The sequence below is a fragment of the Nocardia vinacea genome (assembly GCF_035920345.1).
Taxonomy (GTDB): Bacteria; Actinomycetota; Actinomycetes; order Mycobacteriales; family Mycobacteriaceae; genus Nocardia; species Nocardia vinacea_A.
The window spans coordinates 230,687-286,587 of record NZ_CP109149.1; the positions used below are offsets into that span (position 1 = coordinate 230,687).

57 protein-coding genes and 1 pseudogene (2 of these 58 running past the window's edge) are annotated in these 55,901 nt (G+C 63.7%); 34 read left to right on the plus strand and 24 right to left on the minus strand.

Annotated features, from left to right (window positions below; all coding sequences use genetic code 11):
• From OIE68_RS00985 to OIE68_RS01015, 7 genes are all read left to right on the plus strand, one after another.
• Positions 1–524 carry the end of an MCE family protein gene (locus tag OIE68_RS00985; RefSeq protein ID WP_327097483.1) on the plus strand. Its footprint begins 670 nt before the window's first position, so the window shows 524 of its 1,194 coding nt (coding positions 671–1,194); its start codon lies off the left edge, out of view; the stop codon is at positions 522–524.
• The gene (locus OIE68_RS00990; RefSeq protein WP_327097484.1) at positions 524–1,651 is read left to right on the plus strand and encodes an MCE family protein; all 1,128 of its coding nucleotides are present in this window, start codon (positions 524–526) and stop codon (positions 1,649–1,651) included. The genes OIE68_RS00985 and OIE68_RS00990 overlap by 1 nt, the downstream gene beginning before the upstream one ends.
• Positions 1,648–3,099 (plus strand): MlaD family protein, encoded by a 1,452-nt coding sequence (locus tag OIE68_RS00995; protein WP_327097485.1) that lies wholly within the window; start codon positions 1,648–1,650, stop codon positions 3,097–3,099. Before OIE68_RS00990 ends, OIE68_RS00995 begins: the two co-directional genes overlap by 4 nt.
• Positions 3,075–3,638, plus strand: a complete 564-nt coding sequence (locus tag OIE68_RS01000) for a hypothetical protein (protein ID WP_327097486.1) — start codon at positions 3,075–3,077, stop codon at positions 3,636–3,638. Before OIE68_RS00995 ends, OIE68_RS01000 begins: the two co-directional genes overlap by 25 nt.
• Positions 3,635–4,270 carry a hypothetical protein gene (locus OIE68_RS01005; protein WP_327097487.1) on the plus strand — a complete coding sequence of 212 codons (636 nt, stop codon included), beginning with the start codon at positions 3,635–3,637 and terminating at the stop codon, positions 4,268–4,270. Before OIE68_RS01000 ends, OIE68_RS01005 begins: the two co-directional genes overlap by 4 nt.
• 19 nt (positions 4,271–4,289) lie before the next feature.
• Positions 4,290–5,774 (plus strand): long-chain fatty acid--CoA ligase, encoded by a 1,485-nt coding sequence (locus OIE68_RS01010; RefSeq protein WP_327101546.1) that lies wholly within the window; start codon positions 4,290–4,292, stop codon positions 5,772–5,774.
• 188 nt (positions 5,775–5,962) lie between these two features.
• The gene (locus OIE68_RS01015; RefSeq protein ID WP_327097488.1) at positions 5,963–7,108 is read left to right on the plus strand and encodes a PucR family transcriptional regulator; all 1,146 of its coding nucleotides are present in this window, start codon (positions 5,963–5,965) and stop codon (positions 7,106–7,108) included.
• A gap of 204 nt (positions 7,109–7,312) precedes the next feature.
• On the opposite strand, the gene OIE68_RS01020 is transcribed toward OIE68_RS01015, so the two are convergent.
• From OIE68_RS01020 to OIE68_RS01045, 6 genes are all read right to left on the minus strand, one after another.
• Positions 7,313–8,719, minus strand: coding sequence for a wax ester/triacylglycerol synthase family O-acyltransferase (locus tag OIE68_RS01020; RefSeq protein WP_327097489.1), 1,407 nt, complete (start codon positions 8,717–8,719; stop codon positions 7,313–7,315).
• 5 nt (positions 8,720–8,724) lie between these two features.
• Positions 8,725–9,693 (minus strand): short-chain dehydrogenase/reductase, encoded by a 969-nt coding sequence (locus tag OIE68_RS01025; protein ID WP_327097490.1) that lies wholly within the window; start codon positions 9,691–9,693, stop codon positions 8,725–8,727.
• Positions 9,694–10,162: 469 nt separating this feature from the next.
• Positions 10,163–10,306, minus strand: coding sequence for a hypothetical protein (locus tag OIE68_RS01030; protein WP_327097491.1), 144 nt, complete (start codon positions 10,304–10,306; stop codon positions 10,163–10,165).
• A 59-nt stretch (positions 10,307–10,365) separates the two neighbouring features.
• Positions 10,366–10,818 carry a hypothetical protein gene (locus OIE68_RS01035; protein WP_327097492.1) on the minus strand — a complete coding sequence of 151 codons (453 nt, stop codon included), beginning with the start codon at positions 10,816–10,818 and terminating at the stop codon, positions 10,366–10,368.
• A gap of 56 nt (positions 10,819–10,874) precedes the next feature.
• Positions 10,875–11,348, minus strand: a complete 474-nt coding sequence (locus tag OIE68_RS01040) for a helix-turn-helix domain-containing protein (RefSeq protein ID WP_327097493.1) — start codon at positions 11,346–11,348, stop codon at positions 10,875–10,877.
• Positions 11,349–11,357: 9 nt separating this feature from the next.
• Positions 11,358–12,137 carry an alpha/beta hydrolase gene (locus OIE68_RS01045; RefSeq protein WP_327097494.1) on the minus strand — a complete coding sequence of 260 codons (780 nt, stop codon included), beginning with the start codon at positions 12,135–12,137 and terminating at the stop codon, positions 11,358–11,360.
• 661 nt (positions 12,138–12,798) lie between these two features.
• On the opposite strand from OIE68_RS01045, the gene OIE68_RS01050 reads away from it, so the two are divergent.
• The 3 genes from OIE68_RS01050 (at position 12,799) to OIE68_RS01060 (ending at position 14,153) form a co-directional block, all read left to right on the plus strand.
• A complete protein-coding gene (locus OIE68_RS01050; RefSeq protein WP_327097495.1) occupies positions 12,799–13,323 on the plus strand; it encodes an NAD(P)H-binding protein in 525 nt (174 codons plus the stop codon).
• On the plus strand, positions 13,299–13,772 hold the full coding sequence (locus tag OIE68_RS01055) for a hypothetical protein (protein ID WP_327097496.1): 474 nt from the start codon (positions 13,299–13,301) through the stop codon (positions 13,770–13,772). Before OIE68_RS01050 ends, OIE68_RS01055 begins: the two co-directional genes overlap by 25 nt.
• A 93-nt stretch (positions 13,773–13,865) precedes the next feature.
• The gene (locus tag OIE68_RS01060) at positions 13,866–14,153 is read left to right on the plus strand and encodes a putative quinol monooxygenase (RefSeq protein ID WP_327097497.1); all 288 of its coding nucleotides are present in this window, start codon (positions 13,866–13,868) and stop codon (positions 14,151–14,153) included.
• A gap of 639 nt (positions 14,154–14,792) precedes the next feature.
• Here the strand turns inward: OIE68_RS01060 and OIE68_RS01065 are convergent.
• Together OIE68_RS01065 and OIE68_RS01070 are read right to left on the minus strand one after the other, a co-directional pair.
• Positions 14,793–15,758: a 2-dehydropantoate 2-reductase gene (locus OIE68_RS01065; protein WP_327097498.1), complete on the minus strand. Its 966-nt coding sequence runs from the start codon at positions 15,756–15,758 to the stop codon at positions 14,793–14,795.
• A gap of 14 nt (positions 15,759–15,772) precedes the next feature.
• Positions 15,773–17,383, minus strand: coding sequence for an MFS transporter (locus tag OIE68_RS01070; protein WP_327097499.1), 1,611 nt, complete (start codon positions 17,381–17,383; stop codon positions 15,773–15,775).
• Between the two features lie 1,024 nt (positions 17,384–18,407).
• Between OIE68_RS01070 and OIE68_RS01075 the strand changes: the two genes are divergently transcribed.
• Together OIE68_RS01075 and car are read left to right on the plus strand one after the other, a co-directional pair.
• On the plus strand, positions 18,408–19,907 hold the full coding sequence (locus OIE68_RS01075) for an MFS transporter (RefSeq protein WP_327097500.1): 1,500 nt from the start codon (positions 18,408–18,410) through the stop codon (positions 19,905–19,907).
• Positions 19,908–20,281: 374 nt separating this feature from the next.
• Positions 20,282–23,788, plus strand: a complete 3,507-nt coding sequence (car, locus tag OIE68_RS01080) for a carboxylic acid reductase (protein ID WP_327097501.1) — start codon at positions 20,282–20,284, stop codon at positions 23,786–23,788.
• Positions 23,789–23,885: 97 nt separating this feature from the next.
• On the opposite strand, the gene OIE68_RS01085 is transcribed toward car, so the two are convergent.
• On the minus strand, positions 23,886–24,311 hold the full coding sequence (locus tag OIE68_RS01085; protein WP_327097502.1) for a pyridoxamine 5'-phosphate oxidase family protein: 426 nt from the start codon (positions 24,309–24,311) through the stop codon (positions 23,886–23,888).
• Positions 24,312–24,517: 206 nt separating this feature from the next.
• Between OIE68_RS01085 and OIE68_RS01090 the strand changes: the two genes are divergently transcribed.
• The 3 genes from OIE68_RS01090 to OIE68_RS01100 all read left to right on the plus strand — a co-directional run bounded on the left by OIE68_RS01090 (position 24,518) and on the right by OIE68_RS01100 (position 27,363).
• The gene (locus OIE68_RS01090; protein ID WP_327097503.1) at positions 24,518–25,327 is read left to right on the plus strand and encodes a crotonase/enoyl-CoA hydratase family protein; all 810 of its coding nucleotides are present in this window, start codon (positions 24,518–24,520) and stop codon (positions 25,325–25,327) included.
• A gap of 55 nt (positions 25,328–25,382) precedes the next feature.
• Positions 25,383–26,567: an acetyl-CoA C-acyltransferase gene (locus OIE68_RS01095; protein WP_327097504.1), complete on the plus strand. Its 1,185-nt coding sequence runs from the start codon at positions 25,383–25,385 to the stop codon at positions 26,565–26,567.
• Between the two features lie 160 nt (positions 26,568–26,727).
• Positions 26,728–27,363 carry a TetR/AcrR family transcriptional regulator gene (locus OIE68_RS01100; RefSeq protein WP_327097505.1) on the plus strand — a complete coding sequence of 212 codons (636 nt, stop codon included), beginning with the start codon at positions 26,728–26,730 and terminating at the stop codon, positions 27,361–27,363.
• A gap of 64 nt (positions 27,364–27,427) precedes the next feature.
• Here OIE68_RS01100 and OIE68_RS01105 read toward each other — a convergent pair whose 3' ends face one another.
• Entirely contained in the window at positions 27,428–28,462 is a 1,035-nt protein-coding gene (locus OIE68_RS01105) for an enoyl-CoA hydratase-related protein (protein WP_327097506.1), read from the minus strand.
• On the opposite strand from OIE68_RS01105, the gene OIE68_RS01110 reads away from it, so the two are divergent.
• The 7 genes from OIE68_RS01110 (at position 28,452) to OIE68_RS01140 (ending at position 33,005) form a co-directional block, all read left to right on the plus strand.
• Complete coding sequence (locus OIE68_RS01110) at positions 28,452–29,576, plus strand: NADH:flavin oxidoreductase (RefSeq protein ID WP_327097507.1); 1,125 nt, start codon at positions 28,452–28,454, stop codon at positions 29,574–29,576. The two genes, OIE68_RS01105 and OIE68_RS01110, sit on opposite strands and share 11 nt — an antisense overlap.
• A gap of 121 nt (positions 29,577–29,697) precedes the next feature.
• On the plus strand, positions 29,698–29,895 hold the full coding sequence (locus OIE68_RS01115; RefSeq protein WP_327097508.1) for a hypothetical protein: 198 nt from the start codon (positions 29,698–29,700) through the stop codon (positions 29,893–29,895).
• The gene (locus tag OIE68_RS01120) at positions 29,895–30,527 is read left to right on the plus strand and encodes a hypothetical protein (RefSeq protein WP_327097509.1); all 633 of its coding nucleotides are present in this window, start codon (positions 29,895–29,897) and stop codon (positions 30,525–30,527) included. The genes OIE68_RS01115 and OIE68_RS01120 overlap by 1 nt, the downstream gene beginning before the upstream one ends.
• 6 nt (positions 30,528–30,533) lie before the next feature.
• Positions 30,534–31,067: a hypothetical protein gene (locus OIE68_RS01125; protein WP_327097510.1), complete on the plus strand. Its 534-nt coding sequence runs from the start codon at positions 30,534–30,536 to the stop codon at positions 31,065–31,067.
• Between the two features lie 190 nt (positions 31,068–31,257).
• Positions 31,258–31,764 (plus strand): hypothetical protein, encoded by a 507-nt coding sequence (locus tag OIE68_RS01130; protein WP_327097511.1) that lies wholly within the window; start codon positions 31,258–31,260, stop codon positions 31,762–31,764.
• Complete coding sequence (locus OIE68_RS01135) at positions 31,764–32,426, plus strand: hypothetical protein (protein WP_327097512.1); 663 nt, start codon at positions 31,764–31,766, stop codon at positions 32,424–32,426. Before OIE68_RS01130 ends, OIE68_RS01135 begins: the two co-directional genes overlap by 1 nt.
• 39 nt (positions 32,427–32,465) lie before the next feature.
• A complete protein-coding gene (locus OIE68_RS01140) occupies positions 32,466–33,005 on the plus strand; it encodes a hypothetical protein (RefSeq protein WP_327097513.1) in 540 nt (179 codons plus the stop codon).
• Positions 33,006–33,176: 171 nt separating this feature from the next.
• On the opposite strand, the gene OIE68_RS01145 is transcribed toward OIE68_RS01140, so the two are convergent.
• Positions 33,177–33,302 carry a hypothetical protein gene (locus tag OIE68_RS01145; RefSeq protein ID WP_327102061.1) on the minus strand — a complete coding sequence of 42 codons (126 nt, stop codon included), beginning with the start codon at positions 33,300–33,302 and terminating at the stop codon, positions 33,177–33,179.
• On the opposite strand from OIE68_RS01145, the pseudogene OIE68_RS01150 reads away from it, so the two are divergent.
• Positions 33,243–33,404 (plus strand): annotated as a pseudogene (locus OIE68_RS01150) (protein kinase domain-containing protein); the annotation flags it as partial. The gene OIE68_RS01145 and the pseudogene OIE68_RS01150 overlap by 60 nt on opposite strands.
• 81 nt (positions 33,405–33,485) lie before the next feature.
• Here OIE68_RS01150 and OIE68_RS01155 read toward each other — a convergent pair.
• Positions 33,486–34,106 carry a TetR/AcrR family transcriptional regulator gene (locus OIE68_RS01155; RefSeq protein ID WP_327097514.1) on the minus strand — a complete coding sequence of 207 codons (621 nt, stop codon included), beginning with the start codon at positions 34,104–34,106 and terminating at the stop codon, positions 33,486–33,488.
• A 138-nt stretch (positions 34,107–34,244) separates the two neighbouring features.
• Here OIE68_RS01155 and OIE68_RS01160 point away from each other — a divergent pair, with 138 nt between their 5' ends.
• Entirely contained in the window at positions 34,245–34,994 is a 750-nt protein-coding gene (locus tag OIE68_RS01160) for a TetR-like C-terminal domain-containing protein (protein WP_327097515.1), read from the plus strand.
• On the opposite strand, the gene OIE68_RS01165 is transcribed toward OIE68_RS01160, so the two are convergent.
• From OIE68_RS01165 to OIE68_RS01200, 8 genes are all read right to left on the minus strand, one after another.
• Positions 34,954–35,406, minus strand: a complete 453-nt coding sequence (locus OIE68_RS01165) for a hypothetical protein (protein ID WP_327097516.1) — start codon at positions 35,404–35,406, stop codon at positions 34,954–34,956. The genes OIE68_RS01160 and OIE68_RS01165 overlap by 41 nt on opposite strands.
• 24 nt (positions 35,407–35,430) lie before the next feature.
• Complete coding sequence (locus OIE68_RS01170; RefSeq protein ID WP_327097517.1) at positions 35,431–36,432, minus strand: helix-turn-helix transcriptional regulator; 1,002 nt, start codon at positions 36,430–36,432, stop codon at positions 35,431–35,433.
• A gap of 16 nt (positions 36,433–36,448) precedes the next feature.
• Positions 36,449–36,853 (minus strand): SCP2 sterol-binding domain-containing protein, encoded by a 405-nt coding sequence (locus tag OIE68_RS01175; RefSeq protein ID WP_327097518.1) that lies wholly within the window; start codon positions 36,851–36,853, stop codon positions 36,449–36,451.
• Positions 36,854–37,114: 261 nt separating this feature from the next.
• Positions 37,115–37,552 (minus strand): tautomerase family protein, encoded by a 438-nt coding sequence (locus OIE68_RS01180; RefSeq protein ID WP_327097519.1) that lies wholly within the window; start codon positions 37,550–37,552, stop codon positions 37,115–37,117.
• A 611-nt stretch (positions 37,553–38,163) separates the two neighbouring features.
• On the minus strand, positions 38,164–39,627 hold the full coding sequence (locus OIE68_RS01185) for a class I adenylate-forming enzyme family protein (protein WP_327097520.1): 1,464 nt from the start codon (positions 39,625–39,627) through the stop codon (positions 38,164–38,166).
• A gap of 102 nt (positions 39,628–39,729) precedes the next feature.
• Entirely contained in the window at positions 39,730–40,608 is an 879-nt protein-coding gene (locus OIE68_RS01190) for an MBL fold metallo-hydrolase (RefSeq protein ID WP_327097521.1), read from the minus strand.
• A 513-nt stretch (positions 40,609–41,121) separates the two neighbouring features.
• Complete coding sequence (locus tag OIE68_RS01195; RefSeq protein ID WP_327097522.1) at positions 41,122–42,027, minus strand: alpha/beta hydrolase; 906 nt, start codon at positions 42,025–42,027, stop codon at positions 41,122–41,124.
• 145 nt (positions 42,028–42,172) lie between these two features.
• Positions 42,173–42,790, minus strand: coding sequence for a PadR family transcriptional regulator (locus OIE68_RS01200; RefSeq protein WP_327097523.1), 618 nt, complete (start codon positions 42,788–42,790; stop codon positions 42,173–42,175).
• Positions 42,791–42,881: 91 nt separating this feature from the next.
• On the opposite strand from OIE68_RS01200, the gene OIE68_RS01205 reads away from it, so the two are divergent.
• A complete protein-coding gene (locus OIE68_RS01205; RefSeq protein WP_327097524.1) occupies positions 42,882–44,903 on the plus strand; it encodes an NADPH-dependent 2,4-dienoyl-CoA reductase in 2,022 nt (673 codons plus the stop codon).
• A gap of 86 nt (positions 44,904–44,989) precedes the next feature.
• Here the strand turns inward: OIE68_RS01205 and OIE68_RS01210 are convergent, their stop codons facing one another.
• Entirely contained in the window at positions 44,990–45,796 is an 807-nt protein-coding gene (locus tag OIE68_RS01210) for an enoyl-CoA hydratase/isomerase family protein (RefSeq protein WP_327097525.1), read from the minus strand.
• A 268-nt stretch (positions 45,797–46,064) separates the two neighbouring features.
• Here OIE68_RS01210 and OIE68_RS01215 point away from each other — a divergent pair, with 268 nt between their 5' ends.
• The 7 genes from OIE68_RS01215 to OIE68_RS01245 are packed head-to-tail and all read left to right on the plus strand — an operon-like array spanning position 46,065 to position 52,225.
• Positions 46,065–46,847, plus strand: coding sequence for an SDR family oxidoreductase (locus OIE68_RS01215; protein ID WP_327101548.1), 783 nt, complete (start codon positions 46,065–46,067; stop codon positions 46,845–46,847).
• A gap of 14 nt (positions 46,848–46,861) precedes the next feature.
• The gene (locus tag OIE68_RS01220) at positions 46,862–48,583 is read left to right on the plus strand and encodes an acyl-CoA dehydrogenase (RefSeq protein WP_327097526.1); all 1,722 of its coding nucleotides are present in this window, start codon (positions 46,862–46,864) and stop codon (positions 48,581–48,583) included.
• 51 nt (positions 48,584–48,634) lie between these two features.
• Positions 48,635–49,855 (plus strand): acetyl-CoA C-acetyltransferase, encoded by a 1,221-nt coding sequence (locus OIE68_RS01225; RefSeq protein ID WP_327097527.1) that lies wholly within the window; start codon positions 48,635–48,637, stop codon positions 49,853–49,855.
• Positions 49,856–49,910: 55 nt separating this feature from the next.
• On the plus strand, positions 49,911–50,741 hold the full coding sequence (locus tag OIE68_RS01230; protein ID WP_327097528.1) for an MBL fold metallo-hydrolase: 831 nt from the start codon (positions 49,911–49,913) through the stop codon (positions 50,739–50,741).
• Between the two features lie 55 nt (positions 50,742–50,796).
• Complete coding sequence (locus tag OIE68_RS01235; protein WP_327097529.1) at positions 50,797–51,378, plus strand: cupin domain-containing protein; 582 nt, start codon at positions 50,797–50,799, stop codon at positions 51,376–51,378.
• The gene (locus tag OIE68_RS01240) at positions 51,375–51,653 is read left to right on the plus strand and encodes a hypothetical protein (RefSeq protein ID WP_327097530.1); all 279 of its coding nucleotides are present in this window, start codon (positions 51,375–51,377) and stop codon (positions 51,651–51,653) included. Before OIE68_RS01235 ends, OIE68_RS01240 begins: the two co-directional genes overlap by 4 nt.
• Positions 51,650–52,225, plus strand: a complete 576-nt coding sequence (locus OIE68_RS01245; RefSeq protein WP_327097531.1) for a TetR/AcrR family transcriptional regulator — start codon at positions 51,650–51,652, stop codon at positions 52,223–52,225. Before OIE68_RS01240 ends, OIE68_RS01245 begins: the two co-directional genes overlap by 4 nt.
• Before the next feature lie 112 nt (positions 52,226–52,337).
• On the opposite strand, the gene OIE68_RS01250 is transcribed toward OIE68_RS01245, so the two are convergent.
• The 3 genes from OIE68_RS01250 to OIE68_RS01260 all read right to left on the minus strand — a co-directional run bounded on the left by OIE68_RS01250 (position 52,338) and on the right by OIE68_RS01260 (position 54,117).
• Complete coding sequence (locus tag OIE68_RS01250; RefSeq protein WP_327097532.1) at positions 52,338–52,517, minus strand: hypothetical protein; 180 nt, start codon at positions 52,515–52,517, stop codon at positions 52,338–52,340.
• A 117-nt stretch (positions 52,518–52,634) separates the two neighbouring features.
• On the minus strand, positions 52,635–53,420 hold the full coding sequence (locus OIE68_RS01255; protein WP_327097533.1) for a crotonase/enoyl-CoA hydratase family protein: 786 nt from the start codon (positions 53,418–53,420) through the stop codon (positions 52,635–52,637).
• A gap of 328 nt (positions 53,421–53,748) precedes the next feature.
• Positions 53,749–54,117 carry a DUF1330 domain-containing protein gene (locus tag OIE68_RS01260; RefSeq protein ID WP_327097534.1) on the minus strand — a complete coding sequence of 123 codons (369 nt, stop codon included), beginning with the start codon at positions 54,115–54,117 and terminating at the stop codon, positions 53,749–53,751.
• Positions 54,118–54,860: 743 nt separating this feature from the next.
• Between OIE68_RS01260 and OIE68_RS01265 the strand changes: the two genes are divergently transcribed.
• Entirely contained in the window at positions 54,861–55,685 is an 825-nt protein-coding gene (locus tag OIE68_RS01265; RefSeq protein WP_327097535.1) for a TlpA family protein disulfide reductase, read from the plus strand.
• 74 nt (positions 55,686–55,759) lie between these two features.
• A protein-coding gene (locus OIE68_RS01270) for a zinc-dependent alcohol dehydrogenase family protein (RefSeq protein ID WP_327097536.1) crosses the window boundary here: on the plus strand, positions 55,760–55,901 show its beginning. 842 nt of this gene lie beyond the right edge of the window; the window shows 142 of its 984 coding nt (coding positions 1–142); the start codon lies at positions 55,760–55,762; its stop codon lies beyond the right edge, outside the window.

Genomic DNA, 55,901 nt, shown 5'->3' on the forward strand with positions numbered 1-55,901 from the left:
TCCGTACTTTCGTCGACCAGCTGGCCGGAGTGTCGAATCTGTTGAACGACAACCGGACTCAACTCGACGCGGCGCTGCACGCGGTTCAGGCGATGCTGCCTGAGATCCGTACCCTCGTCGCCGACAATCGCGACGCACTGAAATCCGATGTCACCTCGCTGACCCGGATCACCGCACTGCTGGTCGACCGCGAGGACGACCTCGCCCAGATCCTGCATAGCGCGCCGACCGTCGTCGACGATCTCTACAACATCTATGATCCGGCCTCGAAGTCGGCCACCGCCAACGCCAATATCCCGGACTTTCCGGATCCGATGTCGCTGATCTGCGCGCTGCTCACCACAGTCGACGCCCCACCGTCCGAATGTTCGCGCGCCAGTGCGCAATTCGGTGACCTCTTCGGCGCCGCCGTACGCGCCGCCACGGGCGCGGGCTCGTCACCCGCCCCCGCCCCCGCCCCCGGCCCGCCCGCGCTGCCGGTCATCCCCGGACTGTCCGATCTCCTCGTCCCCGGAGCCCGCTGATGAAACCCTCTGCAAGACTGAGCATCGGCGGTGTGCTGCTGATCGCGGCACTGCTGACCGCCGGCTGCCGTTTCGACGGCGCCAATTCGATCCCGTTGCCGGGCAATACGATTCACCACGGTTCCTACACCATTCAAGTTCAACTGCGCGACACTCAAAACCTGATAGCCAACTCCTTCGTCAAGGCCGACGACGTCACCGTCGGTACCATCACCGCGATCACCGTCCGCGACTACCACGCCGACATCACCCTCGCGATCGACAAGAGCGTTCGGCTGCCCGCGAACACCACCGCGCGGCTGGCGCAGACCAGTGTGCTCGGCGCCCAATACCTCGAGCTGATCTCGCCGTCGCAGAGTAAGTCGGACCGGCTGCTGCGCGACGGCGACATGATTCCACTGGCGGCGACCTCGGAGTACCCGGCGACCGAGAACGTACTCGCGGCCCTGTCGTTGGTGCTCAACGGCAGTGGGCTGGAACAGATCCGGACCATCCTTGCCGAACTGAACCAGGCATTCGGCGGTCGGGAGGAGGCGATCAACCGATCCTTCGAACGGCTCGCCACCTTCGCCAACGGGCTGGACAGTCAGCGCGACAATATCGTGCGCGCCATCGACAGCCTCGACGCGCTGGCGAAAGAGCTTGCCGCGCAGAAGGACACACTCGGCACCGGCATCGAGCAGATCCAACCGGCGTTGGCAGTACTCGACGAGCAGAAGACGCAGCTCACGACCATGCTCGACAGCACCGGGAAATTCGGCGCGCAAGCCGCGGCGGTGCTGCACGACAGCCGCGACAACCTCACCGCCGACCTGCACAACTTGCAGCCCACCCTGACCCAGCTCGCCGCGGCCGGTTCCGATCTCAGTGGGGCACTGCTGCTCGCCCTCAGCTTCCCGTTCCCGGTAACGGTGGCCGAGCGGGCCATCAAGGGCGACTACCTCAACCTGTTCCTCACCCTCGACCTCACCGTCGAAGGCATCCAGAACAAGGTCCTCGGCAGTATTCCGTTCAACCGCCTGGTCCCGATGTCCAATCGCGCCGTGAATCCGCTCATCGCACCGACCCTGCCGACAGCTGCCGATGGAATGGCGCCGGCGGCCGACCCGAGCGGGGGAGCGCGATGAAGACCCGTCTGGTCAGGGGCCAACTCGTGGCGTTCACGCTGCTCGCCGTGGTGAGCCTGCTCTACGGTCTGGTCCACTACGTAGGCATCCAGCGGATCACCGGACTCGGAACATACACGGTGACAGCGGATTTCGAGAACGGGAGCGGGCTGTATGAATCCGGGGCGGTCACCTATCGCGGGGTAGAGGTCGGCCGCGTCGCCGGCATCGACCTCCAGGGTGATCTCGTGCGTGTGCGCATGCAACTGCGCAACGGCTACCAAATCCCGGCCTCGGCGGGAGCTGCCATCAAGAGCATGTCCGCGATCGGTGAACAGTATGTGGATCTGATCCCGTCCGATGACAAGGGGCCCTACCTCCGGGACGGCAGCGCCATCGCTCGGTCGAAGACCAGTGTGCCGATACCCACCGCGCGAGTGCTGGATCAAACACAGACACTGCTGAAGAGCGTATCCACCGACTCGCTGCGGACCGCGACCGACGAAACCTTCCAGGCCGTCAACGGCGCCGGTCCCGCGCTGGCCACGCTGATCGACGCCTCCGCCGATCTGCTCGCCCTCGCGCAAGCCGATATCGGCCCGACGCTCACCCTGCTGTCCGATGCCGAGCCGCTGCTGCGCACCGGAAACTCGGTCCGGACCGAAATCCATTCTGCGACAAGCGATCTAGCCTCATTCACGCAGCAGTTGGCGCAGAGCGATGCGCAAGTGCGGGAGGTGCTCGAGCAGGGCCCCGTCACCGCCGACACCATCTCCGGCACGCTCGCCGACCTCACCACACCACTTCCGGTGCTACTGGCCGACCTGCAGACCGTGGGACAGGTGCTGCGGGTCAATATCGCGGGCCTTCGACAGATCCTCGTCGTATATCCGGCGCTGGCAACCGCGTTGAACTCCAGCTTCGTCGGCGGTGGATTCCAGACGAACGGCGACACCATGGGCGCGCAGATCCCACTGGACGTCAAACTGGGAAACACCGAGAACTCGCCACCGTGCACGGAGGGCTACCAGGGCACCGTCCGCCGCGACCCATCGGATACCGGCCCCGCGCAGGTTCCGGCCGACAACTATTGCCGTATTTCCCCCGATAACCCGAAGGTGGTCCGCGGCGCCCGAAACCTCCCGTGCGCCAGCGATCCCTCGGTCCGTACCGCCGAGGTGGCGAATTGCCCAGGCGGACTGCCCTCGACCTGGCCGGGGATGCTCGCACATCCCGGTGATCCCGCACCGGGCGCGGCTCCGCCACTCTCCGATCCCGGCAAAGCCGCGCCGACCGTTCCCGCCCCGATGCCACCCCCTTCGACCCCTGCGGCGATCACCACCCCGTATGCGGAATACGACGGGACTTTCCGTGGACCGGACGGGATCACCTATGTCCTTGGGCAATCGGCCCAATCGGTCACCCAAGCAAAGGAGTACCAGGGATGGCAATCACTGCTGATCAAGTAGACGTGGCCGAGGTCGCGTCCGACTCCGAAGCGGGCGAACGGCAGTCACGTCCGGGTCCGCCATGGCGGATATGGGCTATCGCCGCTCTCGCCGCGGCCGTGGTGGCGTTGGGCGGTGTCAGCATGCAGCTGTGGCTCGATGTCCGGCACAACCAACAGGACGACAGCCGCGACCATGCCGTACTCGACACTGCCCGCCGCACTGCCGTTCAGTTGATCACGCTCGATCATGCGTCAGCAGAAAAGAATCTCGGCGCGATCGCCGCCGATTCGACCGGATCGTTCCGGGACCAATGGGACAAGGTCTCCGGCAATTTCGTCACGGTGCTGCGCAACGGCAACGTCGAATCCAGCGGGGAGGTCAAGGAAGCCGGGATCGTCACGATCAATGACAGCCAGGCCACCGTGCTGACAGCGGTTACTTCCACGGTCAAGAACACCGAAGCCCCAGAGGGACAGCAGCGGGTCTACCGCATGAAGATGACCCTCGACCACACCGGCGGCCGATGGCTCGTCTCGAACGTGGAGTTCGTCGCATGACCGCCGGCGCCACCGACACCGCAGTCGATGTCGATGTAGAAGAACTCGACCTGGAAGAAGAACTCGACAGCGCCGAGCCGTCAGCAGAAGTGGGCGGGTCGCGACAGCGCCTCCCACAACGATGGTTCCGCCGCCTGTCGACGATGAACAAGCGGACGACCATCACCACCATTGTGGTACTGGCGCTGCTGCTGGGCGCGGCGATCACCACGACGGTTGTCTTCGGACGCAGCGTTTCGCAGCACAAAGCGACGACGGCCGCCGCGCAGTCCGCTCAGGAATCGGCGCGATCGAAGATCCCCACCGTGCTGTCGTACAACTTCAACACGATCGACACCGAATTCCCCAGGGTCACAGACAATCTGACCGGCAAGTTCCGGAGTGATTTCGCCGAACTCAGCGCGAAGGTGATCATCCCCATCGCCCACCGAGATTCGATCATCACCACAGCGAAGGTGGTCGAATCATCGATCGTCGCTGCGAATGTCGACAAGGTGACGGTGCTGCTGTTTCTTGACCAAGAAACCTCGAGCACCAAATATCAAGGACCTCGCCTGGACGGCAGCCGAATTCGAGTGGGCATTACCAAGGTCGACGGCCAATGGCTGATCTCCGACATCACGCCCGTCTGATATCCAAAGAAAGAAACAACTGATGAACCTCGCTGAAAATCTTGTGATCACCGCGCGCAACCACTCGGCTCAAATCGCGATTCGACTCGATGAAGTAGCCATCTCGTACGCGCAACTGGAAGCGCTCAGTCAGCGAGTTTCCGGGCTACTGGCCGAATACGATGTCGCGGTGGGGGATCGGGTCGCGATCATGCTCCCGAACGTCCCGCAGTTCGCCGCTCTCTACTACGGCATCCTGCGCGCCGGGGCAGTCGTCGTGCCGATGAACCCATTGCTCAAAGAGCGTGAAGTCGCCTACTACCTGCGCGATTCCGGTGCCAAGATCATTTTCGTCTGGCAGGGCTTCGACCTCGAAGCCTCCGCAGGTGCCGAGCGGACCGGCGCTAGCGTGATCACGGTTGATCCGATTGCGTTTCTTGATCGGGTGATGGCAACCGAACCGCGCGACATCATGGTCGATCGCCAACCCGATGACACCGCGGTAATCCTGTACACCTCGGGCACCACCGGTCAGCCGAAGGGAGCGGAGCTGACTCACTCCAACCTCGCGGGCAATGTAGACGTGTGCGCCGAGACACTGCTGCACGCGCGTTCCGAGGACGTCATCTTCGGTGGGCTCCCGCTGTTCCACGTGTTCGGGCAGACGTGTGGGTTGAACGTCGCTGTGCGGGTGGGCGCGACGCTGACGCTGCTGCCGAGGTTCGACCCGGCCAAAGTGCTGGAAATTCTCGTCCGGGATGGGGTGACGATCCTCGGGGGAGTGCCGACGATGTACTCGGCGTTGCTGAACCAACCGAGCGCGGCCGAGGTCGATCTCGGCGCGCTGCGCATCTGTGTCAGCGGCGGATCCGCACTGCCGGTTGAGGTTTTGCACGCATTCGAGAAGCAGTTCGGGTGTGTTCTGCTCGAAGGATACGGGCTGTCGGAGACTTCGCCCGCCGCTTGTTTCGCTCACCCCGACAGGACCCGTGTCCCCGGTTCCATCGGAACTCCGGTCCGAGGTGTCGAGTTGAAGGTGGTCGACAACGATGGCCGCGCCGTAGCAGACGGTGCGATCGGTGAGATCGTGATCCGTGGCGACAACATCATGAAGGGTTATTGGAACAAGCCCGAGGAGACAGCCGAGACCATCATCGACGGCTGGTTCCACACGGGCGATCTCGGTCGGGTAGACGAGAACGGCAACTACTTCATCGTCGACCGCAAAAAGGACATGATCATTCGGGGCGGCTACAACGTGTATCCACGTGAAATCGAAGAGGTGCTCTACGAGCACCCCGATATCGCCGAGGCGGCGGTTCTCGGTGTGGCTCATGGCGAACTCGGCGAGGAAGTCGGTGCCGCCGTCGCCCTCAAACCCGGTGCCACCGTTACCGCTGAAGAATTGCGCGACTTCGTCAAGGAGCGCGTTGCCGCATACAAATACCCGCGCCAGGTCCACATCGTAGACGCACTGCCGAAGGGCCCGACCGGGAAAATCCTCAAGCGCGAAATCACCCTCTGAAAGGAAAAATATGCCGCCGGCCGTCGTCACCGCCTTCCAGTCGGCCGAGCGCTGATCAGTTGATGCAAAACGGATCGCTGGACCTAGAGGCGCTGACCGCAACTTGCGTGGCAGCTGTCGGCGAGGAGCTCAGCCACGACCGTGGAACCTTGGTTCGCAAGCTCTACCAACGGCTTTCGCGCGAGATCATGGAATTGCGCGGCGACGCGGGTCTCGACCGACTATTGATCGCGAGCATCGAGGGCAACGTCGAAACCGTGCTGCCTTTTCTTCAATACGGTGCCGACATCGGCGGGGCGGAGGCCCCGCCCGCAGCCACCGAGTACGCCCGTCGTCTTGCCCAGCACGGCATTCCGGTTCGGGCGCTCGTCCGTGCGTACCGGCTTGCCCAGGACACGGCTCTGCAGCATGCCTTGGCAATCGTCGAGACCAAGGTCAGTGACCCGCAACTGGTTGCCGCCGTCGCCCGGCGGCTCGCCACGGCGAACTTCGCCTACATCGACAGCGTGACCGAACAGGTTCTCGAAGCCTATGAAGAGGAACGCGATCGGTGGCTGCAGGACCGCAACGCGACGCGCGAGGCGCTCATCCACCAATTGCTCGACTCCGAGCCCGATGACCTCGCCGGCGTCGAAACCACACTCCGCTACCGCTTGTCACACCGCAGGCACCTATCCCTGATTGTCTGGTTCCCACGTGCCGAGCAGGCAGGCAAGTATGTCGCCAACCTGGCCCGATTCACCAACGACCTCGCCGACGAGCTCGGCTGTCCCCAACGCCCTTTGTTCCTGCCACGTGATCAAGGAACCGGCTGGGCCTGGCTACCTCTCGCACACACCCCGACCCGTGGGAATCTGATGGAAGCGGTGCAAAAGCTCGCGGCGGGAATCTCAGTCGCGGCGGGAGAAGCAGGCATTGGTATCTCCGCATTCCGCCGGAGCCATCAGCAGGCGCGTCACGCATACAAGGTCATGCTCGCCGCGGCGGACGACGCGCCCATGGTGGCAACCTTCTCCGAGGTCGGCGCCATCGCTCCGCTCTGCGACGATCTCCCAGCCACAAAGGCGTGGGTAGCAGAGACGCTGGGCCGGCTCGCGCTCGATGATCCACCGCACGCCCGTCTTCGGGAAACGTTGCGTGTATTCCTCCTGAGCGGAAGCAGCTATACCGCCACGGCCCAGCAACTCGCCCTCCACCGCAATTCGGTGCTCTACCGGGTTCGCCGAGCCGAGGAGGAAATCTGCCGCCGTACCGAATTACACCGGCTGGACATCGAAATCGCACTGCGGGCCTGCCACTGGCTCGGCAGATCCGTCCTGACCGAGCTTCCTTGACAGCCGAGAGGTTCAGGCGGGGCACATAAATCGCGGACCAGAGTTCGTGCGCCAACTCGAGCTGTACGCCGACGCCGGACATGGCGCCATCTTCCAGAATCGCGAAGTGTTGGTCACCGTGGCCCTGAAATTCCTCGGGCAATAGGCCCTCCCAGTAGAGGACGCTGCCCGATCTGTGGCCGGGCAGCGTCCCGTCTCAACGGACTACTTCGCTTCCTGGAGTTCCGGTACGACGAGTCCGAGCATGGCCTCAATTTCATCCAACGCCTCGCCTGTGTAGACCGCGAGTCTTTGCATGTGCGGTAGCCGATCTCGGCAGCCGACGAACCCGACGTTGAATCGCCCGGCGCTGGAGAGCACGGTGATGTTGAGTGCCTGTCCGTGCGCCAGGAGCGAAATCGGATAGGTCTCCCGCACCTGTGCGCCGCACAGATACAACGGCGCGAGCGGACCTGGGACATTGGATATCACCAGATTGAAGGGTGGCCGGGAGCGGCCCGCAATTCCGATGATGTTCTGCAGGATAAAGGGACCGTTCGTCAATAGTCCGTAGTAATCGCCGACCACCTGGGGCAGATCGTAGAACTTCTGCTTGGCGAGCGTGGTCGACCGGCTGACCAGTTTGATCCGGTCGATCGGGTCGGCAATATCGGTGAACAGTTTCGCAATGACCATAGCGACCGCGTTACCGCGACCGTCCCCCGCGCGACGAACCGAGACCGGCGTTCCGGCCACGAGGCTCTCCTGCGGCACCTCATGGAATTCGCTGAGATAACGACGCAGAGCGCCGGCGCAGATTCCGATGAACACATCGTTGACCGTTACCCCAAGGACTGTCGCCACCCGCTTGACTCGCTCGAGCGGGTAGGACTGGGTGGCAAATCGTCGTTCTCGGCAGATGCGTCCGTTGAGGACCTCCATTGTCGGTACGCGAAACGGCACCGCGACGGCCGGATCGCTTGGGCGGACCGCATCCTCGAGGATCCTGCCGACCGCGACTCCGAGTCCACCGGCCAGATCAAACCACCCCCGAACGCGCGACCTCAGCCCCGTCGTCGCTCGGATCCACTCAGTCGTCTCCGGTTCGGTCTGCCACACCGCGTGCAGCCGACTACTTTCCGGGTCGACATCGAACATCTTGGCAATGCGTCGAGTTCCGTTGACACCGTCCGTCACTGCGTGGTGGACCTTGACGTAGAGGGCGAACCGGCCTTCGGACAGGCCTTCGATGAGGTGGCATTCCCAGAGTGGTCTGCTGCGGTCCAGTGGCAGGGAATGCAATCGGGATACAAGAACACCCAGTTCGCGTTGGCCACCGGGACTTGGCAGCGCCGAATGCCGGAAGTGGTAGTCGAGGTCGACCTCGTCGTCGGGTAGAACGTCCCATGTGGGCAGGATCTTTCGCAGCGGTGAACGCGAGAGTCGGTAATTGAATGGTGCGGTGAAGGTTGTGGCCTCCCGGAGTTGGGCAACCAAGTCGCGGATGAATTCAGGGCCCGCGTTCTCCGGTCGGGACAACGTGACCAGTATGCCTACGTGGGCGGAGACCTCGCGTGAGTCCAGGGTCAGGAAGGCCGCGTCCAGGACGCCGAGTGGCTTGCGTTTGGGCATCGCGCTCACCGATTCCGTTCGTGGACAGACGCTTCGGCGCGACGCACCGCCGCGATCAGGTGGGTGAGCACCGCGTCGAGCGACGACAGCAGGCTACGCACACGCGCTGCGGGCAGCACCCAGCCGGGAGCGCCGATCCGGCTGGAGCGTGCGGCGATGCCGTTGACGACCGCGCGCGCGGCTTGTCCGGCACTGATCGGATTGGTGACGAATGCGGGCAGGGCTACGCGAATATCGTCGATGGGGTCCTTTGCGAGCACATCCCGCGCAAGGTCCGTGTCAACGAAGCCGAGATACGCCACACCCGCGGTGGTCTGATGGGGCGCGAGTTCGACCCGAAGTGCACGGACGAGTTGTTCGACACCGGCGTTGCTCGCGGCATACGACGCGTTGAGAAATCCGTTGATGAATGAATACACCGACGCGATAACCACGATGTGGCCACGTCGTTCGATGACATACGGGAGTGTTGCGCCCACGGTGCGCCACTGGCCGAGCAGATCGATATCCGCCGTCCGCTCGAATTCCGCCGGGTCGATGGTCAAGATGGAATCCGAGGGCGGCGCGATCCCGGCGTTGGCGATCACGATATCGATGCCGCCGAATCGTTCAGCAGTTGCCTTGGCGGACTGGTGCAAGGCCTCGAAATCACTCACGTCGGCCTCGAAGGCCGCAGCACGGTCTCCGAGTTGTTCGGCCAACTCCTGGACGGGGGCGAGTCGGCGGCCGACGAGACTGACGGACGCACCCCGCGAGTAGCACTCCCGTGCGAATTCAGCACCCAGACCACGAGCTGCGCCGGTGATGAAGACGACGCGACCGTTGAGCGGAAGTCGTTCGCCGCGGCCAACGGCCCTTCTGGCGCGGTGTGCGAGTGTGCCTCCGATCGCGCGGGCCGCGCCGCGAAGGAGGTCAGAAGCGTTGAAGTCGGCCGTGCCGGATTCGGCGGCGTGCCGGGGCTGAGTTGAAGTCAAGTCGGTCACTCCGTGTGTCTTTCGGTACCGGCGGCATGACAGCCGCCGGGACAGGGGAGATCGCGTTTCTCGGCGTGTGCCGGAAACGTCCGTGGCTGCGCCTTCAGCGCCGGAGGTGCAGAAAGTGTCGAGTGGCTGGATCAGACTTGCGGCCGTGCAGAGAATCTCGCCGAGGCGATGGACACTGACCGGGGTGTCGTTGCGATCATCAGACGACGGATGTCCGTGCGGGTCGCGAAGTGCATGAAGACGCTCCTTGAACGGGGGATATCCGCGTTGATGCGGCTCACCCTAAAGGCGTCGAAATGTCTCGGACAACGTTGCGACAGAATGAAAGCCGGGCCGCGATTCGTGCGGCGAGCACAAGTCTCCGACTGGGGCTGCGGCTCCGGGTCTCGGTCGAATCTGGTTGCGAAGGTATGTCTTTACTCGAGCTCGTTGAGGCGCCTGCGGATGCTTCGTCGACGTGTCAGCCTCGAAGTGCGGGGCCGAGCAGGGCGAGGGTTTTCCGGATGCCTTGTTCGAGTACCGCATCGGCGAGCTGTTCGTCGGCCGGAGCGCGGGAAAGTTTCGGTGTGCCAACCATTGTGGCGAAACCGCCGAGGACTCGCATGCAAGAATCAGGCTCGGCACACGCAATGGCGGCTCGACTGCCACACCGCAATGCCGCCGTCAACGTGCGGCGCGCAGCACGCTCCACCACACCTCGGTGATTCCGGCGATGGCCGACGGGTCGTCAAGACCCGTTGTTCCGCGGACGACCTGCTGGTAGCACATGCGCTCGGTCATCCAGATCAGTGAGGTGGCAGTAGCCGCGGCTTCGGACTCGCTGAACCCCTCGACCCGGAGTCGCTCCCGCGCGATATCGACGAACCGGCCGAGAATTCCGTCCCAGTCAGCGGCGATGCCCTTATCGTATCCGGCCGCCTCGATGACGGCCCGCAACAGGGTGGCACGTTCGCGGAAGGTCGCGAGTATGCCCTGCACCGATGTCATGACCTGATCGCGCGTGATAGGGCCATCGACCGCCAGGAACGGTGCGATAGCTACCAGCACCTCGTCGCCGCCCTTCTCGACGAGGGCCAGCAACAACTCGCGACGATCTTCGAAGTGCGCGTAGAACACCGTCCGAGTACGGCCCGCACGTTCCGTGCGCGCATGAGCGCATAGTTACGTGCAAGCTAACCGGCAGCGATGGGATCTGCTCGTAGTCCGGGCCCCGGCTGCAGGTCCACGTCGGTGTCGGCAACAGTCGCGCCGCACTGCTCGCAGACCAGCTCGGCGTGCAGCTGACCGCCGCATGCATTGTGCCGGGTCAGCCGCGGTAAGCCGTCCGGCCCCGCCAGGTGCCGGTCGCCCCAATGCATGAGCCCGACCACCGGCGTGCAGAGCTCGAGGCCGACCGCGGTCAGCCGGTACTCGAAGCGAGGGGGGTGCTGCTGATACTCGATGCGTTCCAGGACGCCCGCCTCGACCAACCGCTTGAGCCGGTCAGTGAGCACGTTGCGGGCGATGCCCAGGCTGCGCTGGAACTCGTCGAAGCGACTCAGGCCGAGCATCGCGTCGCGGACTATCAGCAGTGTCCATCGCTCGCCGAGAACTTCGAGCGTAGAAGCGATCGAGCACACCTGGCCGTCGTAAGTGCGGTTGAGCATCCGCCGATTCTACGACGGTACGGTTGCGTGACAATACTCGGTAGTCATAAGGTCCGCGACCAGTTCGGGCTCGTCGACCTGGACGTAGTGCCCGGAGTTTTCGATCAGATGCAGGTTGTTGTTGGGGAACTGTCCGGCGAACCGCTTCGCCAACCGCGGATTGAGGAAAGGGTCGCTGACGCCGAAGATGATCCGTACGGGACGGTGGAAGTGCTGAAGCTGGCGGGCTTTCAGCCGCCGGGAAGCCAGTTGGCCGAGCATGCCGGAGGTGTGCCGCCAGAACGCCGGCCGTGAGGCGTGAAACTGCTCGAACAGCCGTGGGACGAGTTCGGCGCGTGCGTCGCCGTCGCGGATGAATGAGCCCACCTGATAGTGGAAGAGGCGCTGCTCGAGGTCCGGGCGCATCGCCGACAGCTTACGGGCGATCGCATTGATCCCCGGGGTCGAGTACAGCACGATGGCATGTGGCCGTCGAAGCCCGATCGTCCATTCGTAGTAGGTGTTGAGCAGCACGAGCTCCTCGACCCGCTCCGGATTCCGCAGTGCCCAGTCGATGGCCGGCGGACCGGACGCATCGTGCGCGACCAGGACTACTCGCTCGTCCGGCAAGCTGTTCACCACTGCGTCGATATCCCCCACCTGGTTGGTCGCGGTGTATGGGTAGCCGGTCGGCTTATCCGATTCCCCCCACCCGAGGAAGTCGAACCGCACCACGCGGCGGCGACCGACAAGGTGCGGCATGAGGCGGTCGTAGAGATGCATGCTGTCGGGAAAGCCATGCATGAGCACCAGCGGTGCTCCTGGCCCGTCCGTAACCTCAGCGTGTATCCGGTGCTGTCCTCGCCGGACTGAGAGCGGGTGGGTCGTCGTATCCATCGGGGTCTACTCCACATCGAGTTGAGTTTTTTCATGCAACTCGGTGACCTTAACATGAGTTGTGAAGAAACCAACCGTTGCAATTTGCCAAGTGAAGAGGACAATGCGCTACCTGGTGGACCCGTCCGGTTGGCTTGGCGGGTACGACGCCGCCAGCAACTCCTGTTCGCCAGTCGCTGCAACCGCTCGGCCAGCCGGGGGAAGCTGGTGATCGTTGCATGATCGGACTGCTTGCCGAACTACTCGGCAGTGCGACCGGCGGCGGCAGCGCCCATCGCTCAGCCGCGGTCCCATCCCGCACTCCGAGAAGGCCGGTGCTGCGGGTATCCGGACTCGCAATCTGGCGGGCCCATCGCCCTCCTTGCTCGATGTGGCTGGCATGGCGTGGCGCACCGCCTCTTCGGCTGCCAGGTCAGTTGCATCAGAAAACTGATCAGTTTAAGGTCGGGTGAAGCCGATCGGTTTTCAGTGAGAGTCGGGGAACCTACGACGTCAACCTGATGTCGGCGTTGTCGACCAGGAGCGGTGCGGGCGGATTGACGTCCTACCCCAACCAGTCAGAGGAGACATACCAATGCCAGAGCGCAATCCCATCCTGATCACCGGCGCCGCCGGCGAAGTCGGTGGTGTGAGCAGAACGATGGTCGAGATGCTGCTCGAGCAGGGTTATCCCGTGCGCGCGTTCGTGCGACGGGACGACGAACGCGCGCACTCGCTGCGCCAGGCCGGGGCCGAGATCTTCGTCGGCGACCTACTCAACATCGCCGACGTGACGGCTGCTCTGAAGGGCTGCCGGCGTATCTACTTCAGCATGAGCCTGTCGCCCTACTACACAGACGCCGTCGCTCTGATGGCCGCGGCGGCACGGGCCCAGGGCGACATCGAGGTCTTCGTCAACATCTCCGAGTACGAGCAGTCGTTCATGACATTCGACAAGATGACCGCGCCGGAGGAAGAACGGCGTGCGTGGCTCGGCGGACTCATCGCAGACTGGTCGCCGCAGCAGCGGGCGCACTGGGTCGCCGAGCAGGTGGGGACTGGTCCGGCGTCCCGACCGTCAACGTGCGAGCGGCCATGTTCGTCGAGAACCCCATCTTGACCTGGCTTGCGCTGGCCCCGTTGGGCAATGGTGAACTGCGCCTGCCCTTCGGCTACCAGCGGCTGGCGCCCCTCGCCGGCTACGATGTGGCGGAGGTGTGCGTGAAGATCCTCGTCGATCCGGCACCGCACCTCTCGAAGTCCTACGACCTCACCGGTCCGGAGCTGAAGGACATGCACGGGTTCGCACAGGACTACGCAGCCGTGCTGGGACGCCAGGTCACCTACGTTCCCGAAGACGTCGAAATCTGGAACGAGACCTACGTGGACAGTGCCCTGGCCGCGTTGCCGCACACTGCGGAGCACCTCAAGACCCTGACCCGGCTGATGGGCGGCGGCGGGTACCGCGGCGTCACCGACCAGCTGGAAACCCTGCTCGGGCGTCGGCCGAAGACCGTGCGGTGGGCGCTGGAGAACAATCCGCGCCTACAGAAAGTGGCAGCTGGCTGAGCCGCTGAGCAAGGCGAGACAAGGCACTTTTAGCCGGACTCGGCGAGCGCCAAGGCCCTGGCGTAACGACATTCTTAAACAGCGAGGTGGAATATGATTTCAGTGATTGCTCAGGCGATCCTCAAGGACGGTAAAGGACCGGAATTCGAGTCGATTATTGCCCGTCTTGTGAAACAGGTAGCGGAACATGAGCCAGGAAACCTCACCTATCGCCTGGTGCGATCTCAGACCGATCCGAATGACTATCGCTTCTTCGAATTGTATTCCGACCGCGTGGCCTTCGAATCGCACAGCCGGTCCGAGCATTTCCGATCAGCCTGGAAGCTGATGACGCCGCTAATGGCCAGTGCGCCGAAGATCGAACTATTCGACACAGTCTGATCTGCGCTGAACGGTAGCCAAATCGGCCGATGGGCAGGCTGGGCATCCCCACCGGTCCGCCTTGGCGCATGGCGACGCAAGACCCAAGGGCTATTGGCTACTTCATCTCATCGCTGTAGTCAACAGCCCATTCGGAGCACGCCAGCACCTGATCTACCGGACACGACGAACACGCCACCAGCCACATGCTGGGACGCCGCGAACACCCTGCGACGCTACCGAACCCATGAAACTGAGTTGGCCAATGATGCCAAGCGTGACGCGAAAACGGCCCGGAACCATCAGGTTCCGGCCGTTTTCCCTAGTAGCGGGGACAGGATTTGAACCTGCGACCGATGGGGTATGAGCCAACGAGGACGGCCCCAGGCGGGTCGTGAGCGCAACGGAATCCCTTTGCGCTGGCCATCGGGGTGTCAGCCGTCCGCGCTGTCCAGGTTATTCCACCCGCCTCGGTGGATACCGCTGTTCGGTGGGGAAGCTCGGTTGCCGTTTCAGAGTTGGATAGCGTCAAATCCTTTGCGCTGCAAAATATTTCACGTGTCGATGTGTTCGGAGGGGCACTTGACCACTATGCACACGTCTTCTATCAGCGGAAACAGTTCGGAATACATGGACACCGAACTGGCCGAGCGGGCGCTCCTACGGGTGATGGTCCTCGGATAGTCCGCGATGTACGGAATTCGTTGCCGAGGCCAGGGTCGTGGCATGCACACGAAGCCGGACCGTCGCCGCACGCAAGAGCGGCGTCTGGAGCTCCAGCTGGTCAGCGGTCGTAAGGAGATTGCCGAGGATCGTCTCGACCTCAGTGCCTCTTCCGTCGACGAAGTCTCGGTACAGGGAGGTTGTGAACGGCGAGCCGGACATGGTGAGCATGTTGGTCACGCGGGACATTGCTTCGGCGCGGACGGGGTGGCCGGATCGCTCGAATACTGCGGCGATTTCGGCGATAATCGCGGTGATCGCCCCCCTACCGTCGTCTTCGGCGACGATCCGGCCAACCGGTCCGCCGAGCAGGACGGTCGTGGTTGCGCCGGCGGCCATGAAGAACCATTTCTCCCACATGTCCTGCTCGATCGTCGATGAGATGGCGTGGTCGATCTCGGCGGCCGAGAGTTCCGCTGCGATCCGGTCCAGCACCGGGGTGCGGTTTCCATCGAGCTCGCCGTATGTGATGTGCGCACCGGGGGCGAGCATCAGAATCCGCCCTCGCGCGTCCAGTTGAGTTGCGACGAGACCAACGCCGCCAAGGGCTGCCCGTTCACCGAAGCGCTCGCGAATTGTTTCGATGTGACGAATGCCGTTGAGCAGCGGAAGGATCCTCGTGTGCTCCGCCACGGCGTGCGCGATGTCGTCCAGAGCTGGCACAAGCGCGTCTGCCTTCACCGCCAGCAGCACCAGATCGTAGGGCTCGGTGAGTTCAGCGGCTGTCAGCGCACGAACCCGCGTGGTCGTGGCCCCTTCCGGTCGCATGAGAGTCAACCCATGCGTTCGGAGCTGAGCGACGCGCTGGCCGCGTGCCAGAAAGTTTACGTCGCGCCCAGCGGCGACGAGTTCAGCGCCGAAATATCCGCCTACCGCGCCGACGCCGACGATAAGGATTCGCATGGATCGCTTCTCTCCTAAGGCGCGAAAGACTTTCCGGTCCCGGGATGGGCAGTCTTCGCGGTATCAATGTTCGTTGGTTCGGCCGGCCGGTGGCGGATGAACAACACGGTGGGTATCACGATGGCGGCAATTATGGTGGCGGTGACCAGGGCGCTCAGGTGGGATGCGTCTGTGAAGGCCCGTCGGGCGCTGTCTGCGACGAGTGATGCGAGTTCTGTTGGGAGACGGGCGGAATCGTGGTTGCCGCGCTGTGCCGCGTCGACCACGGAGTCGATCGTCTGCTGCGGGAGATGGTGCTCGGTCAGCCGCTCGCCGAGTTCGTCGCCAAATTTGGTGGTCAGGATGGTTCCGGTCACGCTGGCGCCGAGCACGTTTCCGAGTTGGCGGAACATGTTGACCATCGCGCTGGCCATCCCTGCCTGGGACCGGTGGACGCTGATGACCGCGGCTGCGGTGGAGGGGGCTACGAGCAGTCCGGTCCCGATGCCGACAATGATGAGACCCGGCCATAGTCGGGAAGAATCCGGGCCTGCCTCGATCGCGCGCAGCGCGAAAATCCCTGCGGCCATGACGATCAAGCCGACCGTCAATATGACCTTGAAACCGATCCTGTGCGCGATTTTGCCGGCGAGGGCGCTGATGAGGATGAACGGCACGAACATGGCGAGCGCGCGGACACCCGCACCGAGCGGGGTGACACCCTGGACGTGCTGGCAGTAGAGGACCACGAGCAGGGATGTGCCGGTGAAGCCGAACATGGTGGTCGCGGCCACGGCCATGACCATGGTGAATGAACCCGATCGGAAGAGCTTGATGTCGATCATCGGATCGTGGTGCCGAGACTCGTACCAGGCGAAGATGACCAGCGAGACCGCGAAAGTGGTGTAGGCGCAAAGGATTTCGGTCGAGAAGTAGCCGAGTGTCTTGCCCTCGATAATGGCGAAAGCCAATGAGGCGACAGCGATCGTGCCCAGCATGAGGCCCACGGGGTCGAGCTTGCGGTCCGGTTGGCGACTCGCAGGCACGAAGAGAACGGCGCCGAGGAAGGCGATGACTCCGAGCACCATGTTGGTGACAAAGATCGAGTGCCAGGAATAGTGCTCCAGCAGCACGCCGGTCACGATCGGCCCGACGGCCAAGCCGAGGCCCGAGCTGCCCGCCCAGATGCTGACGGCCTCGGTGCGCTCGCGTGGGTCGGCGAACGTATGTGCCAGCACCGCCAGGCTGCTGGGCAGGATGGCCGCACCGCCGATACCGATGATCGCCTGGCCGACGATCAGCAATGCTGTGTCGTTCGCAGCGAGGGCGACGACGCTCCCGCCGGTGAAGAGCACGGCGCCGACCATGAAGACGACGCTGCGGCCCACGATATCGGCCAGTGTCCCGGCCGCCAGGATCAGGCTTGCGACGATGAGGCTGTAAGTACTTGTGATCCATACAGTTTCAGTCGGTGACGCGTGCAGCTCATCCTGGATCCGGGCTAGGCCGGTGATCGTCGAGGACACGTTGACGAAGGCCGTCATCGAGCCCACGCAGAGCACCGCCAGTGTGAACCAGCGTCTGACGTTCTGGCCCGATCGCCGCTCCTGCCTTCGTTCGACAAGAATCTCGATTTCTTCAACCACGCGTGTTCCTTTGCTCGAACTTCGGAGGAACGAAGTCGGGTGTCGACGTTACCACAGCTGACTATGGTGTAGGATAGTCAGGGTGGTTGTGTTGTGCGGTCATGACGCTAAGTCCGCGCCGCACAGTCCGTGTGGGACGCGACTGCTAGACCCGGGTACGCGTCAGCCTGTTTCTTTGTGGTGGGCGCTTCCTTCGTCGCCCGGCCTGTTGCGGGCATTGCAATATCAAGCGACTGCTAACTATGGTCTAACATAGTTAGCCGTGTAGTTCTGTGACGCCTGCGCCAAAGTCGCTGCTCGACGTCACCCGCGTCACCCGATCAACGGTCGCCCGTCCACCGCGTGCGGCTTCGATGTCCCGCCGAGGAGATGAGTGCATTGATCCCTGCCGACGAAACCTCCGACGGCACTTGGCCCTACATTGCGACGCAGGTTCCGATGGCTGCGCGACACCACTCTGATTCCTCATCGCACGATTCCCGCGTTCCGGCTCGCTTGCACCGGCGGCGACGGTCATCGAGATCTCCGAGGCCGGCCACTTCACTCCAGAGAACGCGCCCGAAATTGTTCTTGTCCTACTTCAACTCTTTCTTCAGACATTCGCTCGTGTCTGATTGCAATCTCCGCTGATGGGTGTGGTATCGGCAATGCCCGACAATTTTGTCGCACCACGTCCCGGACAAGAATCTCGGGATTCACACCGCCACCGAGGCGATGGCGATCGCGGTCGAATTCGAGCCTGAAGGTGAAGTAGTCGACAGATCGATCTCGCATATATCGATCCCAGGTCGCGAGGATAAAGGTTGTATCTGATTGGTCCGCTGATCGAGATCAGCGCGGCTTCTAATAGTCATGCCCTATTCGTAAAATGTAAAACATCGGATGATTTATAGCGGTGACATGATTCACAGATATATACCACTGCGGAAGGGGATTAATTGAAGTCGATTTATCGGTTATGGGATGGCGGACTCATTAAACAGAGTTGGCATCTCCGAATCCAGAATCGAGACAAAGGGCGGCAATGACTTCCACATTCGACCTCGGTGCACCCGCCACCGAGAAAACAGACCCGGGCCGCCGCGGCTCGCATGCCTCACGCTGGTGGGTGCTCGTCGTACTGGGCGTTGCACAGCTCATGGTCACCCTCGACGCTACCGTCGTGAACATCGCGCTGCCCGCAGCGCAACAGGACCTCGGTTTCAGCGACGGCAACCGGCAGTGGGTCATCACCGGTTATGCGCTGGCATTCGGCAGCCTGCTGCTGCTCGGTGGCCGCCTCGGTGACCTGTTCGGCCGACGTACCACCTTCGTGATCGGCCTGATCGGCTTCGCGGGCGCATCCGTCGTCGGTGGCGCGGCCAACAGCTTCGAAATCCTCGTCGCGGCACGTGTCGGCCAGGGCGTCTTCGGTGCACTGCTGGCGCCCGCCGCGCTCTCGCTGCTCACCGTGACCTTCACCGAATCCTCCGAAAGGGCCAAGGCCTTCGGCATTTTCAGTGCGTTGTCCGGTGCGGGCGCCGCGACCGGGCTGCTGCTCGGCGGCATGCTCACCGAATGGGCGTCGTGGCGCTGGGTGATGTTCGTGAACGTCGGCTTCGCCGCCGTCGCCTTGGTCGGTGCGGTGCTGCTGCTGGCCAAGCATGTGGCTGCCGGGCGGCCCGAGATCGACATTCCGGGCACCCTCGTGGTGAGCGCCGCGCTGTTCGCCGTCGTCTACGGATTCGCGCACGCCGAATCAACCAGCTGGACCAACCCGGTAACCCTCGGTTGCCTGATCGGCGGCGTGGTACTGCTCGCGGTGTTCGTATGGCTGGAGGCGCGGGTCGCGCATCCGCTGCTGCCGCTGCGACTCGTGCTGGACCGCACCCGCGGTGGTTCGTTCCTGGCGGTGTTCGTCATGGGCATGGGGATGTTTTCGATCTTCCTGTTCCTGACCTACTACTTGGCGGTCAGCTTGGGCTACTCGCCGATCGAGGCCGGTTTGGCATTCCTGCCGATGGTCGCGGGCATCGTTCTCGCGTCAACCACCGTGCCCTCGCTGCTGCTGCCCAGGATCGGTCCGAAGATCGTGATCAGCACTAGCTTCCTGGTCTCCGCAGCCGGTATGGCCCGGCTGACCCAGCTCGAGCTGGGCAGCAGCTTCGTCACCGGCGTCCTGCCCGGACTGGTCCTGCTGGGTATCGGCCTCGGTGGCGTGATGACCACCGCGTTCCAGGGCGCGACCGCGGGCATACACCACGAGGACGCTGGTGTCGCCTCGGCGCTGATCAACACCAGCCAGCAGGTGGGTGGCTCGATCAGCACGGCGCTACTGACCACCGTTGCCACATCGGCGATGACCGACTACCTGACCTCACACCAGCCCGGCCCGCTGACCGTGGCGCAGGCTCACGTCGCGAGCTACACGGCCACCTTTACCTGGGGCGCCGGGATATTCGTGGCCGGTGCGGTGATCGCGGCTTTCCTGGTGCCGAATGCGGCTCTGGCACCGTCGGAGGGCGAGCCCGTGATAGCGCACTGAACTGTTCGTCGGTGCATATGTGCTGACGACCGGGGCGGTCCCATACCGATAATTGGCGCATTTCTTCTATGACGTATCGGTCGCCCATTCGTACCTTTTAGACGAGTCGGGAAGGAGCTCCGAACATCAGGGGGACTTCGAGGCGGTGTCTCTGACCTCCCCCTCCCAAGTTCGCGCCACCGATGCAAATCCCGGCCCCGGTGGTGCGTCGTGCCGTCACCGCGCTTGCCCGACCGTCCTCGCGCGGTGACGGCACATCCTCAGCGACTCGCCCATTCGGCGCGCGAAGAGAAGGACCCGCAGAAGACCTACTCAGGCGAAAAGGCGTGCGGTGCCGGGGCGCGGTATTCGCCGACCGGAAGCAGGGAGATCGAGTGCAGTCCGAGGCAGAGCGACAAGCGAAATTGGAACGTCGGGTTCGAGATCTGGTCGCATCCGATGCGCAGATTCGAGCGGCGGTTCCGGACGACGAGTTGACTGAGGTGCTGCGCGGCCGGGATATGCCGCTCGCGCAGACCGTCGCCACAATCATGACCGGCTACGCCGACCGGCCGGCACTGGGACAGCGTGCCGTCGAATTGATCACCGACGACGATGGGCGGCGTCGTGCCCGGGTGTTGCCCAGGTTCGACACCATCACTTACCGCGAGCTGTGGCAGCGAGTAGGTGCGGTGGCATCGGTGTGGCACCGCGATGCCGAGCACCCGGTGCGGGCCGACGATATCGTCGCCACCCTCGGCTTCACCAGCATCGACTACACGACCGTCGACCTGGCGTGCACCTATCTGGGCATGGTGTCCGTGCCATTGCAGGCAGGATCAGCGCTGGCGCAGTTGACCTCGATTGTCACCGAAACCGGGCCACGCGTGATTGCCGCCGACGCCGAGCAGCTCAATGCCGCAGTCGATTTGGTGCTGGCGTCCGATACCGTGCGCCGGCTCGTCGTTTTCGACTTCCACGCCGAAGACGACGATCATCGGGCCGCGCTCGATGCGGCACAGGGCCGGTTGGCCGAAACCCCGGTGCGGGTCGAAACGTTGGCTTCAGTGCTCGCGCGCGGACGGGAGCTCCCGCCCGCACCGCTGCACACCACACCGGATCCGGATGCGCTGGCGTTATTGCTCTACACCTCCGGCAGCACCGGAAGCCCCAAGGGCGCCATGTACTCCCATCGGCTGGTGGCTGACATTTGGCACCGGCGCGGCGGCCCTGCGCTGCCCATGGTCGGGTTGAGTTATACGCCGATGAGCCATATCGTCGGCAGGCAGTCCATGATCATGAGTCTGGCCCTCGGCGGCACGGTGTACTTCGCGGCCCGCAGCGATATGTCGACACTCTTGGAGGACATCGCGCTGGTACGTCCTACGCTCCTGTTTTTCGTCCCGCGCGTGTGCGACATGGTGTTTCAGCGATTCCAGAGCGAAACCGATCGACGGGTGACCGCCGGCGGCGACCGCGCCCGAGTCGAGCAGGACGTCAAAGCCGAGCTGCGCGAACACTTCCTGGGTGGTCGGTTCCTTCTCGCTCTGGTTGTCAGCGCGCCGCTGTCGGCCGGTATGCGCGAGTTCATGGAGTCGGTGCTCGGCACCGAACTGATCGATGGATACGGCGCCACTGAGACGGCCGGCGGGATGATGATGGACAACCGCCTGCAACGGCCGCCGATTCTCGACTACAAGCTCGTCGACGTACCCGAGCTCGGATACTTCGTCAGTGACAAGCCCTCTCCGCGAGGTGAACTGCTGATCAAGTCGCAGGCCCTGGTTTCCGGCTATTACAAGCGACCCGAGTTGAATGCCGAGATCTTCGACGCCGAAGGATTTTATCGCACCGGTGACGTCATGGCCGAACTCGAACCGGACCGACTTGTGTATATCGACCGTCGCAACAATGTGCTCAAGCTGTCGCAGGGCGAATTCGTGGCGGTGGCGAAACTGGAGGCCGTTTACGCCGGCAGCCCGCTGATTCGCCAGATCTACGTCTACGGCTCGAGCGAGCGCGCCTATCTGCTCGCGGTGATCGTCCCGACTGTCGACGCGGTTGCCGCGTACCCCGACCGGGCCGATCTGAAGGCTGCGATCAATGAGTCGTTACGGCAGGTCGCGAAGGTAGCCGAGCTCAGCTCCGTCGAGATTCCGCGTGACTTCCTGCTCGAGATCGACCCGTTCACCATCGACGACGGTCTCCTGTCCGGAATCGGAAAACTATTGCGGCCCAAGGTGAAAGCCCGCTACGGCCAGCGTCTGGAGGAGCTGTACGGCCAGCTGGAGCTCGAGCAGGCCGACGAACTGCTCACGTTGCGGCGCGCCGCTCAGGACCTTCCGGTGCTGGATGTCGTGCGCCGCGCCGTGCGGGCACTGCTCGGTCCCGCGGAGTCGGAGTTGCATTCGGACGCGCATTTCACCGACTTCGGCGGGGATTCGCTGTCGGCGCTGTCATTTTCGACGCTGTTGCGGGAGATTTTCGGTGTCGAGGTTTCGGTGGGCGTGATAGTCAGCTCCGCCAATACCCTGGCGGTGCTGGCAGAATACATCGAGGCCGAACGTAACTCGACCAGGAAGCGGCCGACGCCGGAGTCGGTGCACGGCACCAACGCCGATATCCACGCGGCGGACTTGTCGCTGGAAAAGTTCATCGACGAGGCGACTTTGGCGGCGGCGGGGGAGTTGCCGCCGACTGCCCAGCCGCCCCGGACGGTGCTCCTGACGGGTGCCAACGGCTATCTGGGCCGGTTCCTCTGTCTGGAGTGGCTGCAACGGCTGTCGGAACAGGGCGCGAAACTGATCTGCGTGGTGCGCGGCCGAGACGCGGCCGACGCTCAGCGCCGTCTCGACGAGGTCTTCGACAGCGGTGACCCAGAGCTCTTGCACCACTATCGAGCCCTCGCCGAGGACACCCTCGAAGTCCTGGCAGGTGATATCGGTGAGCCGAATCTCGGTCTGAGCGAATCGGATTGGCGGCGACTGGCGGTGTCGGTCGACATGGTTGTGCATCCAGCGGCGTTGGTCAACCACGTGCTGCCCTACGAGCAGTTGTTCGGTCCGAATGTGGTCGGTACGGCGGAGGTGATTCGGCTGGCGCTCACTGCGCGACTCAAGCCGATCACGTATCTGTCGACGGTCAGTGTCAAGGATCAGATTGATCCCGCGGTCTTCGCGGAAGACGGTGATATTCGTGCGATCAGCGCCGTGCGTCGGCTGGGCGACGGGTACGCGAACGGCTACGGCAACAGCAAGTGGGCGGGGGAGGTGTTGCTGCGGCAGGCACACGACCTGTGCGGTTTGCCGGTGACGGTGTTCCGATCCGATATGATCCTGGCGCACAGTCGGTTTGCCGGGCAGTTGAATGTCGCGGACATGTTCACGCGGTTGCTGCTGAGCCTGCTCGCGACGGGCGTGGCGCCGAAGTCGTTCTACGAGACCGACATCGACGGCAACCGGCAACGCGCCCATTACGACGGTTTGCCTGCCGATTTCACCGCCCAGGCCATCACCGCACTCGGCGCCCGGGTCGCGTCCGGGTTCGAGACATTCGATGTGCGCAACGCACACGACGACGACGGTATCTCCCTCGATGAATTCGTCGACTGGCTCATCGAATCCGGGTGCCGCATCGACAGAATCGACGATTACGACGAGTGGTTCTCGCGTTTCGAGACCGCCCTGCGAGCGTTGCCCGAGCAGCAGCGCAAACATTCGGTGCTCCCGTTGCTGCACGCCTATCGGCAACCGGGCTCGCCGAGCCGTGGCGTGGTACCGGTCGGCAAGTTCCAGGCCGCCGTACGGGCCGCGCACCTGGGTGTCGACAACGACATCCCACACCTGACTCCGGCGCTGGTCGCAAAGTACGTCAGCGATCTGGAGATGCGAAAACTGTTGTAGGCCTGGAAATTGGGGCCGGTAGCGATGCTGCGCCGGACTGATGTCGCGGTGCCCCGGCGGTGTGCCGGGGCACCGGCCGATCCTGGCCTGTCGGTCGTCAGGAATCAGCGGAGAAGTCGGCAGAGAACCAGCGGTCCGGGCGGATGGTGTAGAGGACCGAATCGCTGGTCCTGCCAGCGAACTGGCGGCCACCCTCCGCGCCGAGGTAGCGGCTCGCGATAGCCTCCTTCGCTTCCTTCGGCGACGGCCTCGTGGTGTCGACAACCGTGCCCTCGACGATCACGTACTGGTATGGCGGTTCCTCACGCTGCATGACCAGCGTCACCGCACCCGCCTGCTCGATGAGCCGGGCCTTGCGCACGCTGGCACCGGTGTTGATACGGATGGTTCCGTCGGGCGTGTAGTCGTACCAGATCGGCACGCTGGCGGGCGGGCGGGCGTCGGCCGAGGCGACGGACAGAACCGCGATGTGTGCACCCGCGAGAAATTCCTCGCGTTCGGACTCGCTGAAAGGTTTAGGCATAGCCACAGCGTAGATCTCTGGCTTTAGTTACCGATAGCCAGAAAGGCGGTGACCTATTGCCTGTTGACAGTAGTGAGAACGATCTCTATCGTCGAGTTTGCCCGGTTGCCGACGTAGACAAGAGCGGTTTTGGCGACGGCACCCATCGACCAGCGCTCGCCTTCGTGTGGGCGGCGATTCGTCCCAGAAGTAAGGAGCGGCAGACGATGTCTGAAACGACGATCGAGGCGGGCGTGCAGGCCAGCACGGTCAAGACCGAGGTGCGCGGAAACGTGCTGTTGATCGGCCTGAACCGACCCAACAAGAAGAACGCGCTGACCGGAGAGATGTTCGAGGCGCTGGCCGAGGCATACAAGCGCTACGACAGCGATGACAGTCTGCGCTGTGCCGTGCTGTACGGCGAGGGCGGCGTGTACTGCGCGGGCGCGGATTTGACGCAGCTGAAGGAACTCGTCGAGGGTGGCGGACTCGTCTACGGCGAAGGGGAATACGACCCGTTCGGTCTCGAGGGTGCTCGGCTGTCGAAGCCGTTGATCGCCGCTGTTCATGGCATGTGTTTCGCGGGTGGGCTGGAGCTTGCTCTCGCCGGTGAGTTCATCGTCGCCGCCGAGGGCACGCTGTTCGGTCAGCCCGAGGTATTGCGCGGCGTCTTCGCGTTCGGTGGCGGCGCGGCGCGTTGGGCGGAGAGTGTCGGCTACGCGAACGCGCAGCGGTATCTGCTCACCGGCCACCACCTCGATGCGAAGGAGGCGTACCGGATCGGCTTGGTGCAGGAGGTCGTTCCGGCGGAGAAACTCTTCGATCGGGCCCTGCAGCTGGCCGATGAGATCGCGGCCGCGGCGCCGATGGGCGTGCGTCACTCGCTGACCGTTTCCCGCCGCGCCGCCGAGGCGGGGCTTCGCGCCGCCTTCGACATTGTTCCCCAGCTGCGGGCCGAGGTCGTCGGTACTAGCGATGCCGCTGAAGGTGTCGCCTCGTTCAAGGAGCGACGGGCCGGCGTCTACACCGGTCGCTGAGCCGGAACCCACCGAGCTTCGCCAACACAACATCCACCCATCGAAGGGCAGAATCATGAGAGAAGCGGCAATCGTCTCGACGGCGCGCACCCCGATCGGGAAGGCCTACCGCGGCGCGTTCAACAACACCCACAGTGCGACTCTCGGCGGGCATGTTGTCGAGCACGCACTGAAGAAGGCCGGGCTCGAGCCCTCCCGCGTCCAGGACGTGGTGATGGGAGCCGCGCTCACGACCGGAGTGCAAAGCGGTGATATCGCGCGTCAGATCGCAATACGCGCCGGAATCCCGGTCACCACACCGGCACTCACCGTCAGCAAGTTCTGTACGTCGGGACTGGAGGCGATTGTCGGCGGTTCATATCGTGTGCTCAATGAGGGGGTCGACGTGGTTGCCGCCGGCGGCGTCGAATCGATCAGCATGATTCAGGTCCCGGGCTACGACTTCATGATCGAAGAGCCGTGGATCAAGCAGAACAAGCCCGACTACTACATGCACATGATCGAGACCGCCGAGGTGGTGTACGACCGTTACGGAGTCAGCCGGGACTCCCAGGACGAGTACTCCTTCCAGAGCCAGCAGCGCACCGCCGCGGGGCAAGCGGCCGGACTTTTCGATGACGAGATCGTGCCGATGGAATCGGTGAAGCGCGTGGTGGACAAGGAGACCGGCGAGGAATCGTTCGTCACCGTCAGCCTTACCCATGACGAAGGCAACCGGCCCAGCACCACCCTGGAAGGTCTGCAGGCGCTGAAACCCGTTGCGCGCCCTGATGGTTGTGTCACGGCGGGCAATGCCAGCCAGCTCTCCGACGGCGCGTCCGCGGTGATCGTCATGAACCGCGAGACCGCGGAGAACGAAGGCATCCAGCCGCTCGGCTACTTCCGCGGCTACAACAGCGTCGGCGTCCAACCCGACGAGATGGGCATTGCGCCCGTGTACGCGGTGCCGACGCTACTGGATCGATTCGGCTTGAGCGTCAAGGACATCGGCCTGTGGGAGCTCAACGAGGCGTTCGCGGTGCAGACCGTCTACTGCCGCGACAAGCTGGGCATCCCGGACGAGCTGCTCAACGTCAACGGCGGCGCCATCTCCATCGGCCACCCCTACGGCATGAGCGGCGCCCGGATGGCCGGACACGCCCTGATCGAAGGTAAGCGCCGCGGCGCCAAGTACGTCGTCGTCACGATGTGCGCCGCGACCGGCCTGGGTGGTGCCGGTCTGTTCGAGGTTGCTTACTAGCACCACAATCTCGCGACGATCCGGCTGACCACTCGCCGGACCGTCGCGAAGCCATTTCCGCGGTCACCAGACCGGCGGCGACAGGCGCACCCGACGCGCTCGACAAGACCGTCTAGACTGAATCGTCAAGGATATGCGATCAGGAAGGTCGGGTGCCGTTATGCGCGAGACGGTGAAAGCGCGGGGCAGCGGGGCGACCGCCGGGGATGAGCCCGATCGCGCGGGACTCTCGCACAAAGAGCGACTGCTCCGCCAAGGGACACGGCAGTTTTACGCGAATGGCTTCAGTGGCACCACTGTCGATGCCTTGCTCGCGGCCTCCGGTGTGCCGAAGGGGTCGTTCTACCATCACTTCGGATCCAAAGAGTCGTTCGGCCGGGCGGTATTGGAACGATACCAATACTTCCAGCTGGACCTCCTCGCCGTCTGGGCGGCCAAGACCGAGCTGGCTACAGCGGACAAGCTCACCGGATACTTCGGTGCGATGGTCGACAGGTTCGTCGACTCCGGGTTTCAACGCGCGTGCTTGGTCGGCAAGTTCTCCACGGAAGTAGCCGCCACTTCCGAGGCGTTTCGCGGTCAACTCGATGACGACCTTCGCATCTGGAAGTCGCGGCTGCGCGAAATCCTCGCCGCCGGCCAGGCCGAGGGCGACGTTCGAACCGATCGAACCCCGGATGAACTGGCCGATACCCTTCTCGCCCTCATTCAGGGCGCATTTGTAGTCGCGCTGTCGACGCGGGATGCCGACTCGCTGCGTTCTGTGTGTGCGAGCATTCCGATGCTCATCACCTGAGTGGGTGAAATACAGATGGAAGCGGTCCCGGTAACCAGTATTACCGGGACCGCTTCCATGAGTATTACCCGAGGAATCGGGCTATTGCCGCTTTGGCATCCGCCGAATGACAGCGCTCGATGAAATGCTCGGCTTCCTCATCGATTACCCGCAGGACGTCGAGCTTGTCGCGGTGGAGGAGTCGTTTGGTCAAGCGCACCGATTCGGCAGGCAGCGCCCGCAGCGCCGCGGCGGTGTCGAGCGCTGCTGTCAATGCGTGACCATCGTCCACGGCCTGGTTTATCAGGCCAGTCTTTTCCGCTCGGCCCGCATCGAATTTGTCGCCGAGCAGCAGTAGCTCAGAGGCCGTCTTGTAGCCGGCGATGCGCGACAGCAACAGGGTCGACGCGCCCTCCGGGGTCAGCCCCAATTTGACGAAAGGCAACGAGAACACGGTCGAGCGGCCCGCGAAAGCCAAGTCGAAATGCAGGAGCATGCTCGCGCCGATCCCGACCGCAACACCCTCCACTGCCGCGATGATTGGTTTTTCGGCATCGACGAGGGCGTGCAACAGGTCGAACGGTGCCCTCGAGTTGGGATGGTCCCGGAAGTCGGCCAGGTCGTTTCCGCTGGTGAAGATGCCACCGCGGCCCGTAATCACCGTCACGTCCACGTCGGGATCACGGTCGGCCGCCACAATACCGTCGGCGAGCCCACGGTACATCTGGATGTCGAAGGCGTTGCGTTTGGCGGATCTGTCGATCGTTAGAACGCGGACGCCAGGTTCAGTAGTTTCGACGATCAGAGACATCCGATTCCTAAAAGAGTTGTCGCGGTCATAGCGGCGCCTGCTCTGTTTCGATGGGGCAGGCACACGGCGTATTGGGGGTCCGATCGAGCGTCCGACGAATCCGCTTAGCCGCGTCCTCGGTGCGTCTGGACAGTCGATGAGTTCGGCTTCAACGGCCGCGTCGCCCTGGCGTTGTGCGAGCAATGGCCCGGTTCGGGCTAGACTAATTCGTCTAGACTGGATCGTCAAGCGATCTCGCAGGCGCGATGTCGGTATGTACTTGTCAGCTTCAGCTGTCGGAGCATCAGGAGGATTCTCAATGACCACCACCGCAGGTATCGGACGGACCGGGCAGGTGCTCGGCCGCCCCTTCAGCGTCGGCGACCTCACCGTGCCCAACCGAATCGTCATGGCCCCACTGACGCGATACTTTTCGCCGGACGGCGTTCCTGACGATGACGTGGCGCAGTACTACGCTCGTCGAGCCGCTGCGGAGGTGGGTCTGATCATCACCGAGGGGACCTTGGTCGATCACCCCTCGTCGGGCACCAGCGACCGGGTCCCGCGATTCTGGGGCGAGGAGGCGCTCGCCGGCTGGTGCGGTGTCGCGTCGGCCGTGCATCAGGCCGGAGGAAAGATCATCCCGCAACTCTGGCACGTGGGCACTACCCGTACCGACGGGGCCGGTCCCATCCGTACAGCGCCGCCAGTGGGTCCGTCCGGACTCGCCCTCGACGGATTGCCCAATGGTGTCGCGCTGAGCACTGCTGATATCGATGACGTGATCGGCTCCTTCGCCCGCGCGGCCGCAGCCGCTCAGGAACTGGGCTTCGACGGCCTGGAACTGCACGGCGCCCACGGCTACCTGGTTGATCAATTCCTCTGGAAGCGGACCAATCAGCGTACTGATTCCTACGGCGGTGACCTCGCCTCCCGGGTCCGCTTCGCTACTGAGGTCGTCGCGGCCGTCCGGGCTTCCGTCACGCCTGGCTTTCCCGTCTTCTTCCGCCTGTCCCAGTGGAAGTCCGGCCAGTTCGACGCGCGTCTCGCCGACACTCCGACGGAACTGGAAGCAATCCTGTCGCCTCTGGCCGAAGCCGGTGTCGACGTCTTTCACGCATCCACTCGGCGCTACTGGCTGCCGGAGTTCGAAGGCAGTGACCTCAACCTTGCCGGGTGGGCCAGAAAACTCACCGGTAGGGCATCGGTCACGGTCGGGTCCGTCGGTCTGGACAAGGAGTTCGCTGGGCCTGATGGCAGGCCGACGCATTCCGCCGTTACAGGCATCAATGGACTGCTCGACCGTGCTGAACGCGATGAGTTCGACCTCGTGGCAGTGGGCCGCGCGCTGATCGCCGACCCTGAGTGGGCCCGCAAGGCGCTTACCGGGCGCCTGGCCGACGCCGAGCCTTACGATGCGTCGCTTCTCGAAACCCTCCGCTGAATTCCGGGTGCGATCGAGGCGGTAGCTGTGCGTTGACATGAGAGCGAGCGATCTCTATTGTTCCTGTGATGCGGCCCACATTCAACGGCGAGCAGGCCGCCCGTCACACTCAGGAGAATCGATGCCATCGGTCGTCACCTCTGACCAGCCCATCACGCTCGATTACGGGAGCGATGCGCGCGGTGTTGCCGATGTCGTCGCCAACCGCGGATTGCGGGTTCTCGGGGGAGTCGCCACCGGGAAAATGTTGATGCAAGACCTGATCGAGTACTCGATTACAGTGCCGCGCGTGCTCGCGTTGAGCTCGGTGGTCTCGTGATGGCCGCGTTCCAGTACAGGCTCGGCGCGTTGGCGCACAACGGCAACGAGCCGGTGCTCGACGCGGTCGCGCAGACCGCGTCGTCGGGGCGCGAAGTGTCACGCGCAACCTGGATCGGCCGGGGCGCGGTGGTGCTGGCGCTGGTCCCGCTCGGCGCGTTCTACCTGGGACCGAGAATGTACGATCTCACCGCGACCCCGGACCGACTGCACCATGCGGTCGAGGCGGGGGACCGCTACAACCCGGCGCTGGTTCGGATCGCCGACCACGAACGGGTGACAGTGGGCGCTTTCGCTGTACTCGACAAGATGCGCGAGTGCCTGGCCGGTGTCCTCGCCATGGGCAACACGGTGTCGGCCGAACTCGACGCATTGGTCGGCCAAATCGCGGGCGACCTACAGGCGACCCTGGACCATACCGGCGTCAACGTCGCCGATCTGGTCGGTTCGCTCGATGCGCTGACCACTCGCGTCAGCGCATTGCGGGCGCCGGCGAACGGTGCCGCCACCGCGCTGTCGGACAACCGGGAGACGATGGCCGCAATCCTCGACGACGTACGGGCGACGGCCGCCGAAGTGCACAACACGCGGGTTTCCGCGGAATCCGCCGCTGGCGACCTGTCGGGAAGGTAGCGGACGATGATGTTCTTCGGACGACCGGGCGGACCGGCTCGGACTGTTCTCGCACTGGTGGCGGTCGGCGTGCTCGGCCTGCTCTCATTCGTGATCTTCAATCTGAACCGGAGCCTGGATAACCAGCAACACGTCAATGCCACGAGCGTCGGTGTTTCGCATAGCTTTCTCGACGTCAATGACCAGCTGACCCGGGAGCTCGGAGAACTGACCAAGCTGACCGGCACCGCGCAGACGGCGCTGGATTCCATCAAGGCGCTGGGGCCGCTGCTGGCGAAATTGCACGATGCCATCACGCCGGTCGCGGCGTCGCTGTCGAGCAGTGCGCAGGGGGCGCAGGTCACCACCGAGCAGCTCGGCGATATCGCGCGGATTCTCGGCGAAGTGCACGACGTCGTCATCCCTTTGGTGGACTCCGCTCGGACGTTCGGCGACCAAGGCAAGGCGCTGTTGGCGATGATCGAGGGTTTGGTCACCGACTTGCAGGCCGCGGTCGCATCGGCCGCGACGATAAACCAGGTGCTGCCGCTGCCGGGCTGAGTCCGTCGGCCGCCACCCATACCCGATCGACTGGACAGAAATGCGACCTACATTGCGAACCCCAAGAACAGCGGACCTTGGACGTATTGTCCCGCTCTCGGCTCGTCCTCACCGCGACGATGCCGCGGTCCGCTACCCACTCACCCGGTTTTCGATAGCCACCGAATGGCTCGGCCGACTGGCCGCGGTCATGTCAGCGGCACTGCTGGTGCTGGTCCTCATCACCGTGCACAAGGGTCTCGACGTACAGCACAGCACACGCGCCATTGTGAACAACTTCCGGCAAGCCAATCAGTACTTCGACGAGCGGGCCGACCTGGGCTCTCCCGCACGCGCCCGCAACGAGCTCGCGGAACTGAGAACTGTCCTTGCAGAACTGAATTCGGCAACCGCAGCCGACGTCGATCAGCTCGCTATGTTGGTGCCGGACATGCGGACGCTGGTCGCCTCCGGCCACGATGACGTCAATATCGCCAACCAGCTCCAAGGCATCGCCTCGTCGCTGCAGGGCGCGGCCGGATCGCTACACGGCATCTCCGACGAGGCGAACGCGTCAGTGGTGAGCGTGAACAATCGACTCCTCGCGGCACTGGATCTGGTGGACCAGCTCAACGCCGAACTCCAGCGTACGACGGACAAACTCGCACCGATCCCCGCTCAGGGAAACCTGATCCCCGCTCCGGCGGGAGGGAACTGATGGTCAGCAAACGAACCTTCACCTCGGTGGTGCTGGCCGCCGGTGCGGTACCCGCGCTCAGCCTGTGCGTAGTGAATGGCTTCCTTCCTTCGTTCCGTGACGTCAGCGACCCGCTTGGACGGCCATCGGCATTGAGCGGGCAGGTCATCGATTCAGCCCAGCAGCTCGACACCCTGACCGCGGGGCTGGAGCCGAAGCACGCACGGCTGGCGGTGGATATCCAGGCCCTGGGGCCACTGTCGAGCGAGTTGGGCCTGCTCGCCGGCAGGAGCGCCGAACTGTCCCCGCTCGCAACAACATTGAGCGGCGACGCGGGGAAGGTCGCCCGCATCGCGGCACCGTTGCCGGATGCGGTGGCAGGCGTTACGGGGCGTGCCGCCGAGGCCGGGTCCGCTGTGGATGGATTGTCGACGGCAGTCGGTTCCGTTACCACCGAACTGCAGGGGATCCATGGGGGTCTGGCGACTATCCAGAGCACCCTCCGAGCGCTCGGCCCCAAGGGGGCGGGTATCGCCTCGAGGCTGGCCGCCATTCAGGAAGAAGCGGCCCATGTCCAGGAGTTCGGACCACTACTGGCAGTGATCGGCCCACCATTCAACAGTCTCGGCATCCCGCCCCTGGGCTTCCAGGCGCCACCGCTACCGCCGCTGCCTCATCCATGAGCATCCTGGTGGCGATTCGATCTTTCGACGGAGCGAACAATGCATAATGCTGGCCGGTTTCGGCTGTCTTGGGCGATGACCCTGGCATTCACCATCGCGATGCTGACCGGCCTGCTGATTGTCACCAGGGACCTGGGCATCACCAGCGACATCTTCAAAGACGGTGTCGAGCAAGCACAAACTCTCGACAAAACGACCGATAAGGCGCTCGATGCGGCGCGCCAGCTGCCACCGGCAACCGATGCCGCCCAACAGGGGCTGCCGGAAGTGGTCGGCATCATCGACTCGCTCACCTCCGCTAATCAGGCACTGGCCACCCTCGGTGACCAACTCGCCACCCTCGACGTCACGTTGACCTCGGCCGATGCCCCCCTTGCCGGAACCATTGCGGCCGGCCGGAAGGCGGGCGGACAGGCCGGTGCAGCCGTCGACCCACTCGGCGGGATCACGGCGACGCTCAACGATGCGAACGCCAACGCGCAGACCCTCGGTCGGAAGCTCGACGAGACGCTCACCCTCTCGCAGACGATCGATCAGAAACTACGCATCGCATTGCTTCTGCCGAAAATCGGGAACTGACAAAGGATCAAGAAGTGCTGACCCATCATGCCGAAGCCGCGGTGGGGCCTGTTCGTGCCGCGATCGAGACCCAGGCATGACGTTCATAGCAACGGTCTTGGCGGTGCAGGTTCCCGTCACCCTCATCAGCATCTTCTGGCGATCGGGTGGTGGGGAAATGGCGTCATCGGCTCACGCGACCTGCAGTTCGGTATCGCAGCAGAATTGGCGGCGGCCGGCTTCGATGATGCTCGCGAGATCGGCCGCGGTGGTTTCGGTGTCGTCTTCGAGGGTGTCGAGCGTTCGCTCGACCGTCATGTGGCAGTGAAGGTACTGACCTCGGAGGTATCCGACGAGGAGCGGGCTCGGTTCTTGCGCGAACAGCAGGCACTCGGCCGACTGTCTGGACACCCGCACATCCGCCCGACGGATGACTGGCTGACGACGTGATCCGACTCGGGCACGCCTGGGCGCGAAGACCCTACGGCCGGAGTACCTGGATCAGGAGGCAACCGGCGGACCGGTGTGCTCGCTTGCCTCGGCGGCCAGCGCGGCATCGAGCAGCACTTCCGCGGCCATGCGCGCCTGCGCTGCTGATTCCCTGAAGTTCGAATGCATCTGCGCGCTGACGAAAACGCCATTCATCAAAATCAGTAGCTGTGAAGCCAGGGGCTCGGGTTGCCGGAGGCCGGCCTGGGTGAGGTATCGAGCGAATATCTCGCGTACGAAATTCTTGTGAGCCACCGCGATATCCACGAAGGTGCGTTGGTCTCCCATCTCCACCGCGACGTTGATGAACGTGCAGCCTCGGTATTCAGGATCCGCGGTCAATCGTCCGAGGAAGTCGAACGCGGCGAGCACGCGCTCCTTGCCGGTATCACCGGCACGTTCGACCTCGCGTTCGAACTTGGCGCGGACCCGACGATCCTTGTCGAGAAGGAATGCTTCGACAAGGCCCTCCTTCGATCCGAAATGCCGATAGAGGGTCATGATCGGGGTCTGCGCCTCTTCGAGCAACCGGTTGACCCCGACGGCGCGGATGCCATCGGTGTAGAACAGCTGCGCCGCGGCCATGAGGCGGTCCCGAGGTGCCTTGTCGTGGGTCTTCACCGCATTCGCCATGGGCTCAGTATAGCGAATGTTCTATCCCACAACCTGGTGACGGATCTCGCGCGCGGTTACACGCGGTCGTCCCACCGTCTTGTAACCTCGTTTTAGAGCCACTCCAGGGCTATCGACGTGGGGAGGTGCATCGCTTCGATGCCGAAACGCGGCAAGGATACGGCCGTCCGCCTGACGTCCGAGCAAATTGTCGAGCGGCTGGTCGACGCGGCGACGACGCTACTCGCCCAGGCGGGGCCGGCGGAGATCAAGGCTCGGACCGTCGCCGAGACCGCGCAAGTCTCCACAATGGCGGTGTACTACCACGTCGGCGGGCTGCCCGAACTCCTGCAAGCCGTGATCGACCAGGGCTTCCGGGATCTCGATCGAGCGTTCCGTCGCGTTCCCCGTAGCGAGGATCCCGCCGCGGACCTCTTCGGGATAGCACTGGCGTGCCGCAGCCTGGCCCAGGCCAATCCGCACCTCTACGATTTGATGTTCGGCCTGTCGACCCGCCGTGGATATCGGCAGTTGAGGCCTTCACGTGCGGGTTCCATGGCCCGATCCGAGGCCTTCCAGGCGGCATATTCACATCTGTTACAGGAATGCGCCCGCTTTGTGGAGAGCGGGCGCATCCGGCGCGACGAGAATCCGGAAGTCGTGGCCACTCAGCTGTGGAGCTGCGTCCATGGATTCGTCACCTTGGAATTGGGCGATCACTTCGCGCAGTTCCCGGATCCCGTCAGTCAGGTCCTGGCATCGACGATGGTCAATATATTGGTCGGGCTGGGTGACACACCGGAATCGGCCCGCAGCTCCCTCGTCGCCGCGGTGCGCGCGCATGAGGAGTCCTCGGACCGGGACGTGCTTACGCGACCGACATCAGCGCGATCAGCCGGAGCACCGTGATCGGGTGGGTGATCAACCCCTTGACGATGAGCTCCTTGCGGAGGATCGCGCGGATAACAGACACACCCTGTTTGGTGAAGAAGCCGGTCGGTAGCAGTCCGCCCGCACGCATCCGCAGTTGGGACACGGCCAGCAATTGATCGCCTGTCGTGTCGATGACGGTAACGCTGGGTTGCCCGGCAATATCGTTCAGTAACAAGGCCTTATCGGACCCGAAGAGAACAGTGCACGCTGTTCGGGAGCTGCTTTCACGCAAGGCGATCGGGCGCGCTATTTTCGCGGCCGTTTTGCGCCGCTCCGGAAAGTTCTCGAAATTCTCTTGGAGCAGTGATCCGGTCAACGCTGCCAGGCCGTTGAAGGAATCATCCGCGTATAAAGCGCACTTGTACAGTTCTTCGGTTGCTCGTGTCATGCGGGGAGCCTTTGCAGAGTTGATTCAGCTGGCCAATTCGTTCATGGTCGACCCGGAAATTCCGAAACAATCCCGATAGTCGCTCGGCGACATGGACATGAAAGTCCTGAATTCGCGACCGAAATGGCTGGCGTCGTAGTATCCCCAACGATGGGCAATGGACCCGATGGGAAGACTGGTGGCGACGATATCGCGGCGTGCGCCGACAAGCCTTTGTATACGGACGACCGATCCAACGGTATCTCCGGTCAGCGAGAAAGCACGATGCACCGTACGGCTCGAGACGTTGAACGCCTTGGCTAGGTCGACCACGCGGATCGGTCCGGTCCGGAGGTGCTCCTTGATCCACTGTTCGAGCTGTGACCGGAGCGCGGGGAGCAGCGCGGGTCCGTCGTAGGTGGCGCGCGTACTGCTTCGGATCACCCCGGCGACCAGCGTGAGCAGCGCCTCGCGCGCCGCGTCGACCTCGGCGGCGTCCATGGCGGCGACGTGTTCACCCATACTCTCCACGAAGCTGATCAAAAGGCGTGCCAGCGGTCCGGATTGATCGAGCATCAGGCAGTCGTGGATCGCCGCGCCGGTGTCGTATGGGGCGAGCGCGGAGAATGGGATCACCACACTCCGCTTTCGGAGTCCGGTCGATACGGTGGAGGTGTACGCCACTCGACTTGTCGATATGAGTGCGGTCCCGGATTCCATACGAGCGGTACCCGACTCCATTTCGAAGAGCTGATTGCCCGAGGATGCCGTGAGGAGTATCAGCGCCTCGGTATCCGTCGCCTCGATCAACCGTTTCGTGCGAACCACTGTCAGCGCGGGGCACTCCCACTGGGTGACCTTGATATCGCTGAGGTCGAAAGACCGGAACACGCCGTGGATCTCATCGTCCGTGTCGGCCGGGAAATCGACTCCCATCGGCAGCAGACGGCCCGCCATCAACTGCTCCCACGCTGCCCGGCGGTCCCGACGCTCGACCTGGCGCAGGTCGAGCGTCGTCGCCGAATCGTTCACGGTGCTACGTTCCATCGTTCGAACGACATCATCAGGCGAGCAGGTCCGCCCGGCCGGCGTCCGTCAGTAGCTTGATGTATGTCGGGAAGAGCTCCTTGGCCACCGGAATGGCCTTGGCCAAGGTGGCCATCTTCCCTTCGATGCCGATCGCGCCCGATGTCACGGACAAGAGGAGATTCAGGTCGCCCTGCCAGAAGCGGTTCGCGAATTCACCCGTCATGCGGAGGGTGCAGTCCGATTCGGCGTCGGCGCTGCCCTGGACGGCGGTCATGCGCGGGATGTCGATGATCACGACGCCGTCGGGCTCGGTGGTGACTACCTTGAGCACACCCTCGCCGCTCGAGAACTTCTCGACGAGCTTCGGATCGCTCTTGGCCTGCTCGAACGTCAGTCCGATGTACTTGTACAGGTCCTCGGCGCTGGGGGATGTGGACATTCGGTTGGTTCCTCTCGTGACGGCCGTGGCACGACCGGGCGGCAACGAAGTCGCCCATGCATTCATAATGAAATTTGTAACGAGGTTACAAAGATGCTACAGCGTTGCTCTGGCTGTGGCAAGGGTCACATCGGCTTGCGCGCTAGACGCGTCTGCTGGTAGGGGCTCGAGCGGGCAGGTGCGGATGTGCTGACGCGGTCGGGTAGGCGAAATGTCTGGCGATAGCTGCGCGGACGCCCACCCTCGACGCGGTTCGAGCCGCTAGACCGTCTCCCACTCGATGGCGGCGTTTATGCGCGCCCATTCCTTCTCCGCCTCCGAGTCTCCCGGCGGCGGCTTGATCCCGTTGGTCCGCCACAGTTGGATCGGGGTTTCGTCGATATGGATCTCCCAGCGGAAACCGCGGTCCTTGACGTGGGGCGCGATGGCGTCCTCGAAAGCGGCCATCGTCATATCCCGGAAATCGTCCGACTCCGGCATCCGGCGGGCAATGTGATCGATCGTCATGCGGACGAAATCGTTCGCCGGTTCCCCGCCGATCCAGATGGAGTCGGCCGGCTGGTCGTGGAACACGACCACGACATAGAACCGCGGCAGCGCCGCGAAGTCCACGTAGACATCGGTGATCGCGTCCGAAAACGCCTTTTTCTGTTCCTTGGTGTACGCGCCTTCGGGAACATAAATCTTCCACATCGGCATGTGGATCTCCTTCTTCGTTGAAGCTGGCAACTGCTGACCATGGGTTGTGGTCTGCGCCACAACCAAGATTACGAATATCGAGTGGTGGTCAATAGGATCAGGACGACGGCTGGCGGTATTTCCACGCCCGTGTCAACGGGCACGCTGATCCGGAAGGACATCTCGGTCGCGAGGTGCCCGGTCATGCGGTGTCCGGCGCGACCTCCCAACGCCAGCGCGACCTTGGTCAGCAGCCCGGTTAGCAGAGTGCTGCGACGCTGATGCCGGCGGCTACACCGGTGATCTATCCGAAACACCGCCGCAGTCCGGGCACGTGGCTGATTCGGCGGCGATCTGCGTGTCGAATCGAATCGTCCTGCCGTCAGCGTCGACTCCGTCGATACGAACGCCCGACAGATGTGGGAAGCAACGCGAATGGCGACTCCAGCACACCACGCACGACCACAAGCGGGAAATTCTCTGCGCCCCAACGGGATCGACACGCCGAGAATCATCGAAAGCCCTGGAATTGCGCCCGCGAGGCATGGCAATAACGCGCACGACGGCCGGATCCGGGCGAGCTGCCCGAATCCGGCCGTCGTGCGCGTTATGTAAGGAGATGGCTGCGCCGGTTACGCACCGGTGGAGACTGCGGCGTGTGCTTTTCGCAAGGTCGGCTTGTCGATCTTGCCGACCGCGTTCTTAGGAATGGCGTCCACCACGAAAGCCGTCGGTCGTTTGTAGCCGGTGAGGTGTCGCTCGCACAGCTCGGTCAGCGCTGCCGTGTCGATGGTCGAGCCTGGCCGCGGCTGGACATAGGCAATGACGATCTCCCCCCATTTTTCGTCGGGAACGCCGATCACGGCGGCCTCCAGAACCGACGGTTCTGTGGTCAGGACGTCCTCGATCTCCTTGGGGTAAATATTCTCGCCGCCCCGGATGATCATGTCTTTCGACCGTCCAACCAGGACCAGATAGCCGTCCGAGTCGAAATGGCCCACGTCGCCGGTGCGCAACCAGCCGTCGACGAGCGTTCGAGCTGTTTCTTCCGGACGGCCGAGGTAGCCGCGCATGATGTTGGGCCCGCGCACGATGACCTCACCATCCTCGCCGCTAGCCAGTTCGGTGCCGCTGTCGTCGACGATCCGAATCTCCTGACCGACGAGGGGCAACCCGACGCTGCCGGCGCGCCGGGGGCCGGCGGGCGGGTTGCACGTGGAGACACATGTTCCTTCGGACAGCCCGTAGCCCTCGATGATCGGGAACCCGTATCGGGTCTCGAACCGGGTCAGCAACACATCCGAGGCGGGTGCGGCGCCGCAGGCCCCGAACCGCAAGGACGACGTGTCGGGCACTACCTCCGGCGGGAGCGCGGCCAGCATGTTGTAGATCGTCGGTACCGCGCTGAAGTAGGTGGGCCGCTCACGCTCGACGAGGTCGAAGAAGGAGTTGGGGTCGAACCGGCCGACGATGACCGCACTGCCGCCGACGAGAAGCGGCGACAGGATGCTGATGGTGATGCCGTTGACGTGGAACAGCGGCAGAATCAGCAAGGAGCGGTCGGCTGGACCGAGCGCGAGCGCAACGACCATCATCTCCGCCATAGCCTCGATATTGCTGTGGTCGAGCATGACGCCCTTCGGCGTCCCGGTCGTGCCACTGGTGTATACGAGCAGCGACAGCGCGGCCGGGTCCAGAATCGGTGCCGGATCGAACCCGCCGGGGTCCGTGTACATCGTGTCGACAGCGAGAGTCTGGGTGATCGGTGTGGTCGATTCGTCCTCGACTACCAGCAGGCGTGCGTCGGAGTCGCGGAGCTGTCGTTCCACTTCGATGTCGGTCATGCTCGGATTGACCGGCGTGACCGTGGCACCGATCCGCCAGGCCGCGAACAGCAGCAGTACGAACCCGAGGCGGTTGGTCAATTTCACGGCGACCACATCACCGGCACCGATCCCGAGGTCATTCAGGTGGCGTGAGGCCGCCCGTACCCGAAGCAACAATTCGGCATTGGTGAGCGATTCACGTCCATCGGAGATCGCCGGCCCATCCGGGTCCAGATCGGCGCGGTGGTCGGGCAGGGAAGCGAAATGCATGGCGTACCTATCGGTTTCGGGGCGCGGTGGGGGCGGAGGGGGTTGGCGCGACGACGACCGACGGGCGTGGTCGGCCAGGTCACAGCGCGGCGCGCGGGTCTACTACGCGCCGTCGCGTGCCGCGAACGCGTTGATGGCAGAGAATTGCAAGGTCCACACATTGGCGTGATTGGGGTATTTGGCGCTCATGATCGACACGAGGTCGTCGGCGTCCTTCGCGACCGGGAAGGCGGCGATGAAGTCCTGGATGTACGAACGGGTCTGGGCGATCATGGTCTCGACCGCGTAGTCATCGCCGTCGGGCCTGCGGTGTCCGCACACGATCATCTTCGGCTGGAGCTTCTCCACGACATCGACGGTTTCCAGCCAGTCCTGCCATTCCGCGGGAGTCGACAGGCCGAGCATCGGGTAGATCTCGTTGTAGATGGAATCACCAGCGATAACGGCGTCGATCTCGGGGATGTGCACGATGGTCGTGGGATGTACGTCGGCCTGCTTCACCTCGATGATGTGCAAGGGGGATCCGTCGACGTACAGGGTGTCGGTCTCCAGCGGGTCCGGAAGTGGACCTGAAGGTACGACGGCGTCGCCGAACAGCAAATTCCACTGCATGGTCTGCAACTCCATGGTCTGCTTCATGGACTCGATCACATGCGGCAATGCCACGCATTTCGCGTCCGGGAACCGCTCCATGAGCGGTCCGATGCCCAGGTAGTGGTCCTGGTGATCGTGGGTGATGTAGATCGTGGTCAGCTTCTTGCCGGTGCGCTCGATCAGGTCGCCGAGGTCTTGGACGTCGTCCTTGAGGTACAGCGCGTCGATGAGAACGACCTCCGTCGCGCCACTCACGAGGACGGCGGTGGTCGGCGAGAAGGTGCCGTTGGGAATGCCGGGAAACTCAAAGGCCGGGACATTCGGCCAGCGACTGACGAAGACCGTCGCACGGATGGGTACAGCAGGCGAGTTGGTGTCAGTCGTCATAGGGAACCTCCAGTTGCAGTGTGATCGGTCAGCGGCTGTGGTCGTCGCCAACTCACGTTAGGAACGCGCGGTCCTTGGCACATAGGCCGAGCGTGCCCAGTGTTGGTACGGGAGCGCCATGGATCTGGGCCGGTCCGCTGACCGCGGGGCTCCCGGGCTGTCGCCCGGGAGCCGCGGATTGCTGAAATGATCGAGAGTCCGAGCACGGTCGTGCTCGGCTGATCAACTCGGCCTCGAAATATCTTGGTGCCGCCGGTCCGGGACCGAGGAATAGTCGTTCATACGGCAGGCGCGCTAGGGGCCGACGATCCTTTGTGGTCCGGCAAATCAATTCGATTGTGCACCAACGCTTTCGCGCCCAATCATGGATCAAGTGAGGTACCGCCACCGTGGCGGCCATGTAGTCGAAGGCCACGCCGGACAGCCAGATCCGTAGGTGTACATCACCTTCGGATGAATTCCGCTGTTCTGCGCACATGGTCTATCGCCTCCACTCCTCCACGAGGCAGAGCCTCATGCTCGGAGGTGCTTGACGAAGTGGTCGCGCGCGGCTCCGGCGCATTCGTCGAAGCCGGGGCCGGTGTAGAAGTCGAAGTGTCCGCCATGGGTGACGATGAGCTGCTTCGGCTCCCGGGCTCGCTCGTACGCGTCGAGTGCGAGAGCATAAGGCGTACACGCGTCCTCGTCGGCGACGATCATCAGGAGCGGCGTGGGCGAGATCTGGCTGATGAAGCTGCCGGGGTTGTATTCGCCGGCCAGCTCCAGACTGCGCGCCGTCATCTCGTTCTTCCAGTTCGGGGCGCGCAGCGCCGCCGTCTTGGTGAACCACTCGTAGGCATCGAGCTGCGGCATCGCGGCCTGCCCCATCGGGTCGGGCGAGACAGTCGCAAGCATCGCGGGCTCGCCATCGTTGAACCGATTGTGGCGGTCGGCGTCGAAGTTCCCGCGGACGTGGGGCAGGAAGTCCGGCCGGATCAGCCGATCCAACGTGGCCGGACCCGAGATAAAGGGCACCTGGGCGACGACTGCCTTCACCCTCTTGTCGATCGCCGCCACCATCAGAGCGTGTCCACCGGCGAAGCTCGTGCCCCAGATGCCGACCCTCGACGGGTCGACCTCCGGGCGAGTGGTCGCGTAGGTGATCGCATTGCGGAAGTCGCGGTACTGCAGGACCGGGTCAAGCTCTTGGCGAGGAGTTCCGTCGCTGTCACCGAAGTTCTGGTGGTCGTAGGCGAGCGCGTTGAGGCCGGCTTCGGCGAAGAGGCTCGCATAGTCGTCCAGGTGCATTTCCTTGACGCCGGACATTCCGTGCACCAGGACGATGACCGGCGCGGGGCCGCTGGTGTTCTGCGCCGGGTAGAACCAGCCGCGGAGGGTGACACCACCCTCACCCTTGAACTCGATGTCTTCGCGATTCATGTGCTTTCCTCTTCACGCCGGGTTGTGTGTCGGACACTGCCAACCTAGGAATGCACGACCGGACTCTGATAGAACGAGTGCGCCGTCTACTGGTATGGGTGTGCCAGGATTTGTGAAGAGGCGGTCAACCGAGCCGCGTCGTGGGTCAGGACGATCGACGATGCCTCTCGGCCCGCTCTATCGCCAGTTGCTCTGCCGCCTTCGCGCACCATTCGGCCCAGGACAGTTCGATGTCGATGCCTGCCTGCAGGATTAGGTGCTGGAGGCGCTCTCGACGTGTCGTTGCGGGGCCGTTGAAGTCTCGGTCCTCGATATCGCGGTACGTCTCGAGAAGGGACCGGTGATAGTCCAAATGCTGTTGAATATCGTCGCTCAGGTCGATGTCGCCCAGAACGGCGGCGGCGCGCAGGCGCACCAACAACGGATCCCTGAGGGGCACCGGCTCTTGCCCGGTGCTAACCCATCCTCGTAGATATTGCACGCCTGTTTCGGTGATCTCGTACGCGCGAGGTGCGCCTCTGCCTTTCACCTGGCTGGCATGCGGCTGGACGAGATCGTCGTCGGTCATGTTCCCGAGTTCACGATAAATCTGCTGGTGGGTGGCATGCCAGAAGTAGCCGATAGATGAGTCGAAGCGTCGTGTCAGCTCCTTGCCGGTGGAGGGGCGCTCCATGAGCGCCGTAAGGATCGCGCACCTCAGCGACATCGACCGCTGACCTCCGTTGATGTTTCGGCGACGTATAGCGCCGCCAACTTTACTCATGGGCCACCCCATTTCTACTTGTGCAACAAGTTGCATAAAAGCTAGGGTTCGCGCCAAGACACCACTTAGCCGCTAACAAAGGACGAGATCGATGACCGCCTTCCGCAGACTGTTCGAACCGCTGGAAGTGGGGCCGCTGACCCTGCCGAATCGGGTGGTGATGGGCTCGATGCATCTGGGCTTGGAGGAAGTCGAAGGCGGATTCGAGACGATGGCCGCGTTCTACGCCGAGCGTGCACGGGGCGGCGTCGGCCTCATCGTCACCGGCGGCGTTTCACCGAACCACGCCGGCAGGCCGTTCGCGGTGGGCGCGACAATGTCCACCGCCGAGGACGTGCGGCAGCACCTGCTGGTGACACGCTCGGTGCACGACGCGGGCGGTCGAATCGCACTGCAGCTATTGCATTTCGGCCGCTATGCCAAGCATTCCGATTTAGTGGCGCCGAGTGCCGTGCGAGCGCCGATCAATCGCTTTGTTCCGCGCGAGATGGACCCGGCCGAGATCGAAGAGACGATCGACGACTTCGCGGCCGCGGCCGTGCTCGCGCGGTCCGCCGGTTATGACGGCGTCGAGATCATGGGATCCGAGGGCTATCTGATCAACGAATTTCTTGCGCCCCGTACCAATCTCCGGCTCGATGAATGGGGCGGGGACTTCGAGAACAGGGCACGGTTCGCCGTCGAGATCGTGCGCCGCACACGCCTGGCCGTCGGCGAGGACATGCTGATTTCGTTCCGGATCTCCGTCACCGATCTGGTTCCCGAGGGCTCCACCTTCGCCGAGACGATTGAACTGGCGCGGCGACTCGAGCAGGCGGGGGTGTCGATGCTGAGCACTGGTATCGGTTGGCACGAATCGAGTGTTCCGACGATCGCGTCGCCGGTACCCGCAGGCGCGTTCCGGGACTATTCGGCGAAAATTACTGCGGCCGTGAACATTCCGGTCGTCGCGAGCAACCGGATCAACACCCCCGAACTCGCCGAAGAGATTTTGGCCAGCGGTGGCGCGGATCTGATATCCATGGCGCGTCCGCTGCTGGCGGATCCGGAGTTCGTGAACAAGGCGCGCGACGGGCGGGCGCACCGCATCAATACCTGCATCGCGTGTAATCAAGCGTGCATCGACCATACATTGGCCGAAAAGACCACGACCTGCCTGGTAAATCCCCGCGCGGGCCATGAGCTCACGCTGCTGCCCACGCCACCGAAGACATACAAACGCATCGGCGTGGTGGGGGCCGGACCGGCGGGGATGGCGTTCAGTTCGTTTGCCGCCCGACGGGGCCACCAGGTGACACTGTTCGAAGGCCGCCCCACGCTCGGCGGGCAGTTCGATCTGGCATGGCGTATTCCGGGTAAGTCGGAGTATCGCGAGACGATCAGGTACTACGAGGGTGAACTCGAGGAGGCGGGCGTCTCGATCCGGCTGAAGACGCAGGCCTGCGCCGAGTTGCTGCTGTCAGAGGATTTCGACGAGATTGTCCTTGCGACGGGAGTGAAGCCACGCCGCATATCGATTGCTGGAGCGTCGCATCCGTCGGTAGTCAGCTATGTCGATGTGCTTCGCGGGACGGCACCGGTCGGTGGTCGAGTCGCCATCATCGGTGCCGGCGGCATCGGTTTCGATATCGCCGCCTTCATCACGAATGAGGAATCTTCCGATACCGATCCTCGCGCGGAATTCTTCCAGCACTGGGGGGTGGATATCGATCCGCACGTGCCGGGCGGAGTGCGGGCACCGGCGAAACTCGGTTCCGCACGCCGGGTCTATTTGCTGCAGCGAAAGACCGACAAAGTGGGTGCGGGCCTCGGGTTGACCACCGGATGGATCCACCGGGCACACGTCGCGTCGCGCGGCGTTGAGATGATGTCCGGAGTTACCTACGAGGCCATCGACGACGACGGCCTGCATATCACCGTGAACGGCCGCGCCACAACGCTGGACGTGGACACGGTAATAGTGTGTGCCGGGCAATTGCCCGAGCGTGACATCTACGACGAGTTGCTGACACGGGGGATACCCACACATCTCATCGGCGGGGCGTCGGTCGCTGCCGAACTGGACGCCAAACGCGCGATTCGGGAGGGCGCGGAACTGGCCTCGAGGATCTGACCGTCGTCGAGCCCGTGTTGATTCGTGTTCGGTCCGAACCATGGCGGTCCATGGTTCGGACAGAACGGATGTGCCGGGAATCCGGTTCAGAACTGTCGGCCGGGGCCGTCCGTGGTTGCGAAGAGGGCGCGCAGCAGGCGCGCCTGGGCCGCGCCCTCGAGCTGGCGTTGCAGGTCGTTGTCCGAGATCTCGGCCGACTGCAGTAGCGCCTTGGTCTCGCGAGCGGCACCGGTGTCCGCCTGTAACAGACCGCGAGCCCAGTCCTCGACCTCGCGCTCGAGATTGTCGGCAGGCACCACACAGTGCGCCAATCCCAGGGCTTCTGCTTCCTTGGCGTCGACATTGCGTGCCCGAACGCAGATTTCGAGTGCGCGCCCGTACCCGACCTGCCGAACCAGGGGAGTGAGTCCCGTCAGGTCGGGCACCAGTCCGAGGGCGGGTTCTTTCATGCAGAAGACCGCGTTGTCGGCCACGATCCTGAGATCGCACGCGAGGGCGAGCTGGAATCCGGCACCGACGGCGTGTCCCTGGACAGCGGCGATCGAGATGAAGTTCGAGTCGCGCAGAAACATGAAACCGTCTTGGTACTCACGGATCTTCCGCGCGATGGTCACATCGGGACCATCGAGCAGACCGGCAATGGTTTCGGTGTTGGCAGTGGCGTTCAGCATGGAGCGATCCAAACCAGCCGAGAAGCTGGGCCCTTCGGCACGCACGACAAGAATGCGAACATCGGCCGGCATCGTCTGTCCTAACACGGCGAGCGCCCGCCACATTGCCGGAGACTGCGTGTTACGCCGTTCCGGTTTGCACAGCGTGATCTCGGCGATCGGTCCGCTGTGCGTGAACCGCAGTCCCGCCGAGTGCAGCTCGGCCTCGGTTGGGCCCGCCATCGATCGATCGTTTACTCGGGTCATTGTCGTTTCTCTCCCAGCTTGGGTGTGTAGATGGCCATGCATTCGCGGATGACCATGCGTCCGCGCTCAGCTGTCCGAACACCGTCGTGGGGGACAGGCCGGCGACAACGATCATCGACCCCGGGTGGAAATTGTGCAACAAGTTGCATTAAAGTCGGTGCCAGACTTGACGACGATAGCGATCGCTCTCTACCGTTCAACGAACGGGTTGCCGCCGACGACCCTGTACTCCGGAAAGGACACCATGTTCCCTGAACTGTTCTCTGTGTCAGGCAAGACGGTCCTGGTCACCGGCGGTACCCGAGGCATCGGCTACATGATCGCCGAGGGATACCTGAGGGCAGGCGCCCGCGTGTACATCACCTCGCGGAAAGAGGCCGCCTGTGCCGAGGCGGCGACCGCCCTCTCGGAATTCGGTGAGGTGCACGCCATCCCGTGCGACGTCACCAACGACGAGCAGTGCCAAGCATTGATCGACGCGATCGCGGCTCGCGAACCGAAGCTGCACGTGCTGGTCAACAATGCCGGTGCCACCTGGGGTGCGCCGCTCGACGAGTTTCCCGGCGCCGCGTGGGACAGGGTGCTGGGCGCCAATGTCAAAGCGCCGTTCACGATGACCCGCGTGGCGCGCCTGCTACTGGAGAAGGCGTCCACCGAACAGGACCCGGCCCGAGTGATCAATATCGGCTCCATCGACGGGCTGACAGTGCCGGGCGTACCCAACTTCTCCTACTCGGCGTCCAAAGCCGCCATCCACCACCTCACGCGCCACCTGGCCGCGGAGCTGGCGCCCACCATTCTGGTCAATGCCATCGCGCCCGGCCCGTTCCCGTCGAAGATGACGGCAGCGCTGCTGTCGGAGGCCGGCGATCAGCTGACCGCGGCCTCCCCGGTCGGTCGAATCGGCGAACCCGCCGATATCGCGGCGACGGCGGTGTTCCTCAGCTCTCGCGCCTCGAATTTCATTGCCGGAGCGGTCATCCCGCTCGACGGCGGTCTCACCACAACCATCGGTCTCAAGTTCTAGAAGGGCCACGCCCCGTGTACAAAGCCCCCATCGCCCACTACGACTTCCTCTATAGCGAAGTCCTCGGCTCGGACATTCTCGAGGCCGTGACCGACGGCGAACTCAAAGCGAGCGACGCTCACGAAGTCCTCACCGCCGCAGCGGAATTCGCGGTCGACAAGCTGCATCCGCTCAATACGGTCGGCGATCGTGTCGGCAGTGTGCTGTCCGAGGGTGTCGTGCGAACCCCAGCCGGCTACCAGGATGCCTACCAGGCCGTCGCCAGGGCCGGGTGGGTCGGGTTCGGCCTCGAGTCCGAGATCGGAGGTGGGGGCGCGCCTTTCCTGCTCCGTCAAGCGGTCTCGGAGCTGTGGTTCGCCGCTAATCCCGCGTTCTCGGTGTGCTGGCTGTTGTCGACCGGTGCGGCAGCGGCTTTGAACTCGGCCGCGAGTCCCGAGTTGAAGGACGTGTATCTGTCGAAGATCGCGTCCGGCGAGTGGACGGGCACGATGAACCTGACTGAATCCGATGCCGGCACCGATCTGTCCGCGATCCGGACCATTGCCCGCCCCAAAGGGGACGGCACGTGGGCGGTCACCGGGCAGAAGATCTTCATCACCTGGGGTGATCACGATCTGACGGACAACATCGTGCATCTGGTGCTCGCGCGTACCCCGGACGCGCCCGCGGGGTTGGGTGGGCTGTCGCTGTTCGTGGTGCCGAAGTTCCTGGTCGACAGCGAAGGCGGTATTGGTGAGCGCAATCGCGTCACCACCGTCGCCTTGGAGCACAAACTCGGCCTGCATGTCAGTCCGACCTGCGTGCTGGATTACGCGGACGCGACCGGCTATCTCGTCGGGGATCTGCACCGTGGCCTCGCGGGGATGTTCGTCATGATGAACAACGCGCGCATCGGTGTCGGGCTGCAGGGCCTCGGTCTGGCCGACCTCGCGTACCAGGAGGCCCGCGACTACGCCCAGCAGCGGGTGCAGGGCAGCGTGGTCGGACGCCCGGCGGGCACCCCCATCGCCGAGCACCCCGACGTTGCCCGCCTGCTGCTGTCGATGTCGAGTTCGATCTCGGCGATGCGCGGCTTCTCGATGCAGATGGCCGAGTGGCTCGACCGTTCGCAGCGCGCCGACTCGCCCGAGGCCGGTCAGCTGGCCGAATTCGGTGTTCCTATCCTCAAGGGCTGGTTCACCGAGGAGGCGGTGCGCATCGCCTCCGATGGCGTCCAGGTCTACGGAGGCATGGGCTTCATCGAGGAAGCCGGCGCGGCACAGCACTATCGCGATGCGCGAATCATGCCGATCTACGAAGGAACTACCGCGATTCAGGCCAACGATCTGATCGGCCGCAAGCTGATTCGCGCCGATGGTGCGGCGGCGTGGCGGTTCTTCGAACTGATCGACTCCAGCCTTGCTCCGCTTCGATCCGGCGGCCACCCGGTGGCGACGCGCACCGCCGAACGGCTCGAACGCGCCCTGCGCGCGGCACGTGACACCACGCAGGCACTGCTGTCCCTGGCCGCGGCGAACCCGCGTGACGCCTATGCCGGATCGGTGAGTTACCTGACCCTGCTCAGCCTGCTCGCCGGAGCGTGGATGCACGGCCGCATGGTCACCGCCGTGCTCGCCCACCCTGAACTGTCCACCGCCGACCGGCAGCGCCTGACCGAGGCCGACTTCTACGGCGCTCATCACCTCAGCCGTGTCCATGCCCTGGCCGAGGCCATCCGTGCAGGCGAAATCGTATGAGCCGCTTGGTGATCGATGCGCCCGTCGCCACATTCCACCGAAGGAACAACCATGCCTGAAGCCGTAATCGTCGCCACCGCACGCTCCCCGATCGGGCGCGCCGGCAAAGGGTCGATGATTCCGATGCGGCCCGACGATCTGGCCACCCAGATCGTGCGCGCGGCACTGTCGAAGGTGCCCGCGCTCGATCCGGCCGATATCGATGACCTGATCCTGGGCACCGCCTCGCCCGCAGGTGAGGGCGGATACAACATGGCCCGGGTCGTCAGTGTGCTGTCCGGACTCGACACAGTTCCCGGCACCACCGTCAACCGCTACTGTTCGTCGTCGTTGCAGACGACCCGAATGGCGTTCCATGCGATCAAAGCCGGAGAAGGACACGCTTTCCTCTCCGCCGGCGTCGAAACGGTCAGCCGATTCGGCAAGGGTGCCTCGGACTCCTCGCCGGACACCATGAACGACCGGTTCTCCGCTGCGATCGAACGGACCGAAGCACGGTCCGCTGCGGGCGCACCGGAATGGGTTGATCCGCGCAAGGAGGGACTGCTCCCCGACATCTACATCGGCATGGGCCAGACCGCCGAGAATGTCGCCGAAATGACCGGCATCACCCGCGAAGAGCAGGACCGCTGGGCCGTGCGCAGCCAGAACCGCGCGGTCGCGGCGGTCGAGTCCGGCTTCTTCGGCCGAGAGATCACGCCGATCACCTTGCCCGACGGCACCGTCGTCACTGCAGACGACGGCCCTCGGCCCGGTACCACCTACGACGTCGTCGCCGGGTTGAAGTCGCTGTTCCGCCCCGACGGCACCATTACCGCCGGCAATGCCTGCCCCCTCAACGACGGCGCCGCCGCATTGGTCATCATTTCCGACACCAGGGCCACGGAACTCGGACTCACCCCGTTGGCGCGAATTGTGTCGACCGGTGTCTCGGCACTGTCGCCGGAGATCATGGGCCTCGGTCCGGTCGAGGCCACCCGGCGCGCGCTGGCGCTGGCCGGGATGTCGGTGTCCGATATCGATCTGTTCGAGATCAATGAGGCATTCGCGGTCCAGGTTCTCGGCTCCGCACGCGAAATCGGCATCGACGAAGACAAGCTCAACGTCTCCGGCGGCGCGATCGCCTTGGGCCACCCATTCGGCATGACCGGCGCCCGCATCACCACAACCCTGCTCAACAACCTCCAGACCTACGACAAGCAATTCGGGGTCGAAACCATGTGCGTCGGCGGCGGTCAAGGCATGGCCATGGTCCTGGAACGACTGTCCTGAGCAGATTTCGCCCGCACATTTTTCGAAGCAAAGAACACAGAAAGCACGAATCCGCATGAGCGATCTCGCAATAAACGTCTACACCTGCCAAGCATTCGACTTGCCGGGCGGTGGACAGTTCTCGCCCACCACCTCGACCCTGATCACCGGACCGACCGAAGCGATACTCGTCGACACGCAGTTCCTCGCCGCCGATGTCGACGAGGTGATCGATCTGATCGAGGATTCCGGCAAGCAGCTGACCACGATCTTCATCACCCACGGACACTTCGATCACTACTTCGGTCTGGAGCGGCTGCTGAACCGGTTCCCGCAAGCCCGCGCGGTGGCGGTACCGGCCGTGGCCAAGGCCATCGCGGCCAACCTCGACAGTGATCGCGCCTACGTCCGGGATTTCCTCGGCGGGCTGGCTCTCGACAACGCCGCGGCACCCGAGCCGTTCGACAACCTCGTCCTCACCATCGATGGTGTGGAAGTGGTGGCCATCGAGATCGAGCAGGCCGATACCGCGCCCACCGCCATCCTCCATATCCCAACCCTGCAAGCGGTGATCGCTGGAGACGTGGTCTACAACGGTGTCAACCCCATGCTGGCGATGACCAATCGGAACGACTGGCCGAACTGGATCGCCGGCGTCGACCACCTCGCCTCGCTGAACCCCACAACGGTGGTCGCCGGACACAAGCGCCCCGAACTCGGCGACCCGGCCGATTGCATCGACGAAACGCGTGACTACCTGCAGGAATTCGTCGCCAACGTCGATAGCCTGGCGAACGCGCGCGAACTGATCGCCCACATGCAGTCTCTTTTCCCGGACCACGCCAACCCCTCGACGCTGGTGGTGTCGGCGGTTACCGCGTTCAAACGGAAGAAGCAGAACGACTGAAACCGACCACCGGGCTGGAGGCCCTCATCACGGGCTTGCCAGGACAGAGGAGACCATGGCCGTCCGAGTGCCAGCCGACCCGTTGTCGGCACCGCTGCCGCCGCTTGTCGTCGCGCGGTACCGCTCGCCCGATGGGCGCGCCGAGGTGACCCTGCGCACCAATGTCTGGTTCGACGGAACGTGGTGGTCATGCCTCGATCGGTCGTTCCGGGCGGGCGCCGGGTTCCTCGTGCCGCATTCGCACGCACACACCGACGAGGTGCACTTCGTTCGTAACGGTGAAGTGCGTTATCTGCAGAGCGGGAGCTGGCGTACCGCCCGTGCCGGCGACGTCTTCCTGTTTCCGGCCGGCACAGTGCATGCCGACCCATGGGCGACGAAGGCTGGGCCCGCAACCGTCACTTCGCTGCTGTCCCCGGCCGTTCCGGCGTGGATCGAGTTCGGCTTACGTGTGGGGCGGCTGACTCGGAGCGGGCAGCTCACCCGACGCGGCCAGCCCCCACTGCCGGTGCTCATGAAGATCGTGCACGAGACCGGCGTCGACGTCTTGGCCCTCGGTCTGCCTGCCGGATTGCAACGACGACTGGCCATCCCGGCGCTCGCCGCGATCGGCCGACTGTTCTGGAAGAAAGCATGAGCGAACATCTGGCCACCTGCCCCCATTGCGAGGTGGCCCGCGGCCTGCGAATCAAGGTCGAAGACGGCAACATCGTCGGCGTACGTGGCGACGCGGAGCATCCGGGAGCCAACCTCAACGTCCTCACGGGTCCGGGCGGAATCGACTTGCCCTCGGGCACCGCGGCATTCAATGGAGTGGACGTCCGGGTCCGGGCACTCGGCACGACAGCACTAGTCCGAGTGGACTCGATGACGACCTTCGCCGATATGTCCTCGATGATTACCGGCCGATGACTTCCCGCAACAATCGAATGAGCGCGCATATGCGAAGGGAGCAGGTGCTCTCCGTGGCTTTGTCGATTTTCGCGGAAAAAGGATACGCCGCTACCGGAACGTCGGAGATCGCCGAGAGAGCAGGAATCTCTCAGCCGTATGTAATTCGACTATTCGGACGAAAACGGGACCTGTTTCTCGCCGTCGTGGACCGCGCGTGGGACCGGCTCGAAGGCAGTCTCCTCGACCGCGCTGCTGCCCAGGCCGGCGCCGAGCAAGGGCAGAGTAGTGAACTACAGCCCACTGCTCTAGCTGCCGTGCTGTCCGAGTGCGAGGAGCTGTCTGTGCTGTCACAGGGCTTCGCCGCGAATTTCGATCCAGTTATTCGCGAAGCTGTTCGCAACCGTTTCGGACGGTTCTACGAGGTGGCCCATTCTTTGGTCGACAAGCAAGCAATCGAAGTCGCCGACCATTTTATTGCCGATGGGATCCTACTGACTGCGATGGCCGCACTGCAGTTGGTAGGACCCCACGCGCATCCGACGCCGTGGTCTCGAGAGCTCCTCGACGATCTCCGCAACAACGGGCGATAGATAGGCACGGAGGAACGGCCCAAGTGGGCGGTTCAGGCGAGAATTCTGGTCACCGACTCGGCCACGCACACCGGCCGGTCCGATCCTTGGTGCTCGATGGTGACTTGGCTGATCAACTGGACGCCACCCGAAATGTCGGTGACTTCCAACAGTCGGATATGTCCTCGCACGCGGCTGCCGACCGGTCGGCGCCGGCGCGTGCGAACAACGCGCCGATCTCCTTGCCGATCCCTTGCCCGGCGCCGGTCACCACCACGGTGCGGCCGGTGTAGTCGAAGCTCAGATTCGTCATGTCGGGTTTCCGTTCTTACCGGCCACGGGGAACAGGTCGGAACTCATGTCACTTTCCTTACGCCTTGGGGAAGTAGTCGGGTTGCCGGAGTGGGGTCGTGTCCGCTGCTCGCCGTAACTACTTGCCCTGAAAGTTGGCCTGGCGGCGTTCGATGAACGACTGGATTCCCTCTTGGAAGTCGTGGCTGTCGAAAACGGCGCCCTTGACGTCGTCGATCGCGGCGACGGCGGCGGGCTCGCCCTGTTCGAGGTACTTCAGGGCGGACGCCTTGGTGGCTCGCACGCCGAGTGGGGCGTTGGCGCAGATCTCGCGGGCCAGTTCGATCCCGCGCTCGATGTGCTGGCCGAAAGGCACGACTTCCTGGACGAAGCCGAGGTCGAGGGCGCGCTGGGCGTCGAATTTGTCGGCCCGGAGCAGGTGGTACATCGCATTGCCCCATCCGGTCCGGGTCAGGTAACGGAAATGGGCGCCACCGAGGGGTGCGAGGCCGCGGGCGACCTCGAGCTGCTGGAACTGCGCGGTGTCGGCGGCGACCACGATGTCGGCGGCCAGCATCATCTCGATGCCGACGGTGAAGGTGATGCCCTGAACCACGGCCACGATCGGCTTGGTTGCCCGCCGCCCCAGCGCGAACGGATCGACCAGAGCCGGGTCGATGTCCGCGTCTGCGCCGGGACCGAAGAACTTCGGCATGTCCAAGCCTGCGGTGGTGTGCTTCCCGGCGGAGCGGAACACCGCGACCCACAGGGAGTCGTCCTCGTCGAACGTGGTCAGGTGCTGGGCGAGCTGACGCATCATGGCCGGCGTGTAGGAGTTCATTTTGGACTCGTTCTCGACCGTGATGATGGCGATGTTGCCATCGGTCTCGAGCGTGACCTCGCCGGGCTCGCGGTCGTGACTCATGAAGGCTCCTTGTCCATGGTGAGTTCGCGCGGGACGCGCGACTAGACTAAATCGTCTAGTCGTTGTGGTCAACAGCCGCGCACGTCCCCGGACCGTCGGGCCGATGCGCCCGATGCCCTGCGCCCGCATATGCGGCAAAGCCGCATTCGTCATCCGGATGACGCCGAAGACGTTGATATCGAAGACATTCAGTCCCCACTCATACGACGCGAACCACGCCGCCCCGGGATCAACGGCCGCCAATGCAAAACGCTCGCCGAGGAACCCTAGCCGAGCGCTTACGCGATCTACCGATGACTACCTAACCTGCACGCGCCACTGAGGAGACTCAAGGCTTGAGCACCCTCAGTACATCGTCGAGCGAAAGGTTGGGGTCGCTCATATCGGGACCATCGAACGTCTGCCAGATATAGGAAGCCGTCGAGTTTTCCCGCAGCGGATGATAGTCGGCCAAGTCTGGATCGTCTCGGAAGCTGTTGAACGCCTCTTCGGACTCCCATTCAACGAGAAACAGAACCTGCCGTGGCGCGAGGTCACCAGCTACGTTGTCTCGGAAGCGGCCGAGCGCCACCATTCGACCACCATATGGCGGAGCCGCTTCGGGCAAACGGCTGAAATACGCAAGGTACTTCTCCTCGTCGGCCACGTCGAATAGATTCAGCGCGTAAAATTTTCCCCCGCGCGAGTTCTCGCTCATTTTCTTTACCTCTCTCGTTGGATGCCACTGAGGCCGAACATGATCGGAGCCTCCGGGTGGCTGGTTAATCGATCATCAGGACAATCATTGAGAACGAGCATCTGCCGGGGCGCGATGTCGCCGGTCACGTCGGCCCGGAAACGGCCGAGTGCGATCGGCCGCCATGTTTCGGAATGTCCACTGCCGCACGGCGAAAGTAGCTCACGTATTTCTCGCTATCGTCTAGTTCGAAAAGGTTTAGTGCGTAAGCCTTTTCGACGTGCGACGTGTAGGAGCTCATTGTGGACTCGTTCCCGACCGTGATGATCGCGATGTTGCCGTCGGTCTCGAGCGTGACCTCGCCGGGCTTGCGGTCTGACTCATGAAGGCTCCTTGTCCAGCAACGTCCTTGTCCGGCAACGTGGGACGCGCGACTAGACTAAATCGTCTAGTCGTTATGGTCAACAGCCGTACACGTCCCCGGACCATCGGGCCGATGCGCCCGCGATCAAGCGGGCACGGAGCCCGGCGGTGTCACACCCGTACCTCGGTACGACGCAATCGTCCTATGAGCCGCCGTCACGCATTCGTAGGTTTGTCTTTGTCCGCAACTGATCGCCTCGAACGTCTCGCCGCAGGTGGCGGACAATCGGTCAACGTGATGCCCTCGACGAGGCGTGGGAGCGGTGCCGCGCGACGGCGAGAGCGGCCCCAACTGCCCGGGACTTCGTGCATCTTCGGGCGCCCCATGTGAGGAGTGCACCATGAGCACAGCGAGCACCACCCGCGGCGCGCGCTACCGCTTCGACCGGCCGACCTTCTCGGTCATCATGCGCGATCTACGTATCCCGAGGGACGACCTGGGAGTGGGAGACCCGATCCCTCGGATCGACCTGCCCACGATCGAGGGTGGCCGCTTCAGTACCGACAGCATGGTCGCGGATGGTCGTCCCGTCCTGCTCGTCTTCGGTTCACTGACCTGCCCGGTCACCGAGAGCGCCGGGCCGGGGTTGCTCGACCTGCACCGCAGGTACGGTGACGCGATCCGGTTCGTCGTGGTGAACGTTCGCGAGGCACACCCCGGTGCGGATATTCCGCAGCCGAGCGCGATCGAGGAGAAGATGCGTAATACGCGCGCTCTCGGGCGCCATCACGGCTTCGCCTTCGAGGTCGCCGTCGACGATATCGACGGTACGGTGCACCGCGCGTTCGGTACGCGTCCCAGCTCGGCGTACATCATCGACCCTTCGGGCACCATCGTGTTCCGGGCACATTGGTCGAACAGACGGGAGCCGCTCGAGGACGCACTGCGTGCCGTTGTCGCGGGCCGGGCACCCTCGCGGCCCAACGTGGGGCAGACGATACGAGCCCTGATCCGGATGGCGGTGTACGCGGATGTCGCGCTGGACGCCGCCGGTCGCGGAGCCCTGCGTGACTTCTGGCGCGCCGCACCACCGGCCGCGGCGATGATCACGCTGTCCAGGCTTTTCCGCTTCCTACCGAACGACCGTCGCATCGCGCCGACCGTCGCGGCCACCCTCGCGCTGTGCGCTGCCGCGGCCGCCGGAATATGGCTGGTCCTGCCGTAAGGGCGATCCCAGACCCATACCCAGCTGCTCGAAGACCCACCATTCGGGCATTCCATCATTGACCGGAGGTCACAATGAAGACGTTGCAACTGCGCGCGTTCGGGAAGCCGACCACGGCTCCGGAGCTCATCGAGTCGGAAGCTCCCGAACCCGGACCCGGACAGCTGCTCGTGGCCTTGGAGGCCGCCCCCATCAACCCGTCGGACCTGCTCCTGA

Excerpts from the sequence above, each read along its gene's own strand:
- OIE68_RS00990 (WP_327097484.1), top strand. The coding sequence starts at position 524 with ATGAAACCCTCTGCAAGACTGAGCATCGGCGGTGTGCTGCTGATCGCG.
- OIE68_RS00995 (WP_327097485.1), top strand. The coding sequence starts at position 1,648 with ATGAAGACCCGTCTGGTCAGGGGCCAACTCGTGGCGTTCACGCTGCTC.
- OIE68_RS01000 (WP_327097486.1), top strand. The coding sequence starts at position 3,075 with ATGGCAATCACTGCTGATCAAGTAGACGTGGCCGAGGTCGCGTCCGAC.
- OIE68_RS01005 (WP_327097487.1), top strand. The coding sequence starts at position 3,635 with ATGACCGCCGGCGCCACCGACACCGCAGTCGATGTCGATGTAGAAGAA.
- OIE68_RS01015 (WP_327097488.1), top strand. The coding sequence starts at position 5,963 with ATGGAATTGCGCGGCGACGCGGGTCTCGACCGACTATTGATCGCGAGC.
- OIE68_RS01020 (WP_327097489.1), bottom strand. The coding sequence starts at position 8,719 with ATGCCCAAACGCAAGCCACTCGGCGTCCTGGACGCGGCCTTCCTGACC.
- OIE68_RS01030 (WP_327097491.1), bottom strand. The coding sequence starts at position 10,306 with ATGCGAGTCCTCGGCGGTTTCGCCACAATGGTTGGCACACCGAAACTT.
- OIE68_RS01040 (WP_327097493.1), bottom strand. The coding sequence starts at position 11,348 with ATGCTCAACCGCACTTACGACGGCCAGGTGTGCTCGATCGCTTCTACG.
- OIE68_RS01050 (WP_327097495.1), top strand. The coding sequence starts at position 12,799 with ATGCCAGAGCGCAATCCCATCCTGATCACCGGCGCCGCCGGCGAAGTC.
- OIE68_RS01055 (WP_327097496.1), top strand. The coding sequence starts at position 13,299 with ATGTTCGTCGAGAACCCCATCTTGACCTGGCTTGCGCTGGCCCCGTTG.
- OIE68_RS01060 (WP_327097497.1), top strand. The coding sequence starts at position 13,866 with ATGATTTCAGTGATTGCTCAGGCGATCCTCAAGGACGGTAAAGGACCG.
- OIE68_RS01065 (WP_327097498.1), bottom strand. The coding sequence starts at position 15,758 with ATGCGAATCCTTATCGTCGGCGTCGGCGCGGTAGGCGGATATTTCGGC.
- OIE68_RS01075 (WP_327097500.1), top strand. The coding sequence starts at position 18,408 with ATGACTTCCACATTCGACCTCGGTGCACCCGCCACCGAGAAAACAGAC.
- OIE68_RS01085 (WP_327097502.1), bottom strand. The coding sequence starts at position 24,311 with ATGCCTAAACCTTTCAGCGAGTCCGAACGCGAGGAATTTCTCGCGGGT.
- OIE68_RS01090 (WP_327097503.1), top strand. The coding sequence starts at position 24,518 with ATGTCTGAAACGACGATCGAGGCGGGCGTGCAGGCCAGCACGGTCAAG.
- OIE68_RS01095 (WP_327097504.1), top strand. The coding sequence starts at position 25,383 with ATGAGAGAAGCGGCAATCGTCTCGACGGCGCGCACCCCGATCGGGAAG.
- OIE68_RS01100 (WP_327097505.1), top strand. The coding sequence starts at position 26,728 with ATGCGCGAGACGGTGAAAGCGCGGGGCAGCGGGGCGACCGCCGGGGAT.
- OIE68_RS01110 (WP_327097507.1), top strand. The coding sequence starts at position 28,452 with ATGACCACCACCGCAGGTATCGGACGGACCGGGCAGGTGCTCGGCCGC.
- OIE68_RS01115 (WP_327097508.1), top strand. The coding sequence starts at position 29,698 with ATGCCATCGGTCGTCACCTCTGACCAGCCCATCACGCTCGATTACGGG.
- OIE68_RS01120 (WP_327097509.1), top strand. The coding sequence starts at position 29,895 with ATGGCCGCGTTCCAGTACAGGCTCGGCGCGTTGGCGCACAACGGCAAC.
- OIE68_RS01125 (WP_327097510.1), top strand. The coding sequence starts at position 30,534 with ATGATGTTCTTCGGACGACCGGGCGGACCGGCTCGGACTGTTCTCGCA.
- OIE68_RS01130 (WP_327097511.1), top strand. The coding sequence starts at position 31,258 with ATGTCAGCGGCACTGCTGGTGCTGGTCCTCATCACCGTGCACAAGGGT.
- OIE68_RS01135 (WP_327097512.1), top strand. The coding sequence starts at position 31,764 with ATGGTCAGCAAACGAACCTTCACCTCGGTGGTGCTGGCCGCCGGTGCG.
- OIE68_RS01140 (WP_327097513.1), top strand. The coding sequence starts at position 32,466 with ATGCATAATGCTGGCCGGTTTCGGCTGTCTTGGGCGATGACCCTGGCA.
- OIE68_RS01145 (WP_327102061.1), bottom strand. The coding sequence starts at position 33,302 with ATGACGGTCGAGCGAACGCTCGACACCCTCGAAGACGACACCGAAACC.
- OIE68_RS01155 (WP_327097514.1), bottom strand. The coding sequence starts at position 34,106 with ATGGCGAATGCGGTGAAGACCCACGACAAGGCACCTCGGGACCGCCTC.
- OIE68_RS01160 (WP_327097515.1), top strand. The coding sequence starts at position 34,245 with ATGCCGAAACGCGGCAAGGATACGGCCGTCCGCCTGACGTCCGAGCAA.
- OIE68_RS01165 (WP_327097516.1), bottom strand. The coding sequence starts at position 35,406 with ATGACACGAGCAACCGAAGAACTGTACAAGTGCGCTTTATACGCGGAT.
- OIE68_RS01170 (WP_327097517.1), bottom strand. The coding sequence starts at position 36,432 with ATGGAACGTAGCACCGTGAACGATTCGGCGACGACGCTCGACCTGCGC.
- OIE68_RS01175 (WP_327097518.1), bottom strand. The coding sequence starts at position 36,853 with ATGTCCACATCCCCCAGCGCCGAGGACCTGTACAAGTACATCGGACTG.
- OIE68_RS01180 (WP_327097519.1), bottom strand. The coding sequence starts at position 37,552 with ATGCCGATGTGGAAGATTTATGTTCCCGAAGGCGCGTACACCAAGGAA.
- OIE68_RS01185 (WP_327097520.1), bottom strand. The coding sequence starts at position 39,627 with ATGCATTTCGCTTCCCTGCCCGACCACCGCGCCGATCTGGACCCGGAT.
- OIE68_RS01190 (WP_327097521.1), bottom strand. The coding sequence starts at position 40,608 with ATGACGACTGACACCAACTCGCCTGCTGTACCCATCCGTGCGACGGTC.
- OIE68_RS01195 (WP_327097522.1), bottom strand. The coding sequence starts at position 42,027 with ATGAATCGCGAAGACATCGAGTTCAAGGGTGAGGGTGGTGTCACCCTC.
- OIE68_RS01200 (WP_327097523.1), bottom strand. The coding sequence starts at position 42,790 with ATGAGTAAAGTTGGCGGCGCTATACGTCGCCGAAACATCAACGGAGGT.
- OIE68_RS01205 (WP_327097524.1), top strand. The coding sequence starts at position 42,882 with ATGACCGCCTTCCGCAGACTGTTCGAACCGCTGGAAGTGGGGCCGCTG.
- OIE68_RS01210 (WP_327097525.1), bottom strand. The coding sequence starts at position 45,796 with ATGGCGGGCCCAACCGAGGCCGAGCTGCACTCGGCGGGACTGCGGTTC.
- OIE68_RS01215 (WP_327101548.1), top strand. The coding sequence starts at position 46,065 with ATGTTCCCTGAACTGTTCTCTGTGTCAGGCAAGACGGTCCTGGTCACC.
- OIE68_RS01225 (WP_327097527.1), top strand. The coding sequence starts at position 48,635 with ATGCCTGAAGCCGTAATCGTCGCCACCGCACGCTCCCCGATCGGGCGC.
- OIE68_RS01230 (WP_327097528.1), top strand. The coding sequence starts at position 49,911 with ATGAGCGATCTCGCAATAAACGTCTACACCTGCCAAGCATTCGACTTG.
- OIE68_RS01235 (WP_327097529.1), top strand. The coding sequence starts at position 50,797 with ATGGCCGTCCGAGTGCCAGCCGACCCGTTGTCGGCACCGCTGCCGCCG.
- OIE68_RS01240 (WP_327097530.1), top strand. The coding sequence starts at position 51,375 with ATGAGCGAACATCTGGCCACCTGCCCCCATTGCGAGGTGGCCCGCGGC.
- OIE68_RS01245 (WP_327097531.1), top strand. The coding sequence starts at position 51,650 with ATGACTTCCCGCAACAATCGAATGAGCGCGCATATGCGAAGGGAGCAG.
- OIE68_RS01250 (WP_327097532.1), bottom strand. The coding sequence starts at position 52,517 with ATGACGAATCTGAGCTTCGACTACACCGGCCGCACCGTGGTGGTGACC.
- OIE68_RS01255 (WP_327097533.1), bottom strand. The coding sequence starts at position 53,420 with ATGAGTCACGACCGCGAGCCCGGCGAGGTCACGCTCGAGACCGATGGC.
- OIE68_RS01260 (WP_327097534.1), bottom strand. The coding sequence starts at position 54,117 with ATGAGCGAGAACTCGCGCGGGGGAAAATTTTACGCGCTGAATCTATTC.
- OIE68_RS01265 (WP_327097535.1), top strand. The coding sequence starts at position 54,861 with ATGAGCACAGCGAGCACCACCCGCGGCGCGCGCTACCGCTTCGACCGG.